At 62.3% G+C, this 56857-nt stretch carries 52 protein-coding genes and 3 tRNA genes (2 of these 55 cut by a window edge); 19 read left to right on the top strand and 36 right to left on the bottom strand.

Features of this window, described 5'->3' with window-relative positions:
• The 3 genes from ACE3OA_RS05330 to ACE3OA_RS05320 form a co-directional block, all read right to left on the bottom strand.
• Positions 1–694, bottom strand: partial view of a lipoprotein-releasing ABC transporter permease subunit gene (locus ACE3OA_RS05330; protein WP_374308662.1) — the 5' portion only. The gene continues 554 nt to the left of window position 1, outside the view; only the first 694 of its 1248 coding nucleotides appear in the window; it begins with the start codon at positions 692–694; its stop codon lies beyond the left edge, outside the window.
• Entirely contained in the window at positions 691–2007 is a 1317-nt protein-coding gene (proS, locus tag ACE3OA_RS05325; RefSeq protein ID WP_374308660.1) for a proline--tRNA ligase, read from the bottom strand. Before proS ends, ACE3OA_RS05330 begins: the two co-directional genes overlap by 4 nt.
• Positions 2008–2111: 104 nt before the next feature.
• Positions 2112–2579, bottom strand: a complete 468-nt coding sequence (locus tag ACE3OA_RS05320) for a hypothetical protein (RefSeq protein ID WP_374308657.1) — start codon at positions 2577–2579, stop codon at positions 2112–2114.
• A 139-nt stretch (positions 2580–2718) separates the two neighbouring features.
• Between ACE3OA_RS05320 and ACE3OA_RS05315 the strand changes: the two genes are divergently transcribed.
• On the top strand, positions 2719–4080 hold the full coding sequence (locus ACE3OA_RS05315; RefSeq protein ID WP_374308655.1) for a hypothetical protein: 1362 nt from the start codon (positions 2719–2721) through the stop codon (positions 4078–4080).
• Here ACE3OA_RS05315 and ACE3OA_RS05310 read toward each other — a convergent pair.
• From ACE3OA_RS05310 to ACE3OA_RS05225, 18 genes are all read right to left on the bottom strand, one after another.
• Positions 4067–5734 (bottom strand): ribonuclease J, encoded by a 1668-nt coding sequence (locus ACE3OA_RS05310; RefSeq protein WP_374308653.1) that lies wholly within the window; start codon positions 5732–5734, stop codon positions 4067–4069. The two genes, ACE3OA_RS05315 and ACE3OA_RS05310, sit on opposite strands and share 14 nt — an antisense overlap.
• Entirely contained in the window at positions 5731–6507 is a 777-nt protein-coding gene (locus ACE3OA_RS05305) for a type III pantothenate kinase (protein WP_374308651.1), read from the bottom strand. Before ACE3OA_RS05305 ends, ACE3OA_RS05310 begins: the two co-directional genes overlap by 4 nt.
• A gap of 30 nt (positions 6508–6537) precedes the next feature.
• Complete coding sequence (locus tag ACE3OA_RS05300) at positions 6538–7275, bottom strand: biotin--[acetyl-CoA-carboxylase] ligase (protein WP_374308648.1); 738 nt, start codon at positions 7273–7275, stop codon at positions 6538–6540.
• Positions 7272–8711: an NADH-quinone oxidoreductase subunit NuoN gene (gene nuoN, locus ACE3OA_RS05295; protein ID WP_374308646.1), complete on the bottom strand. Its 1440-nt coding sequence runs from the start codon at positions 8709–8711 to the stop codon at positions 7272–7274. The genes ACE3OA_RS05300 and nuoN overlap by 4 nt, the downstream gene beginning before the upstream one ends.
• Before the next feature lie 18 nt (positions 8712–8729).
• On the bottom strand, positions 8730–10238 hold the full coding sequence (locus ACE3OA_RS05290) for an NADH-quinone oxidoreductase subunit M (protein ID WP_374308644.1): 1509 nt from the start codon (positions 10236–10238) through the stop codon (positions 8730–8732).
• Positions 10239–10246: 8 nt separating this feature from the next.
• Positions 10247–12202, bottom strand: coding sequence for an NADH-quinone oxidoreductase subunit L (nuoL, locus tag ACE3OA_RS05285; RefSeq protein WP_374308642.1), 1956 nt, complete (start codon positions 12200–12202; stop codon positions 10247–10249).
• Position 12203: 1 nt separating this feature from the next.
• On the bottom strand, positions 12204–12512 hold the full coding sequence (gene nuoK, locus ACE3OA_RS05280) for an NADH-quinone oxidoreductase subunit NuoK (protein WP_374309216.1): 309 nt from the start codon (positions 12510–12512) through the stop codon (positions 12204–12206).
• The gene (locus ACE3OA_RS05275; protein ID WP_374308639.1) at positions 12512–13129 is read right to left on the bottom strand and encodes an NADH-quinone oxidoreductase subunit J; all 618 of its coding nucleotides are present in this window, start codon (positions 13127–13129) and stop codon (positions 12512–12514) included. Before ACE3OA_RS05275 ends, nuoK begins: the two co-directional genes overlap by 1 nt.
• Before the next feature lie 29 nt (positions 13130–13158).
• Entirely contained in the window at positions 13159–13647 is a 489-nt protein-coding gene (gene nuoI, locus ACE3OA_RS05270) for an NADH-quinone oxidoreductase subunit NuoI (RefSeq protein ID WP_320498637.1), read from the bottom strand.
• Positions 13648–13658: 11 nt separating this feature from the next.
• Entirely contained in the window at positions 13659–14735 is a 1077-nt protein-coding gene (nuoH, locus tag ACE3OA_RS05265; RefSeq protein WP_374308637.1) for an NADH-quinone oxidoreductase subunit NuoH, read from the bottom strand.
• Positions 14728–16794 (bottom strand): NADH-quinone oxidoreductase subunit NuoG, encoded by a 2067-nt coding sequence (gene nuoG, locus ACE3OA_RS05260; RefSeq protein WP_374308635.1) that lies wholly within the window; start codon positions 16792–16794, stop codon positions 14728–14730. The genes nuoH and nuoG overlap by 8 nt, the downstream gene beginning before the upstream one ends.
• A 38-nt stretch (positions 16795–16832) precedes the next feature.
• A complete protein-coding gene (gene nuoF / locus ACE3OA_RS05255; protein ID WP_374308633.1) occupies positions 16833–18116 on the bottom strand; it encodes an NADH-quinone oxidoreductase subunit NuoF in 1284 nt (427 codons plus the stop codon).
• Positions 18116–18757: an NADH-quinone oxidoreductase subunit NuoE gene (gene nuoE, locus ACE3OA_RS05250; protein ID WP_374308631.1), complete on the bottom strand. Its 642-nt coding sequence runs from the start codon at positions 18755–18757 to the stop codon at positions 18116–18118. Before nuoE ends, nuoF begins: the two co-directional genes overlap by 1 nt.
• Entirely contained in the window at positions 18754–19932 is a 1179-nt protein-coding gene (locus tag ACE3OA_RS05245) for an NADH-quinone oxidoreductase subunit D (protein ID WP_374308629.1), read from the bottom strand. The genes nuoE and ACE3OA_RS05245 overlap by 4 nt, the downstream gene beginning before the upstream one ends.
• Positions 19932–20564, bottom strand: coding sequence for an NADH-quinone oxidoreductase subunit C (locus ACE3OA_RS05240; RefSeq protein ID WP_374308627.1), 633 nt, complete (start codon positions 20562–20564; stop codon positions 19932–19934). The genes ACE3OA_RS05245 and ACE3OA_RS05240 overlap by 1 nt, the downstream gene beginning before the upstream one ends.
• A 49-nt stretch (positions 20565–20613) precedes the next feature.
• Complete coding sequence (locus ACE3OA_RS05235) at positions 20614–21165, bottom strand: NADH-quinone oxidoreductase subunit B family protein (RefSeq protein ID WP_374308624.1); 552 nt, start codon at positions 21163–21165, stop codon at positions 20614–20616.
• A gap of 22 nt (positions 21166–21187) precedes the next feature.
• Positions 21188–21553, bottom strand: coding sequence for an NADH-quinone oxidoreductase subunit A (locus ACE3OA_RS05230; protein WP_374308622.1), 366 nt, complete (start codon positions 21551–21553; stop codon positions 21188–21190).
• Positions 21554–21833: 280 nt separating this feature from the next.
• Positions 21834–21910: transfer RNA gene (locus tag ACE3OA_RS05225), tRNA-Asp, on the bottom strand.
• 353 nt (positions 21911–22263) lie between these two features.
• Here ACE3OA_RS05225 and ACE3OA_RS05220 point away from each other — a divergent pair.
• Both ACE3OA_RS05220 and ACE3OA_RS05215 read left to right on the top strand, forming a co-directional pair.
• Complete coding sequence (locus ACE3OA_RS05220) at positions 22264–23379, top strand: efflux RND transporter periplasmic adaptor subunit (protein WP_374308620.1); 1116 nt, start codon at positions 22264–22266, stop codon at positions 23377–23379.
• Positions 23380–23389: 10 nt separating this feature from the next.
• Complete coding sequence (locus ACE3OA_RS05215; RefSeq protein ID WP_374308618.1) at positions 23390–26494, top strand: efflux RND transporter permease subunit; 3105 nt, start codon at positions 23390–23392, stop codon at positions 26492–26494.
• Here ACE3OA_RS05215 and ACE3OA_RS05210 read toward each other — a convergent pair.
• Positions 26415–26891 carry a 2,4'-dihydroxyacetophenone dioxygenase family protein gene (locus tag ACE3OA_RS05210; RefSeq protein WP_374308616.1) on the bottom strand — a complete coding sequence of 159 codons (477 nt, stop codon included), beginning with the start codon at positions 26889–26891 and terminating at the stop codon, positions 26415–26417. The genes ACE3OA_RS05215 and ACE3OA_RS05210 overlap by 80 nt on opposite strands.
• 10 nt (positions 26892–26901) lie before the next feature.
• The gene (locus ACE3OA_RS05205; RefSeq protein ID WP_374308614.1) at positions 26902–27783 is read right to left on the bottom strand and encodes a DMT family transporter; all 882 of its coding nucleotides are present in this window, start codon (positions 27781–27783) and stop codon (positions 26902–26904) included.
• A gap of 134 nt (positions 27784–27917) precedes the next feature.
• On the opposite strand from ACE3OA_RS05205, the gene hutU reads away from it, so the two are divergent.
• The 6 genes from hutU (at position 27918) to ACE3OA_RS05175 (ending at position 34095) form a co-directional block, all read left to right on the top strand.
• The gene (gene hutU / locus ACE3OA_RS05200; protein ID WP_374308612.1) at positions 27918–29594 is read left to right on the top strand and encodes a urocanate hydratase; all 1677 of its coding nucleotides are present in this window, start codon (positions 27918–27920) and stop codon (positions 29592–29594) included.
• A gap of 13 nt (positions 29595–29607) precedes the next feature.
• Entirely contained in the window at positions 29608–30831 is a 1224-nt protein-coding gene (gene hutI, locus ACE3OA_RS05195) for an imidazolonepropionase (RefSeq protein WP_374308610.1), read from the top strand.
• Positions 30810–31400, top strand: coding sequence for a HutD family protein (locus ACE3OA_RS05190; RefSeq protein ID WP_374308608.1), 591 nt, complete (start codon positions 30810–30812; stop codon positions 31398–31400). The genes hutI and ACE3OA_RS05190 overlap by 22 nt, the downstream gene beginning before the upstream one ends.
• Before the next feature lie 3 nt (positions 31401–31403).
• Entirely contained in the window at positions 31404–32192 is a 789-nt protein-coding gene (gene hutG / locus ACE3OA_RS05185; protein ID WP_374308606.1) for an N-formylglutamate deformylase, read from the top strand.
• A 40-nt stretch (positions 32193–32232) separates the two neighbouring features.
• Positions 32233–32664 (top strand): DUF2946 family protein, encoded by a 432-nt coding sequence (locus tag ACE3OA_RS05180; RefSeq protein WP_374308604.1) that lies wholly within the window; start codon positions 32233–32235, stop codon positions 32662–32664.
• Positions 32665–32730: 66 nt separating this feature from the next.
• Positions 32731–34095 carry a PepSY-associated TM helix domain-containing protein gene (locus ACE3OA_RS05175; RefSeq protein ID WP_374308602.1) on the top strand — a complete coding sequence of 455 codons (1365 nt, stop codon included), beginning with the start codon at positions 32731–32733 and terminating at the stop codon, positions 34093–34095.
• Between the two features lie 37 nt (positions 34096–34132).
• On the opposite strand, the gene ACE3OA_RS05170 is transcribed toward ACE3OA_RS05175, so the two are convergent.
• Positions 34133–35494 (bottom strand): formimidoylglutamate deiminase, encoded by a 1362-nt coding sequence (locus ACE3OA_RS05170; RefSeq protein ID WP_374308600.1) that lies wholly within the window; start codon positions 35492–35494, stop codon positions 34133–34135.
• Positions 35495–35586: 92 nt separating this feature from the next.
• Here ACE3OA_RS05170 and hutC point away from each other — a divergent pair, with 92 nt between their 5' ends.
• Entirely contained in the window at positions 35587–36303 is a 717-nt protein-coding gene (gene hutC, locus ACE3OA_RS05165) for a histidine utilization repressor (protein ID WP_374308598.1), read from the top strand.
• 27 nt (positions 36304–36330) lie between these two features.
• On the opposite strand, the gene ACE3OA_RS05160 is transcribed toward hutC, so the two are convergent.
• Complete coding sequence (locus ACE3OA_RS05160; RefSeq protein WP_374308596.1) at positions 36331–37053, bottom strand: hypothetical protein; 723 nt, start codon at positions 37051–37053, stop codon at positions 36331–36333.
• Positions 37054–37365: 312 nt separating this feature from the next.
• On the opposite strand from ACE3OA_RS05160, the gene ACE3OA_RS05155 reads away from it, so the two are divergent.
• Positions 37366–37440 (top strand) — tRNA-Thr (locus tag ACE3OA_RS05155).
• Positions 37441–37476: 36 nt separating this feature from the next.
• On the opposite strand, the gene ACE3OA_RS05150 is transcribed toward ACE3OA_RS05155, so the two are convergent.
• The 5 genes from ACE3OA_RS05150 to ACE3OA_RS05130 form a co-directional block, all read right to left on the bottom strand.
• Positions 37477–38034 carry a biotin transporter BioY gene (locus ACE3OA_RS05150; RefSeq protein ID WP_374308594.1) on the bottom strand — a complete coding sequence of 186 codons (558 nt, stop codon included), beginning with the start codon at positions 38032–38034 and terminating at the stop codon, positions 37477–37479.
• 45 nt (positions 38035–38079) lie between these two features.
• Positions 38080–38154 (bottom strand) — tRNA-Lys (locus ACE3OA_RS05145).
• Positions 38155–38277: 123 nt separating this feature from the next.
• Positions 38278–38787: a pantetheine-phosphate adenylyltransferase gene (gene coaD, locus ACE3OA_RS05140; RefSeq protein WP_374308592.1), complete on the bottom strand. Its 510-nt coding sequence runs from the start codon at positions 38785–38787 to the stop codon at positions 38278–38280.
• Positions 38780–41575, bottom strand: a complete 2796-nt coding sequence (gene gyrA, locus ACE3OA_RS05135) for a DNA gyrase subunit A (protein ID WP_374308590.1) — start codon at positions 41573–41575, stop codon at positions 38780–38782. The genes coaD and gyrA overlap by 8 nt, the downstream gene beginning before the upstream one ends.
• Positions 41576–41826: 251 nt before the next feature.
• A complete protein-coding gene (locus tag ACE3OA_RS05130; RefSeq protein ID WP_374308588.1) occupies positions 41827–42021 on the bottom strand; it encodes a hypothetical protein in 195 nt (64 codons plus the stop codon).
• Positions 42022–42166: 145 nt separating this feature from the next.
• Between ACE3OA_RS05130 and ACE3OA_RS05125 the strand changes: the two genes are divergently transcribed.
• A complete protein-coding gene (locus ACE3OA_RS05125; RefSeq protein WP_374308586.1) occupies positions 42167–43087 on the top strand; it encodes a LysR substrate-binding domain-containing protein in 921 nt (306 codons plus the stop codon).
• Here the strand turns inward: ACE3OA_RS05125 and ACE3OA_RS05120 are convergent.
• A complete protein-coding gene (locus ACE3OA_RS05120; protein WP_374308584.1) occupies positions 43084–44160 on the bottom strand; it encodes a hypothetical protein in 1077 nt (358 codons plus the stop codon). The two genes, ACE3OA_RS05125 and ACE3OA_RS05120, sit on opposite strands and share 4 nt — an antisense overlap.
• Before the next feature lie 199 nt (positions 44161–44359).
• Positions 44360–46681, bottom strand: coding sequence for a Tex family protein (locus tag ACE3OA_RS05115; protein ID WP_374308582.1), 2322 nt, complete (start codon positions 46679–46681; stop codon positions 44360–44362).
• Positions 46682–46842: 161 nt separating this feature from the next.
• On the opposite strand from ACE3OA_RS05115, the gene ACE3OA_RS05110 reads away from it, so the two are divergent.
• The 5 genes from ACE3OA_RS05110 to rpmG all read left to right on the top strand — a co-directional run bounded on the left by ACE3OA_RS05110 (position 46843) and on the right by rpmG (position 52233).
• Positions 46843–47154, top strand: a complete 312-nt coding sequence (locus ACE3OA_RS05110) for a cupin domain-containing protein (RefSeq protein WP_374308581.1) — start codon at positions 46843–46845, stop codon at positions 47152–47154.
• A 25-nt stretch (positions 47155–47179) separates the two neighbouring features.
• A complete protein-coding gene (rnr, locus tag ACE3OA_RS05105) occupies positions 47180–49561 on the top strand; it encodes a ribonuclease R (protein ID WP_374308579.1) in 2382 nt (793 codons plus the stop codon).
• Between the two features lie 279 nt (positions 49562–49840).
• A complete protein-coding gene (locus ACE3OA_RS05100; RefSeq protein ID WP_374308577.1) occupies positions 49841–51313 on the top strand; it encodes a S41 family peptidase in 1473 nt (490 codons plus the stop codon).
• A 5-nt stretch (positions 51314–51318) separates the two neighbouring features.
• Positions 51319–51978 carry an NUDIX domain-containing protein gene (locus ACE3OA_RS05095; protein WP_374308575.1) on the top strand — a complete coding sequence of 220 codons (660 nt, stop codon included), beginning with the start codon at positions 51319–51321 and terminating at the stop codon, positions 51976–51978.
• A gap of 87 nt (positions 51979–52065) precedes the next feature.
• Positions 52066–52233, top strand: a complete 168-nt coding sequence (gene rpmG / locus ACE3OA_RS05090; protein ID WP_374308573.1) for a 50S ribosomal protein L33 — start codon at positions 52066–52068, stop codon at positions 52231–52233.
• Positions 52234–52295: 62 nt separating this feature from the next.
• Here the strand turns inward: rpmG and ACE3OA_RS05085 are convergent, their stop codons facing one another.
• Positions 52296–53126 carry a 3-keto-5-aminohexanoate cleavage protein gene (locus ACE3OA_RS05085; RefSeq protein ID WP_374308571.1) on the bottom strand — a complete coding sequence of 277 codons (831 nt, stop codon included), beginning with the start codon at positions 53124–53126 and terminating at the stop codon, positions 52296–52298.
• Positions 53127–53149: 23 nt separating this feature from the next.
• Positions 53150–54004, bottom strand: coding sequence for a squalene/phytoene synthase family protein (locus tag ACE3OA_RS05080; protein ID WP_374308569.1), 855 nt, complete (start codon positions 54002–54004; stop codon positions 53150–53152).
• Positions 54005–54114: 110 nt separating this feature from the next.
• On the opposite strand from ACE3OA_RS05080, the gene ACE3OA_RS05075 reads away from it, so the two are divergent.
• Complete coding sequence (locus ACE3OA_RS05075) at positions 54115–54699, top strand: urate hydroxylase PuuD (protein ID WP_374308567.1); 585 nt, start codon at positions 54115–54117, stop codon at positions 54697–54699.
• A 186-nt stretch (positions 54700–54885) separates the two neighbouring features.
• The gene (locus ACE3OA_RS05070) at positions 54886–55506 is read left to right on the top strand and encodes a superoxide dismutase (protein ID WP_374308565.1); all 621 of its coding nucleotides are present in this window, start codon (positions 54886–54888) and stop codon (positions 55504–55506) included.
• Between the two features lie 102 nt (positions 55507–55608).
• Here ACE3OA_RS05070 and ACE3OA_RS05065 read toward each other — a convergent pair whose 3' ends face one another.
• Positions 55609–55989, bottom strand: a complete 381-nt coding sequence (locus tag ACE3OA_RS05065; RefSeq protein WP_374308563.1) for an Mth938-like domain-containing protein — start codon at positions 55987–55989, stop codon at positions 55609–55611.
• A 33-nt stretch (positions 55990–56022) separates the two neighbouring features.
• Positions 56023–56857: the 3' portion of a protein translocase subunit SecF gene (gene secF / locus ACE3OA_RS05060; RefSeq protein ID WP_374308561.1), read on the bottom strand. It continues 110 nt past the right edge of the window; only the last 835 of its 945 coding nucleotides appear in the window; its start codon lies off the right edge, out of view; its stop codon occupies positions 56023–56025.

The following is a 56857-nucleotide window of genomic DNA, read 5'->3' as shown; positions in this document are numbered from 1 at the left end:
TGTCCTTGGCCATGACTTCGATATTCGTGGCGCCCTGCCGAACCTTGAAATAGATCTGGGCCATTTCAAAGGTCGAGAAAGCGATGGTGTTGTCATATTGGTACATGCCGACATTGAAGATGCCGACGACCTTGAAGGTCTTCATGCGCGGGATGGCGCCGCCGATCGTGACGTTGATGTCGGGCGAAATCGCCGTCACCTCGGTACCGATGCCGGCGCGCAGGGCCCGCGCCATGGCATGTCCGATGATGATGCCGTCGCGGTCGCGCAAGCCATCGAGCGTGCCGGCGACCATGCTGTCGGCGATGAGCGCCTTCAGCTTGATATCCTCCAGGCGGACGCCGCGCAGGATGGCACCCACGCCACCATCGGCGCCGGTGAGGAAGACCTGGCCTTCGACGATCGGCGTTGCCGAAGCGACACCCGGCAAGCCGCGCAAGGCGTCCGTGACCTTGGCGTAATTGCCGACCGGCCCGCCATTGGCGCTGATCGAGAGATGTGCATTGAAGCCAAGGATGCGATCGAGCAGTTCGGCGCGGAAGCCGTTCATCACCGACATGACGACGATGAGGGTCGCTACACCCAACCCGATGCCGAGCAACGAGAAGAGCGCGATGACGGAAACGAAACTTTCCTGGCGGCGCGCGCGCAGATAGCGCATCGCCACCAGACGCTCGAAGGCGGAGAAGATCATGCGCCGAGCTTCTTCAGCGCCGCTTCGGCAGAGATTTCCTCGACCGCGCCGGTCTTGCGGAGCTTGAACTCGACCTCGCCCTTGGCGGCGCCGCGCGGGCCAACAACGACCTGATACGGCAGGCCGATCAGATCCATCTGCGCGAACTTCTCGCCGGCGCGGACATCGCGGTCATCGTAGAGAACTTCGATGCCAGCGCGTTGCAGCTTGGCGTAGAGTTCGTCAGCCATCGGCGTGGTAACGGCGTCGCCGGCCTTCAGATTGATGAGGCCGACCTTGAAGGGTGCTACGCTTTCCGGCCAGATGATGCCCTTGTCGTCATGGCTGGCTTCGATGATGCCGCCCACAAGGCGCGAGACGCCGATGCCGTAGGAGCCCATATGCACGGAAACGGGCTGGCCATCCTGCGCCTGGACCTGCGCCTTCAGCGGTTCGGAATATTTCGTGCCGAAATAGAAGATGTGCCCAACTTCGATGCCGCGCGCTTCGACTTGGCGGTCCTTCGGCAGAGCGCCGAACTTCGCCGCATCGTGCTTTTCGTCCGTGGCGGCGTAGTCGGTGGTCCATTGCTGGACGATCGGCTCGAGATCGCCGTTATAGTCGACATCCATGGAGAGGACGTCGCGCTCGATGAAGCTTCGGTCACAGAACACTTGGCTTTCGCCGGTATCCGCCAGGATGATGAATTCGTGGGAGAGATCGCCGCCGATCGGGCCGGTATCGGCCGCCATCGGAATGGCCTGCAGCCCCATGCGGGCGAAGGTGCGCAAGTAGGAGACGAACATCTTGTTGTAGGCACGCTTGGCGCCGGCTTTGTCGAGGTCGAAGCTGTAGGCATCCTTCATCAGGAATTCGCGGCCGCGCATGACGCCGAAGCGGGGGCGCACCTCGTCGCGGAACTTCCACTGGATGTGATAGAGCATTTTCGGCACGTCGCGGTAGCTCTTGGCGGCGTTGCGGAAGATCTCGGTGATCTGCTCTTCATTGGTGGGACCGTAGAGCATCTCGCGCTCGTGGCGGTCGGTGATGCGCAGCATCTCCTTGCCGTAATCGTCATAGCGGCCACTTTCGCGCCACAGATCGGCCGATTGGATGGTCGGCATCAGCACTTCCTGGCAGCCGGCCCGGTCCTGCTCCTCGCGGACGATGCGCTCGATATTCTTCAGGACCTTGAAGCCGAGCGGCAACCAGGAGTATATTCCTGCACTGGCTTGCCGTACCATACCGGCCCGGAGCATCAGGCGGTGCGAGACGATCTGCGCTTCCGAGGGGTTTTCCCGGAGGGTCGGCATGAAGAACTGGCTGGAACGCATGGAAATACCTTGGCTTGAATAAGGGGGGCGGTGATTGGCGGGGGACTTTAGGCAAAGCCCCCGTTCGTGTCCACAGGGGCGGCTGGGGCCGTGATGCGGGGGCGTTATTGACTGGGGGCCTGTTCGCGGCAGAGCTGTTGCAGCGCGGCGGTCTCGGCATCACCCAGCAGCTGACCTTCGTAAAAAACCTGGTCGCCTTTGACCGTGACGACCCCGACCTGGGCCTTGGCATTCCACAGCACAGAATTGGCCGGGATGTGGAACCGGTCCTGGATCAGGATTTCGATGGGGATGACGATGGTTTCGGGCGGCTTGATCTGATAGCCGCCGCCAAGATCCGCGGGAGCGACGGGACGGCCATGGGCATCCACCCCGGGCTGATACTCGACCCCCGGGGCCTGCTGGTACTGGACGAGGCGGTCGCAGTCCTGGCGGGAAACGGTGATGTCCGCCTCTGCTGGCATTGCCCAGACGAAGCAGGTAAGAATGACCATCGCCGCGTTAACAATCGCGACTCGGTACTGGGCAGCCGCAGGGATGGGGTGCGCCCGGTTCTGAAGAATGGGTGACATGGCTGCAGTCTAGCAGTTTGCCGCCCGGACCGCGAATAACGCTCTGGTGACGAAGGAAGTTTCCATCCTTGTCCATGATCGTCCATTGCGGACCGACCGGGACCCGGATGCTGGTGTTGGGGAAGCTGGAGATAGCGGGATGGCAGGTCCCTTTTCGGAGGAGCCAGCGGCCAATACGATGACGCGGCTGCGCCAGATTGGTCTGGCGACGGCCGGTTTGGGCGTGATGATCGCCGATTGCCTGCCGATTTTGCGCCCGGAACTGGGGCCGCAGGCCCTGCCGGTCGCCATCGCCTGGCTGGCCTTGGCCTTTCCCCTCCTGGTACCCGCCACCATCATCGACCGATTGCCGGCCCTCAAAGCCATCGCCCGGCGCGACCTGCTGGTCGGCCCGGCGGTGATTATCGCCTTGATGGTCTTCCCCCTGCTCACCGCCTTCGGCTGGGTCGGTGTCGCCATCGCCGGGACGGCAACCGCCATTGCCCTCATCGACCATGTCATCGCCTGCATCGATCGATATGGGATCGACCTGCTGTGGCTCTGGATTCCCGCGGTCATCCTGGCCGGCATTGCCATCGCCCAATTCGCAGCGCCCCCGGCGATGGAGAACGCCTTTGGCCTGTGGGTCGGCGCCCTGCATGGGCCGGGACTTGAAAGCGACCCGCGCATCGTGCTGCTCGTGGTCGCCCTGCCCTTTCTGATCGCGTGCCTCGCCATGGCCGGCACCTTGATCGGCGGTACCTTGCGCGAGCACAGCACCACCTCGATCGTGCCCCTGCTGGCGGCACTCTTCCTCGCCGTAACGCTGCCGTCGCTCGGCCTCGGCCCCAGCCAGCTCAGCAATGGCACGATGTTGCTGGCCGCCGCCGTGCTCGCATTGGGGATCGCCCCGCTCTTCGTTCTGGCGTCCGACGAGACCGCCGAACCGCCTGTACCGGAAGCCGTGATCTGGGGTTTCTCCCTGGCCCTAGTGCTCATCCTCTCGGCGCTCGACAGCGCTATGGGCCTGACCTGGGCGATCGTGCTGCTGGCCTGGATCTACCGGCATTATGGCGTTCGCGCGCGCTTCTTCCAGATCATGCTGGGGGCGGCCCTGGTGATCTGGGCCATCACCGAAACCGTCATGGGCCATTGGCAGATGCTGGATGGCGCAGCGCCCTTCCGCACGCCCTTTCCGCTCACCTTGTGGCAGGAGGGCCGGACCGCGTCCCTGGTCGGCAGCCATGTCATCGTTATCGCGACGCTGATGCTGACGGCGCTGGGCTTCCAGCGCGGCGCCAACAATGTGCGCAAATATGCGATCCTGACCTTGCTGGTGGCGCTGGTCGCCATCGACATGCTGGTGCTGGTGACAGGTCTTGCAGAGGCGCAGGCCCTGCGTTTCCTCGCCGCCTCCGGCTGGCTGGCGATGCCGTTCCTGCTTGCCGAATTGCTGGCGTTGCTGCCGGCCGGGCCGATCGTCTATCTGTTCGGCCGCAACAGGTCCTTCACACGCGGATGACGTGGATCTTCGTCACCGGCTTCTTGTCGAAGGATTTCTGATACCAGCGCCGCGCCGCAAGGCGGGCAGCTTCGCCAAGTTCGGCATCATCGGCGCGCTTGGCCTTGGGCAGTTCACCAAGTGCATCGGCAATCGCGGCACCAATGCTGGCAATCGCCGCAGTGGCGCCATCGCCGTCGAGCAGACCTTCCAAAGATACCTGGGGCGGCGCCAGCAGCTTGCCAGTGCGGTCGACCACCAGTGATCCCATGATCACGCCGTTATAGCTCAGCCGGTGGCGATGCCGGATCGCTTCGCTGTCGGCCGGGACCAGCACCTTGCCATCAAGCGCCAGGCGCCCGGCAGGGACGCGGGCAATGATCTCGGCAGGGCCAGGTGCCAGGCGAATGAGCGTGCCGTTCTCCGGCGCCAAGGCGTCCGGCACCTGGCAAGCGCGCGCGAACGCTACATGTTCCTGGATATGTCGCGCCTCGCCATGGACCGGCAGCGCGATGCGCGGACGGACCATCTGATACATCTCGGCCAACTCGTCGCGCGCCGGATGGCCGGAGACATGCACATCCTCGTCGCGATCGGTGATGATCTCGACGCCGCGTTTGGTGAGGTCATTGTGCAGGCGGTTGATCGACATCTCGTTGCCCGGAATGACGCGCGAGGAAAAGATCGCGGCGTCACCCGATTCCAGCGCGACATGCGGGTGCTCGCCCCGCGCGATGCGGGTCAGTGCCGAGCGCGGTTCGCCCTGGCTGCCCGTGCAGATCATCAGCACATTCTCGCGCGGGAAATAGCCGACGTCATGCTCGGTGACGAAGGGCGGCAGGTCGGTGAGATAGCCGTTCTCCTGCGCTGCTTCCAGCATGCGCCACAGCGAACGGCCGATGAGCGCGCAATGGCGGCCATGCGCAGCGGCGACGCGCGCGATGGTTTCGACGCGGGCAAGATTGCTGGCAAAACACCCGATGGCGACACGGTTCTGCAGACGCCCGACGACGTCCATCAGGGAGTCACGGACATCGGCTTCCGAGCCGGAGGTGCCGGTGACGAAGACATTGGTTGAATCGCAGATCATGGCAAGGACGCCGCCATCACCCAGCTTGCGCAGGGCCGCGACATCCGTCATCTCGCCGACCAGCGGCTCGGGGTCGAGCTTCCAATCGCCGGTATGAAGGACCGCGCCGTGCTTGGTGCGGATGACAACGGCATTGGGCTCTGGGATCGAATGGGTGAGCGTGATGAGTTCCACGGTGAAGGGGCCGATCTGGCGGCTGCCCGACATCGGGATGATGGTGATTCTGGCTTCCTTCTCGAGCCCGACCTCGGCCAGCTTGCGGCGCAGGACCGAGGCCGTGAAGGGGGTCGCAAATAGCGGGCAGCGCAACCTCTGCCACAGATAGGGGACCGCCCCGATATGGTCTTCATGCGCGTGGGTGAGGACGATGCCAACGAGATCGCTTGCGCGCTCGGTGATGAAGGCCGGGTTCGGCATGACGACATCGATCCCGGGCGTGCTGTCATCGCCGAAGGAGATACCGAGATCGAGCATCAGCCATTTGCCGTCATGGCCATAGAGATTGAGATTCATGCCGATTTCACCGGACCCGCCCAGGGGCAGGAACAGCAGCTCGTCGCGACCTGGCTTGAAAGGATCGTTCATGAGCGGTTGCGGCGGTAGATTTCAACGAGGCCGCGCATGGTGATGTCTGGATCGAGATGGGTGATGACCGGCGTAGTACCGTGGAAGAGCGGTGCGAGGCCGCCGGTTGCGACTACGTCGAGCGGACCGCCGAATTCCTCGGCGATGCGCTTGACCATGCCTTCGACGAGGCCCACATAGCCCCAGAAGATGCCGGATTGCATCGCCTCGGTGGTGCTCTTGCCGATGACCCGGCCCGGCCGTTCGACCACGATGCGCGGCAGCATGGCCGTGGCGCTGTGCAGGATCTCGACGGAGAGAACGATGCCGGGCGCGATGGCGCCGCCGATATAATTGCCTTCTTGGTCGACCACGTCGAAGGTCGTTGCCGTGCCGAAATCGACGACGATGAGGGGCTTGCCGTTATAGGTGATGTGACCACCCACCGCATTGGCCAATCGGTCGGCGCCGACGGTAGACATCGGAATATCCATCTTCACCTCAATACCGAGCTTGACCGCCGGATCGCCGACGACCATCGGCTTGGTGCCGAGATGGTTTTCACACAGCATGTTGAGGTGAAAAAGCGATTGCGGCACGACGGTCGCGATGATGGCGGCGTCGATCGACTGCAGCGACAGGCCCTTCATGGCCATGAGTTGGTTGAGCCAGACCACATATTGATCGGCGGTGCGGCCAGCCTCGGTCTTGATGCGCCAATCGCCAACGGCCTTGGCGCCGTCATAGACGGCGAATTTCACATTGGTGTTATTGGCATTGATCGCGAGCAGCATCGGTGTCTTTCCCTGCGTTTGGGTCGCAGTCTAGCGTGGCGCTACGAAGATATCACCGGCGGCGATCCGGCGCTTGGAGCCATCGGCCAATCCCATGACCAGTGTTCCGTCGGGGTCGATGTCGTCGAACCGGCCGGTCACCTCTTCGCGTTCCAGACGGGCCAGCACCGTGTCACCGAGACCCGAGGCATGAGCCAGCCATTCCTGCCGGAAAGCGGCAAAGCCGCCGCTTCGCCAAGCTTCATAGACCGGGCGAAACTCCGCCAGCAGCAGATCCATGGCCTGATCCGGCGACAGGATGGGCCCGCCCGCGGCCACAAGATCGGTCGTCGGGTAGAGGCCTTCCGCCGGGTGGTGGCGCAGATTGAGCCCTATCCCCAAGACCAGCCAATCGACGTAGCCGCCGGTGATGCCACCGGATTCGAGGAGAATGCCGGAAATCTTGCGACCGTCGACCAGCACGTCGTTGGGCCATTTGTGCCGCACCGGCATGGTAAGGAGCGCGCGAAGTAGCCGACCGAGCGCGATCGCCGCGACGAAACCGAGGGTCGCTGCTTCGGCCGGCGATTTGCTCGGCCGCAGCAGGATCGACATATAGAGATTGCCGGCCTCGGACACCCAGCTGCGACCACGCCGGCCCCTGCCCGCCGTCTGCACATCGGCCCGGAGGACCAGTCCCTCTTCGGCACCAGCTAAGGCACGATGCTTCAGCGCGTCATTGGTGCTGTCGATCTCCGCCAGGGCTTCGACGCGGAAAATCAGGCTCATTCGACGAAGAGCACACTCGCGGCATCGGCCGTCATGTCAAAGAAAGGCGAACCGGCCAGGAAGCCGAAGGTGATGACGAAGACCGTCGCTATCAGCACCAGGCGCAAGGTGGGGCCGACACGATCGAAGGCTTCCGCCGGCTGGTCGAAGAACATCACCTTGATGACGCGGATATAGTAGAAGGCCGACACCACGCTGGCGAGCACACCGATGACGGCAACCACGTTGAGTCCGGCCTGGATCGCCGCCATGAAGACGAACAGCTTGCCGAAGAAACCGGCAAAGGGCGGGATGCCAGCCATCGAGAACATGAAGATGGCGAGCGCGTAAGCGAGGCCCGGCTGCGAACGGCTGAGGCCCGCGAGATCGCTGATCTCCTCGACCGCCTGGCCCTTGCGACGCATGGCGAGAATGACGGCGAAGGACCCGATCGTCATGACGATGTAGATCGCCATATAGGTGAGGAGGCCGGAGACGCCCTCCTGCGTGCCGGTCGCCAAGCCGACCAGTGCATAGCCGACATTGCCGATCGAGGAATAGGCCATCAGGCGTTTGATGTTCTTCTGGCGGATGGCGGCAACCGCACCGAGGATCATCGAGGCCACGGAGATGAAGATGATGATCTGCTGCCATTGCCCGACCAGATCGCCGAACGGCCCCACCAGGACACGCGTGAAGAGCGCAATGGCAGCCATTTTGGGTGCTGCGGCAAAGAAGGCGGTGATCGGCGTCGGCGCCCCTTCATAGACGTCCGGCGTCCACATGTGGAACGGCACGGCAGAAACCTTGAAGGCAAGGCCCGCGCAGAGGAACACGATGCCGACGATGAGGCCAAGTCCGGCGTCACCGCTGAGCGAGCTGGCCAGCACCGAGAAGTTGGTCGAGCCCGTGAAGCCGTAGATCAACGACGAACCGTAGAGCAGCATGCCGGAGCTCAAGGCACCGAGAACGAAATATTTCAGGCCGGCTTCGGTCGACTTCACCGTATCGCGGCGGATGGCGGCAACGACGTAAAGCGCCAGCGATTGCAGTTCCAGGCCGACATAGAGCGAGATCAGATCATTGGCAGAGATCATCAACGCCATGCCAAGGCTGGCCAGCAGCATCAACAGCGGCAACTCGAAGCGGGCCATCCCTTCCCGCTCGGCATAATCGAGCGACATGATGATGGCGAGGGCTGCGGCGCCAACGGAGAGGACCTTGGCAAAGCGGCCGAAGCCGTCGGCGACAAAGAGGCCGTTGAAGGCCGTGCCGCTGGCAGAATCGGTGATGGCGAGGGCGATGGCGACGACAAGGGCCGCGACGCTGGCCCAGGCAATGACGCGCATGCGCTTGTCACCCAGCGACACGCCGATGACGAGCAGCACAAGGCTGGCGATGGCAAGGAAGATCTCCGGCCGGGCGAGACCAAGATTGAGATCGATGAACGACGTCATGACGGGACTGTCCTTGCCTTACTGGGTGGTTTCAGCAGGATCCGCCGCGACCGCTTGCATGCGCGGCGCGTAATCCTGGATGAAATCGGTAACGGTCGGTCCGAAGATCGAGGTGAAGCTGATGGGATAGATGCCCATCCAGAAGACCAGCAGCAGCAGCGGCGCGAAGACGACCTTCTCGCGCAGCGACAGGTCCAGCATGGTCTTCAGGTCTTCCTTGACCAATTCGCCGAAGATGATGCGGCGATAGAGCCACAGCATATAGGCCGCACCAAGGATGACGCCGGTAGCGATCAGCAGTGCCACCCAGGTGTTATCCTTGAACACGCCGACCATCACCAGGAACTCGCCGATGAAGCCGCTGGTACCCGGGAGACCCACCGACGCCATGGTGAAGATCATGAACACGACCGCATATTTCGGCATGCGGTGAACGAGGCCGCCATAGCGCGCGATCTCGCGGGTGTGCAGGCGGTCATAAATGACGCCGACGCAGAGGAAGAGCGCGCCGGATACGATGCCGTGCGAGAGCATCTGGAACAGCGCACCCTCAAGACCTTGCTGGGTCATCGAGAAGATGCCGGCGGTGACGAAGCCCATATGCGCCACGGAGGAATAGGCGATAAGCTTCTTCATGTCCTCCTGCGCCAGCGCGATGAGCGAGGTGTAGATCACCGCGACAACGCTGAGGCCATAGACCAGGGGCGTAAAATAGGCCGAGGCCTCGGGCAGCATCGGGATCGAGAAGCGCAGGAAACCGTAGGCGCCCATCTTCAGGAGGACACCGGCCAGGATCACGGAGCCGGCTGTCGGTGCTTCGACGTGCGCGTCCGGCAACCAGGTATGGACCGGCCACATCGGCACCTTGACGGCGAAGGACGCGAACAGCGCCAGCCACAACCATTTCTGGATGTCGAGGTCGAAACCATAGGCCATCAGGGTCGGGATATCCGAGGTGCCGGTAATGCCATACATGGCGAGGATCGCCAGCAGCATCAGGACCGAGCCCGCGAGGGTGAAGAGGAAGAACTTGATCGAGGCGTAAACGCGGCGCGGGCCGCCCCAGATACCGATGATCAGGTACATCGGAATGAGGACGGCCTCAAAGAAGATGTAGAAGGTCACGAAGTCGAGCGCGCAGAAGGTGCCGACCATCAAGGTCTCGAGCCCCAGGAACGCGATCATGTATTCCTTGACGCGCTTTTCCACCGCTTCCCAGCTGGCCAGGATGCAGATCGGCGTCAGCAGCGTCGACAGCATGACGAAGGTCATCGAGATACCGTCGATGCCCATATGGTAATTGATGCTGAGGAGCGGCAGCCATTCCGCCTGTTCGACAAACTGGAAGCCGACGACCGAGCGGTCGAACTGGAACCAGATCACCAGTGAGACGGCGAAGGTGATGAGCGACGTCCACAAGGCGATGTAGCGCGCATTGCGCGTGACCGCCGCTTCCTCGCCCCTGAGGATCAGGATGAGCGCCGCGCCAACAAGCGGCAGGAAGGTTGTCAGGCTGAGGATGGGCATGCTGCCGCTCACTTACCGAAGGCGAAAATGTACCAGCTGACCATGGCAACGATGCCGATCAGCATGACGAAGGCGTAATGGTAGACATAGCCCGACTGCAGCGCGCTGGCGCGCTTGGCGAACCATTCACCGGTGAGCCAGGCAAAGCCATCGACGGCACCATCAACCACGGCACCATCGCCCTTCTTCCACAGGAAGCGGCCGAGGGCCTTTGCCGGGTTGACGAAGATGGCGTCGTAGAGCTCGTCGAAATACCACTTGTTGTAGGACATCAAGTAAAGCGGCCGCAGCGCATTGGCAAACAAGGCAGGCAAGCCGCGCTGCACCAGATAGGCATAGGTCGCAAAGAGAATGCCGAAGATACCGGCCGCCAAGGGCAGCAGCTTCACCCACATCGGCACGTCATGGGCATGATGCGGCACTTCATTGGTCGCGGCGAAGTGGATCGCCTCGCCCCAGAAATGCTCCATCTCGAGGCCGACAAAGCCCTCGTGCCAGATGAAGCCGGAGAAGATGGCGCCCGCCGCCAGGACGAAGAGCGGGATCAGCATCACCTTCGGGCTTTCATGGACGTGATGCATCACATCGTGGCTGGCGCGCGGCTCGTTGTGGAAGGTGAGATAGATGAGGCGCCAGGAATAGAACGCCGTCATCACGGCACCAACGATGCCCAGCCAGAAGGCATACATGCCGACGCTGCTATGGGCGGCAAAGGCGGATTCCAGGATACTGTCCTTGGAATAGAAGCCGGCAAAGCCGAACACGCCCGGAATGCCGACACCGGCCAAGGCGATGTTGCCGATCCACATCAAGGTATAGGTCGTGGGGATCAGCTTGTAGATGCCGCCCATCTTGCGCATGTCCTGCTCGCCGGACATGGCGTGAATGACCGAGCCAGCGCAAAGGAACAGCAGCGCCTTGAAGAAGGCATGCGTGAAGAGATGGAACATGGCGGCGCCATAGGCACCAACGCCGGCAGCGAAGAACATGTAGCCCAGCTGCGAGCAGGTCGAATAGGCAATGACCCGCTTGATGTCGTTTTGGGTGAGGCCCACTGTCGCCGCGAAGAAGGCGGTCGAGGCACCGACCACGGTCACGATTTCCTTGGCATAAGGAGCGTATTCGAACATCGGCGACAGACGGCAGACCATGAAGACGCCGGCCGTCACCATCGTGGCGGCATGGATGAGCGCCGAAACCGGGGTCGGGCCTTCCATGGCGTCCGGCAGCCAGGTATGCAGGAAGAGCTGCGCCGACTTGCCCATGGCACCCACGAAGAGCAGCAGGCAGAGAGTCGTCAGGGTATCGACCTGATAGCCCAGGAAATTGAAGGTCGGCGGAGTCTGGCCCGAGATGACCGTTTCGAAAATCGACTTGAACTCGACCGTGTTGAAAACGAGGAAGCAGCCCATGATGCCGAGGGCAAAGCCGAAATCCCCGACGCGGTTGACCAGGAAGGCCTTGATGGCGGCAGCGTTGGCGCTGGGGCGATCGAACCAGAAGCCGATGAGGAGGTAGGAGCTCAACCCCACGCCTTCCCACCCGAAGAACATCTGGATGAAATTGTCGGCGGTCACCAGCATCAGCATGCAGAAGGTGAACAGCGACAGATAGGCCATGAAGCGCGGCACCGACTTGTCGTGGTGCATGTAGCCGATCGAATAGACATGGACCATGGCTGAAACCGTGGTCACCACGATGAGCATCACGGCCGACAGCTGGTCGATGCGAAGCGCCCAGGCCGCGCGGAAGCTGCCGGTTTCGAACCAGGTGAAGAGTTCCGTGGTTCGTACATTGCCGTTGCCGGTGACGTCGAAGAAGGTCATCCAGGAGATGGCCATGACGACCAGCATGAGGCCGGCGGTGATCCATTGCGCGGCATGATCGCCGATGCGGCGATTGCCGATGCCGGCAATGAGGGCGCCCAGCAGCGGAAGGGCAACGATGGCGACGTCGAGATTCATGTCAGCCCTTCATCACGTTGACGTCCTCGACGGCGATCGAGCCGCGAGTCCGGAAGAAGACGACGAGGATGGCGAGGCCGATGGCAGCCTCGGCCGCGGCGACGGTCAGGATCAGCATGGCGAACACCTGGCCGACCAGATCGTTCAGATAATGGGAGAACGCCACCATATTAACGTTGACCGAGAGCAGCATCAGTTCGACCGACATCAGAATGATGATGACGTTCTTGCGGTTGATGAAAATGCCGAAGATGCCGATCGTGAACAGGATCGCCGACAGCGTCAGGTAGTGCTCGATGCCGATCGTCATCATTTGACACCCCCAGTAGCGCCCTGCCCGGTCTTCACTTTGGTAAGCTGCACCGAGCTGCGGTTGCGATCGACCTGATCAGCGATCCGCTGACGGCGGACACCCTCTCGCTCACGGTGGGTCAGCACGATGGCGCCCATCATGGCGACCAGCAAAACCAGACCGGCCACCTGGAACAGGTAGAAGTACTGCGTGTACATGATGTTGCCGAGGGCTTCGGTATTGCTGATCTGATCAATGGGCGGCGTCGGAGCCGACGGTGCGGCCGTTCCAAGACCGGTGCCGGCCACCACGAAGATCAGCTCGGCCGCCAGGATCACGCCGATGACGGCGCCTACCGGCAGATAGCGTACGAAGCCTTGGCGCAACTCGACGAAGTTGATGTCGAGCATCATGACGACGAAGAGGAAGAGGACCGCCACGGCGCCGACATAGACGACGACCAGCATCATTGCCAGGAACTCGGCACCGATAAGGACGAAGAGTGCTGCGACATTGAAGAAGGTCAGGATCAGGAACAGCACTGAATAGACCGGATTGCGGTTGCCCACCACCAGCAGGGCCGAAACGACGGCCACGGCGGCAAAGACATAAAAGGCGATGGTCTGCACGATCATCTAGATTTTCTCCCCCACCCTATCCGGGCTCAGCGATAGGGTGCGTCGGCGGCGATATTGCCGGCGATTTCCGCTTCCCAGCGCTCGCCGTTCCGCAACAGCTTGTCCTTGTTGTAGAACAGCTCTTCACGGGTTTCGGTGGCAAACTCGAAATTCGGTCCCTCGACGATCGCATCCACCGGGCAGGCTTCCTGGCAGAAGCCGCAATAGATGCACTTCGTCATGTCGATGTCATAGCGCGTGGTGCGACGACTGCCGTCGTCGCGCGGCTCGGCCTCGATGGTGATGGCCTGGGCCGGGCAGATCGCTTCGCACAATTTGCAGGCGATGCAGCGTTCCTCGCCATTGGCGTAGCGGCGCAAGGCATGCTCGCCCCGGAAACGCGGCGATATCGGCCCCTTTTCATAGGGGTAGTTGATCGTCACTTTCTCCTTGAACAGGTAGGAGAAGGTAAGCGCCATGCCGGAAACGAGCTCCTTGAGGAGGAAGCTGTTGAGCGTGCGGCTGATCGCGGACATTTATCGGCTCCTCAATTGCTGGCCGGCGCGGTCTCTTCGACCACGGGGGCTGGCATGACAGTGCCCTTCTTCGGCAGGTTGTCCGTCGCGATAAGCACACCGGCGGTCAGGATCACCATCACCAAGGAAAGCGGCAGGAAGACTTTCCAGCCGAGGCGCATCAGCTGGTCATATCGATAGCGCGGGAATGTGGCGCGCACCCAGACGAAGCTCGCCGCGATGAAGCTGGCTTTGGCGGCGAACCAGATCCAACCCGGAACCCAGGTAAAGGGCGCGATATCGAACGGCGCCTGCCAACCACCCAAGAACAGGATCGAGGTCATGGCGCTCATCATCCAGATATTGGCGTATTCGCCGAGGAAGAAGAGCGCGAAGGTGAAGGCCGAGTATTCCGAGAAATAACCGGCGACCAATTCCGATTCCGCTTCCGGCAGATCGAAAGGCGGACGGTTGGTCTCGGCGAGGCCGGAGATATAGAAGACCACGAACATCGGCAGCAGCGGAATGCAGAACCAGACATTGGCCTGCGCCTTGACGATGTCGTTGAGGTTGAGCGAGCCGACGCAGAGCAGGACAGTCACCAGAACGAAGCCGATCGAGACTTCGTAGGACACCATCTGCGCCGCCGAGCGGAGCGCGCCGAGGAACGGATACTTCGAGTTCGAAGCCCAGCCGGCCAAAACGATGCCGTAGACGCCGAGCGACGAGATCGCGAAGAGATAGAGGATGCCGACATTGAGGTCGGCCAGTACCACGCCATCGTCGAACGGAATGACCGCCCAGGAGATCAGCGACAGAATGAAAGTGATCATCGGTGCCACGACGAAGGCGACGCGGTTGGCACCCGACGGGATGATCGTTTCCTTGAACAGGAGTTTCACGCCGTCGGCGATCGGCTGCAGCAGACCGAAGGGTCCAACCACGTTCGGACCGCGCCGGATCTGCATCGCCGCCATGATCTTGCGCTCGGCCAGCGTGAGGTAGGCAACGGCCAGCAGCAACGGGACGATGATGCACAGGATCATCAGCACCGTGAAGATCGTGGTGCCGAGATAGGGACCGAAGGTCGATGTGAAGAACTCAGCCATGGGTGCCCGTCCTTCCGCCCGCAGCCGACTGCACGAAACGTTCGGTGCATTGCGCCATCGTCACCGAGGCGCGGCTGATCGGATCGGTCATATAGTAGTTGCTGATGGCGGAGCGGAAGTGATCGCGCCCGACTTCCCCCTGGCTGCCGAACGCAGCCCAGCTTGCCGGCTCGACCGCGCCGATACGCTGGAAACGCGGGAAGGCCTGATAGAGTTTCTTGCGCAGCTGATCGAGCGTGTCATAGCCGAGCTTCTTGCCGAGCGATTCCGAGAGCGCACGCAGGATGCTCCAATCCGCCTTGGCATCGCCCGGCGGAAACACAGCAAGACGGCCCAACTGAGCCCGGCCTTCGATGTTCATATAGGTGCCGTCTTTTTCGGTATAGGCCGCACCCGGCAGAATGACGTCGGCGCGATGAGCGCCGCGATCGCCATGATGGCCCTGATAGATCACAAAGGCCTTGCCAAGGCGATTGGTATCGATCTCGTCGGCCGCCAGCAGATAGACCACATCGATATCGCCCTTTTGAGCGCCATCGAGAATGCCTGCAACATCACGGCCGCCGGCCTGCGGCACAAAGCCGAGTTCCAGACCGCCGACGCGGGACGCCGCCGTCTGCAGGATGTTGAAACCGTTCCAGCCATCGCGCACGATATTGCAGCTGTCGGCGAGCTTGCGCACCAGGCCCAGCACAGCGGTGCCGTCCGGACGGGTGAGCGCGCCCTGGCCGACGATGATCATCGGTGCCTTGGCGTTCTTCAGAATGTCGGCAAAGCTGTTGCCGCCGGAGGCGATCTGGCTCAGCGTCTCGGCGCCAGCCCCCAGCATCTCGACCGGATAGGTAAGTTCGCCGACGCCGCCGACGGTCGCGACCTTGAGGCCGCCTTTGAGGTGGCGCTTGCGGATGCGGGCATTCAGGACCGGCGCTTCCCAGCGCGGATTGGCGCCGACCAGCAGGATCACGTCGGCCTTGTCGACGCCGGCAATCGTGCTGTTGAAGAGGTAGGACGCGCGTGCATTGGCATCGACTGCGGCGCCATCCTGGCGGCAATCGAAATTGGGCGAACCCAGCGCCACCATCAGTTCCTTCAGCGCGAACATGCTCTCGGCATCGCACTGGTCGCCGGCGATGGCAGCGATACGCTTGCCATCGAGGCCTTTCAGCTTCGCGGCAATGGCGTTGAAGGCCTCGCTCCAGCTGGCGGCACGCAGCTTGCCGTTCTCGCGCACGAAGGGGCGGTCCAGGCGCTGGCGCTTCAGACCATCGACCCAGAAGCGGCCCTTATCGGCCATCCACTCTTCGTTCACATCTTCATTGAGGCGCGGCAGGACCCGCAGTACTTCACGGCCGCGGCTGTCGATACGCACGTTGACGCCGACCGCGTCGGCGACATCGATCGATTCAGTCTTGGCGAGTTCCCAGGGGCGCGCGGTGAAGGCGTAGGGCTTCGAGGTCAGCGCGCCGACCGGGCAGAGGTCGATGAGATTGCCGGAAAGCTCCGAGGCAATGCCCTTCTCGACATAGGTGGTGACTTCCATATGCTCGCCGCGTGAGACAGCGCCCAGCACTTCGACGCCCGCCACTTCGGTCGCAAAACGGATGCAGCGCGTGCACTGGATGCAGCGCGTCATCTCGGTCTTTACCAGGGGGCCGAAATCCTTGTCGGTAACGGCGCGCTTTTCTTCCTGATAGCGCGAGAAGCTCTTGCCGAAGGCCATCGCCTGATCCTGCAGATCGCATTCGCCGCCCTGATCGCAAATCGGGCAATCCAGCGGATGGTTGATCAGCAGGAATTCCATGACGCCCTTGCGGGCCTTCTGCACCAGCGGGCTGTCGGTCTTGATCACCATGCCCTCGGCCACGGGCATGGCGCAGCTGGCCACGGGCTTCGGTGCCTTCTCCTGCTCGACCAGGCACATGCGGCAATTGCCGGCGACCGAGAGGCGTTCGTGATAGCAGAAGCGCGGGATTTCCTTGCCGGCGAGCTCGCAGGCCTGCAGGACGGTAATCCCCGCCGGCACCTCGATCTCAACCCCGTCGATTGTCATCTTCGGCATGATCTAATCCCTATTCCCCTGCCCTACCCGGCAGTCTCTTATTCAGCAGCTTGGCGACCGCGGAAGTCGCGCATGCGCTGCTCGACCACCGGACGGAAATGACGCATCAAACCTTGGATCGGCCACGCCGCCGCATCGCCCAGCGCGCAGATGGTGTGGCCTTCGATCTGCTTGGAAATTTCCAGCAGCATGTCGATTTCGGACGGGTCGGCATCGCCCTTCACGAAGCGCGTCATGATGCGGAACATCCAGCCGGTGCCCTCGCGGCACGGCGTGCACTGGCCGCAGCTTTCGTGCATGTAGAAATGCGCAAAGCGCGTGATCGCTTCGATCAAGTCGGTCGACTTGTCCATGACGATAACGGCCGCCGTGCCGAGGCCCGACTGCACCGCACGCAATGAATCGAAATCCATCAGCACGTCGTCGCAGATATGCTTGGGCAGCATCGGTACAGAGGAGCCGCCGGGAATGACTGCCAGCAGATTATCCCAGCCACCGCGCACGCCGCCGCAATGCTTGTCGATGAGCTCGCGCAAGGGGATGCCCATCTCTTCTTCGACATTGCAGGGCTTGTTCACATGGCCCGAAACGCAGAAGAGCTTGGTGCCCACATTCTTCGGCCGGCCGAGACCGGCGAACCAGGAAGGACCGCGGCGCAGAATGGTCGGCGTCACCGCAATGGTTTCGACATTGTTGACCGTGGTCGGACAGCCGTAGAGGCCGCAGGCCGCCGGGAAAGGCGGTTTGAGGCGCGGCTGGCCCTTCTTGCCTTCGAGGCTTTCGATCAACGCGGATTCTTCGCCGCAGATATAGGCGCCGGCACCGCGATGCAGATAGACGTCGAAATCGTAACCCGAGCCCGATGCGTTCTTGCCGATGAGGCCGGCGTCATAGGCTTCATCGATCGCCGCCTGGACATGCATCGCTTCCTGGTAGAACTCGCCGCGCACATAGATATAGGCCGCCTTGCAGCGCATGGCGAAACCGGCGATGAGGCAGCCTTCGATCAGCATATGCGGGTCGAAGCGCAGGATTTCGCGGTCCTTGCAGGTGCCGGGTTCGGATTCGTCGGCATTGACGACGAGATAGGACGGACGGCCGTCGGATTGCTTGGGCATGAAGGACCATTTCATGCCGGTCGGGAAGCCGGCGCCACCGCGACCGCGCAGTTCCGACGCCTTGATGTCGTCGACAATTTTGTCCGGGCCAACTTCAAGCAGCGCCTTGGTATTGTCCCAGATGCCGCGACGACGGGCCCCCGCCAAACGCCAATCGTCCTGGCAGTAGATGTTCTTGAAGATGCGATCCTTGTCCTGGAGCATCACTTACCTCCTACCAGATCGCGCGACATATCGTAGGAGATCGGAATCTCGTCGAGCGTCGTCTTGCCGCCTTCGGCCATCGAGGCGCGGCGTCCGTTCTGCGGACCAGTCTGCGGCTTGCGGCCGGCAGCCAGTTCGTCGAGCACCTTGCCGAGCGTTTCCGGCGTCAGGTCTTCGTAGAAATCATCATTTATCTGCACCATCGGCGCATTGCAGCAGGCACCGAGGCATTCGACTTCCATCATCGAGAAGAGGCCATCCTTGGTGACTTCCTTCATGCCGACGCCAAGGCGCTTCTTGAGATAGTCGGTCAGACCGTCCGAGCCGCGCAGCCAGCAGGGCGTCGTGCGGCAGATCTGGATCAGGTGCTTGCCGACCGGCTGCAGGTTGTACATCGTGTAGAAGGTCGCGACCTCGTAGACGCGTATCGGCGCCATGTCGAGCATGCCGGCGATGACATCCATCGCCGCGCGCGGAATCCAGCCATGCTGGCGCTGCGCAAGGTCGAGGAGCGGCATCACCGCCGAAGGCTGACGGCCTTCCGGATACTTCGCGATGATCTTCTTGGCCTTCTCCAGATTCTCCGCGCTGAAGGCGAAGCTGTCCGGCTGGACCACATCGGTGTTTGCGTTAGCACTCATCTGTCGATCTCACCGAACACAATGTCGAGGGAGCCGAGGATCGCCACCGAATCCGCCAGCATGTAGCCCTTGCACAGGAAATCCATGGCCTGGAGATGCGGGAACCCGGGCGCCCGGATCTTGCAGCGATGCGGCTTGTTGGTGCCATCGGACACCAGATAGACGCCGAACTCGCCCTTGGGCGCTTCGACGGCGGTGTAGGTCTCGCCCGCCGGCACGTGGTAGCCCTCGGTATAGAGCTTGAAGTGATGGATGAGCGCTTCCATCGAATGCTTCATCTCGCCGCGCTTGGGCGGTGTCACCTTGTGATCGACCGAACTCGCCGGCCCGCCCGGCATCTCCTTGATGCACTGGCGAACGATCTTGAGGCTCTCGCGCATTTCTGCGACGCGGACAAGATAGCGGTCGTAACAATCGCCATGCTTACCGACCGGAATGTCGAAATCCATCCGGTCATAGACCATGTAGGGCTGCGACTTCCTGAGATCCCACGGCACGCCCGAGGCGCGCAGAACCGGACCGGTGAAGCCCCAGGCGATGGCATCCTCGGCCGAGACCGGGCAGACATCGACCAGGCGCTGCTTGAAGATGCGGTTCTCGGTGAGCAGGCCCTCCATATCGTCGACGACCTTGGGGAACTTCTCGCTCCACGCCCAAAGATCGTCGAGCAACCCCGCCGGCAGATCCTGATGCACGCCGCCCGGCCGATAATAGGCCGCATGCAGGCGCGCGCCCGAGACACGCTCGTAGAATTCCATCAGCAATTCGCGCTGCTCGAACACCCACAGGAACGGAGTCACGGCGCCGACATCCATGGCGTAGGCCGGAATGTTGAGGAGGTGATTGAGGATGCGCGTCACCTCGTCGAACATGACGCGGATGTACTGGCCGCGGAGCGGCACTTCGAGACCCAGCAGCTTCTCTACGGCGAGCACGAATGCGTGCTCCTGGCACATCGGGCTGACGTAATCGAGACGATCGAAATAGGGGATCGCCTGGGTATAGGTCTTGTATTCGATCAGCTTCTCGGTGCCGCGATGCAGCAGGCCGATATGCGGATCGACCCGGCGCACGATTTCACCGTCCATCTCCATGACCATGCGCAGAACGCCGTGGGCCGCGGGATGCTGCGGCCCGAAGTTCATGGTCATAGGCTTGATATGCGTTTCGGCCATCAGTTTGTCTTCCCAGCCGGGGCTTCACCGGCTTTTTCATCGCCCGGCAGCACGGGGCGCGGCTGCAGCATGCCTTCCCAGGGCGAAAGGAAATCGAACGAGCGGAATTCCTGCGTGAGCTTTACGGGTTCGTAGATGACGCGCTTCTGCGTTTCGTCATAGCGGACCTCGACATAGCCGGTGAGCGGGAAGTCCTTCCGGAACGGGTGCCCTTCAAAACCATAGTCGGTGAGGATACGGCGGAGATCCGGGTTGCCATCGAAGAAGATGCCATAGAGGTCGTATGCCTCGCGCTCGAACCAGCCGGCGCCGGGATAGACTGCGACCACGCTCGGGACAGCCTCGTCCTCGCCGATCGCGACCTTAACGCGGCAACGGCGATTGAGGCTGAGGCTCAGCAGATTGTAGACGACATCGAAGCGCTCGGCCCGGTCCGGATAATCAACGCCGCAAATGTCGATCATCATCTTGAACTGGCAATTGCCATCGTCGCGTAGAAAGCCGAGCACGCGCTCGATACGCGCCGCCGGCACATAAACCATCAATTCGCCATAGGCGATTTCAGTGCGCAGCACCGCATCACCAAGGGCGGCGGCGATATAATCGCCGAGCTCGCGATAGACATCCGTCATGATGGTGTTGTCCCTACCCTTCCCCTAGCACGCTTCTCTGATCCACGCCTTAGCGCGCGATCGTCGAGGTACGTCGGATCTTCTTCTGCAGTTGCAGAATTCCATAAACGAGCGCCTCGGCCGTTGGCGGGCAGCCCGGAACATAAACGTCGACCGGCACGATACGGTCGCAGCCGCGGACGACGGCATAAGAATAGTGATAGTAGCCGCCGCCATTGGCGCAGGAGCCCATCGAGATGACCCAGCGCGGTTCGGCCATCTGGTCGTAGACCTTGCGCAAGGCAGGCGCCATCTTGTTCGTCAACGTTCCGGCCACGATCATCACGTCGGACTGACGCGGTGAGCCGCGCGGCACCACACCGAAACGGTCAAGGTCGTAGCGTGCCATATAGGCATGCATCATTTCGACGGCGCAGCAGGCGAGACCAAAGGTCATCGGCCACAGCGAACCGGTACGTGCCCAGTTCACCAGCTTGTCCATTTGTGCGACGACGAAGCCCTTGTCCTGCAGTTCATCGGTCACCTGCGTCAGGATCTGATCCTGGGCCGGGCCTGGACGCAGAATACCGCTATTGGCTGGCACCGTTTGGGGCTGGCTCATTTGGCTTACTCCCATTCCCCAATTATTCCCACTCTAGGGCGCCCTTTTTCCACTCGTAGATGAAACCTACGGTGAGAACGCCAAGGAAGATGATCATCGACCAGAATCCGAAAAGCCCGATATTCCCGAGCGAAACAGCCCAGGGGAACAGGAACGCCACTTCGAGGTCGAAAATGATGAAGAGAATCGAGACGAGATAGAAGCGCACGTCGAACTGGCGGCGGGCGTCGTCGAACGCCTCGAAACCGCACTCATAGGGCGACAGCTTTTCCGAATCCGGGTTCTGCTTACCAAGAATCAGGGAGGCCGCGACCATCACCAGCGTGAGCGCCGATGCAATGATCAGAAAGATCAGGATCGGCAGGTATTCTTTGAGTAGGTCGTCCATCCCGCGATGCTTTCCTACGCTCCATCACCCCATACGCCCCTCGCCTCGGCCGGCAGCCGGTGAGAGGGCACATCCACCCCGGATTTGCAGCGGTCCTTTACGCCAATTTTTCGCAGCGCAAAAGACCCTGATCGCAAAGAAAGTTACGACTCCGGGCGGGCCTCACTATAAAGACGTTAATGCGGCCAAGAAAGGGCAAAAACCACCAGAAAGCAGCGTGAATTAAGTCCCGAACGGGCCTTAATTGGCTGATTTCATTCTGGTTTTCAGAAAGGGAGAATGGCGCGAGTGACGGGACTTGAACCCGCGGCCTCCGGCGTGACAGGCCGGCGCTCTAACCAACTGAGCTACACCCGCGCATGACAGGGTCGAAGCCGGCGCGCGGCCTCGTCTGTTCGGCGGGGCAGCATGTACTGCAACCCCGCGGTAGCTGTCAACACGCAAGGCACGGATTTCTGACGAGTTGTCGGCAGGAGGCCATTTCCGAGACGGTTTGCCTTGCGGCGCAACACATTGCCGCTTCGGTCCTGTCACCTTTTGCCTCTATGTTAAGGAGAACGCAGGGTTTCGTCTGCCAGACCGTGAAATGCCCGGCGGCAGGACCCGATTAGCCGACGTCAACAGATCCCGCCGGGCGAAATCTGCGTATTGGATTGCCGCATTCTCTGGTGAATTCGCCCATTTAATCGATTCGGAAACCGACACTCACAATGAACCAGCCGAAGAGACGATCGCATCTGCCGCGCTTCCTGGCCCTGATCGCGTTGCTTGCGCTCGCGATAGCCTTCTATTGGGGCCGCGACCGCCTGCCGGTCGATCTCATTCCCGCCGGCTTACTACCCTCCTCCGAAGCAGCACAGGTTCCTGGCGCCGGCTCCAAGGCACCGCCGGTTGCGGTCTATGTCACCAAGGCGACGGCCGAGACCCTTATCCGTCAATCGCGCTCGGTCGGGACGTTGACGGCATCCGACACGGTCACGATCAGCCCCGAGATCGCCGGCCGCATCGTCAGCGTCTCGGCAGCGCAGGGTGGCGAAGTTGCAAAAGGTGATGTGCTGGCGGAGCTCGACACCACGATCTACCGCGCCCAGGTCGCCGAAGCCGATGCCAAGCGTAAATTGTGGCTGGCCAATGCCGAACGCGCCAGCAATCTGATGGCCAAGGGCGTCGGCACGCCGAAGGCAATGGACGAGGCTGCATCGGAGCTCGGCATCGCCGAAGCCGCCCTTAATCTCGCGCAGGCCAATCTGGCTAAGACGCGCATCACGGCCCCCTTCAGCGGCGTACTCGGTTTGCGTCAGGTCAGCGTCGGCGAATACCTTTCTCCTGGCCAGGCGATCTTCACCCTCAGCCGCATCGATCCGCTCTATGTCGATTTCTCCGTGCCGCAGACTGAACTTGATGCGCTGAAGCAGGGGACGCGGGTCGATATCCATACCGACGCGTTTCCCGGCGAAAACTTTCAAGGCAAGATTCTCGCCATCGACCCGGAACTCGACCCGTCGGCCCGCGCGGTATCCGTGCGTGCCGAAATCGACAATGCCGACAAACGTTTAAAACCGGGCCTTTTCATCGAAGTCGAAATCAATGCAGGCCAGGTCGACAACGCGGTCATTGTTCCTGAACAGACCCTCGTCGTGCGCGGTGACCGGGTCTTCGTCTATGCGGTGGAGGATAACAAGGCGGTCATGAAACCAGTCAAGACCGGCCTTCGCCAAGCCGGCAAGGTGCAGATCGTGGATGGACTTGCGGTTGGCGAGACGGTCGTCACCGACGGCCAGATCAAGCTGCGCCCCGGGGCCGATGTCGTCATAGCGCAGCCATAGGAACAGCCCCATGCGCCTGCCTGAACTCTGCATCCGCCGCCCCGTCTTCGCCACCGTCATCAACCTCGTCATTCTGCTGATTGGGATCATCGCCTATCAGCGCCTGACCGTGCGCGAATATCCGGACATCGACGAACCGGTGGTGAGCGTGTCCACCACCTTCCGCGGCGCCTCGGCCGAGATCATGGAACTGCAGGTGACGCAGGAACTGGAGGAAAGTCTTTCCGGAATCGAAGGCATCGATTTCATCAAATCGGCCAGCCGCGCCGAATCCTCGCGCATCAGCATTACCTTCCGCCCCAGCCGCGATATCGATTCAGCCGCCGCCGATGTGCGCGACCGCGTCTCGCGCGCGCGCGGCAAACTGCCTGACGATGTCGAGGAGCCGGTCATCGCCAAGGTCGAGGCGGATGCCCAGCCGATCATCTGGATGGCCTTCACCAGCGACGTCGATTCATCGTTGCAGATTTCCGATTACGTCGACCGATTTGTGAAGAACAAGCTGCAGACTCTGACCGGCATTTCCGAGGTGCGCATCTTCGGCGAGCGCAAGCCGGCGATGCGCATATGGCTGAAACCGGAACGCCTCGCTGCTTTCCGCCTCACCGTCCAGGACATCGAAGATGCCCTGCGCGCGCAGAATGTCGAGATGCCGGCCGGCACGATCGAAAGCCAGTCGCGTGAATTCTCCGTGCTATCCGATACCGGAGTCGCCTCGCCGGAGGAATTCGCGGCCATCATCGTGAAAAAATCCGAGCAGGCTCTTGTTCGCCTCGGCGATGTCGCCGATGTGGAACTGGGCGCCTATGACGACTCAGTGCGCACTCGCATTGACGGCAAGACCGGCGTCTCGCTCGGCATCATCAAGCAGTCGACGGCCAATCCGCTCGACGTCTCGGCCGAAATCCGCGCCAACCTCCCGGCCATCCAGGCCAGCCTGCCCGGCGGCATGAGCCTGAAAATCGCCTATGATTCCTCAACTTTCATCCAAACCTCGATCGACAATGTGTATCGTGCCATCGCCGAGGCGGTGGTGCTGGTCCTGTTGGTCATCATTTTTTTCCTGCGTTCGTTCCGCGCGACGCTTATTCCGCTGGTGACCATTCCGCTGTCGCTGATCGGCGCCTGCGCCATCATGTATGCGCTCGGATTTAGCCTCAACACCCTCACCATGCTTTCCTTCGTGCTGGCCATCGGCCTCGTGGTCGACGATGCGATCGTCATGCTGGAGAACATCCATCGCCATATCGAGGAAGGCGCCAGTCCCCTGCGCGCCGCGCTTGTCGGCAGTCGTGAAATTGCCTTCGCCGTTCTGGCCATGACCATCACGCTGGCCGCCGTTTATGTGCCGGTAGCGCTGCAGAGCGGGCGCACGGGCAAGCTTTTTACAGAATTCGCGCTGACCTTGGCCGGTGCCGTCCTGGTTTCCGGCTTCGTCGCCCTCACCTTGTCGCCTATGATGTGCGCCAAGATCCTGCCGGACCGTGAACACGAAAAGCACGGGCCGATTTATGGCGCGATCGAATATTTCCTGACGGCGCTCACCAAAGGCTATGCGGCGGGCCTGCGCTTCTGCATGGCGGCGCGCTGGCTCATCGTAGTCCTCGTTCTGTTCGTCGCCGGCTCTGCCTATTGGCTGTTCATGGGGCTCAAGCATGAACTGACCCCGGTCGAAGATCGCGGCATCCTCTTTGCGTCAGTGACCGGGCCGGAAGGTGCGACGCTCGACTACACGTCGGGCTACGTACAGCGGATCGAGAACATTTTTGCCACGGTGCCGGAGCTCAACAGCTATTTCACCGTGACCGGCAATCAAAGTCCCTCACAGGCGATGGCGCCCCTGCGCCTGAAACCTTGGGACGAACGGGACCGCTCCTCGAAGGAAATCGCCGCCGAGTTGCGCAAGCCGCTGGCGGCCCTTCCCGGCGTCAACGTCTTTGCCAATGTGCCGCCGTCGCTCGGCCAAAGCCCCAATACCAAGGCGGCCGAAATGGTCGTGCTCAGCACCGGGACATACGAGGAATTGGACGAAGTCGTCCAGGCGATCCTGGATGCGGCGCGCGACGATCCGCGCCTCGCCAACCCCGATTCGGACCTCAAGCTGTCGAAGCCGGAAATCCGCCTGACGGTCGACCGCGACAAGGCGGCCGACCTCGGCATCGAGGTCGAACGCATCGGCACGACGATCGAATCCCTGCTTGCAGGGCGCGACGTGACCCGCTTCAAGCGCGAAGGGAGGCAGTATGACGTCGTGGTCAAGGTCGACGATCGCGCCCGTTCCACGCCCGACCAGGCAAAGCTGATCTATGTGCGGGCCGGCGGCGGCGCCATGATCCCGCTCTCCAATCTCGTCACATTGCGCGAGACGGTGGCGCCCAAGGATCTCAACCGCTGGAACCAGCTGCGCGCGGCGACGATTTCGGCCAATGCGGCGCCGGGCTACACCTCTGGCGATGCGCTGGCCGCCTTGCAGCAAATTGCCGATCGGCTGCTGCCGCCCACGATGCAGCTCGACTATGCCGGCCAGTCGCGCGAATTGCTCGCCTCAAGCCAGAGCGGCCTCACCGTGTTTATCCTGGCGCTGGCTTTCATCTATCTGGTGCTCTCGGCGCAGTTCGAAAGCTTCCGCGATCCGTTCATCATCATGCTGACGGTGCCCCTGGCGATGACCGGCGCATTGCTCGCCATGCATCTCACCGGCGGCACGCTCAACGTCTATAGCCAGATCGGGCTGGTGACGCTCATCGGCCTCATCACCAAGCATGGCATCCTGATCGTCGAATTCGCCAACCAGCGCCGCGCCACCGGACTCAGCCTGCAGGAAGCGGTGATCGGGGCAGCGATCCTGCGCCTGCGGCCGATTCTGATGACGACCGGCGCCATGGTGCTCGGCACAATTCCGCTGGCCATGGCGGCAGGTGCCGGCGCCGAATCACGCCAGGCTATCGGTTGGGTGATCGTCGGCGGCCTCACCTTCGGCAGCTTCTTCACGCTCTTCGTGGTACCGGTCGCCTACACCTTGATTGCCGCCAGGTTCAGCGAATCAATTGATCAGCAACTGTCTGGTCCAGCCCCGACTGCGCCAGGTGCTCCCGAAAGCGCGCCAGCCGCGTGAACACGTCCTCATAGCCGATCTGCTTGCCGCTGGAATCGGTATAGATCAACGAGCCGCGCGTTACGAAGAAGGTGGTCATGCCGCGCTTTTCATCGGCGACCAGCGTATGCACTTCTCCCGGCGGCTCGTAGATGAAGCTGCCGGTATCGGCGATCCAGTCATGCTCCAGATAACGCCAGGCGCCAGCGACGACGAAGGCGTGGACCGGCGATGTATGATAGTGGCAGGCCAAGCTGCCACCCGGGGTCACCTTCAACAGGTTCGACCAGGCGCCGTTAGAGCAATCGAACATCAGCGGGCGCAATTGCACCTGATCGGTCAGAGGCACCCAAAGCGGATCGTCCTCGGATACGTGCTGGACGATTTCAGACATGACGTTGACGCTGTCGAATTTCATCGGATCGCTCTCAGGTTGCTGGCGTGCTGTTGTCGGGGGCGGCGCGGCGCAAGGTGACGGCGACGATGGCACCCAGGATCAGTGCGCCGCCCAAGAATACGCTTCTGTCCGGCACTTCGCCATGGACCAGCCACACCCAGAAGGGATTGAGGAAGGCGTCGGCAAGCGAGATCAGGACCATCTGCACCGCCGGCACATAGCGGGCACCGCGCATATAGAGGACGAGCGGCAGGGCAAGTTGTACCGCGCCCATGGCGGCCAGGATCAGGAATTCATTGCGGCTGATAGGTGCCAATCCCTGCGTCAGGGCGACAACCGCAAAGATGCCGAAGCCCCCGACGATGAGCGAGGGCGCCATTTCGACCGAATGATAGCGGCGCAAGGTGACGCTCTGGCCGGCAAAGCACAGCGCCACGACAAGGGCGATGAGCGAGCCTTGCAGGCCGGTGAGCGAGGCACCGCTCTCGCCGAAGGCCACGACAGCGACACCGATCAGCGCCACGAGGATGGCGGCAAAGACCATCAGCCGCGTGCGCTCGCCGAGCCACACCCAAGCCAAGAGAGCGGCAAAGAGCGGCGAGGTCGCCGCCACACAAGACACAGCAGCCACGCTGGCCTTCTGCATGGCGAGGATATAGAGCGAGGAACCGATGCCGAAGAAACCGGCCGTGGCAACCAGGGGGATGAGCGTCGCCTGACGGAAATGTGCGACCGTCTCGCCACGGTAGCGCAGCAGCATCCACAAAATGAGCGCACCGCTCATGCTGGCGCCGCGATAGGCGTTGAAGGTCCAGGCGTCGATCTCGGGGATATAGCGGATGAAGACGCCGCTGAGACTCCAGCCGATCGTCGCGCCGATCGCCAGCAGCACCCCCTTCATTTCATTAGACATTCTGTCCCCTGACACCCCTGTTAACGATTGAGCTTATACAGCCGCCGACACACTAGCTAGACGGTTGTCGAGGTCGGGGGAGCATGGTATTGTCCATACATGTATATACAAGTTAACGTCATGAGGTATCGATAATGAATGCGACCGCCCCCGCCGCGAACCAGCGGATCATCCGCGCCCCCCGCGGGACCCAGCTCAACGCCAAGTCCTGGGCGACCGAAGCGCCGTTGCGCATGCTGATGAACAATCTCGACCCCGAGGTGGCGGAAAATCCTGGCGAGCTCGTGGTCTATGGCGGCATTGGCAAGGCGGCGCGCAACTGGGCCTGCTTCGACAAAATCGTCGAGACGCTGAAGAAGATGGAAGGCGACGAGACCCTGCTGATCCAATCCGGCAAGCCGGTCGGCGTGTTCCGCACGCATGAAAATGCGCCGCGCGTACTCCTCGCCAATTCCAATCTGGTGCCGCACTGGGCGACCTGGGAGCATTTCCGCGAGCTGGATGCCAAGGGCCTGATGATGTACGGCCAGATGACGGCCGGTTCCTGGATCTATATCGGCAGCCAGGGCATCGTTCAGGGCACCTATGAGACGTTCGTCGAAGCGGGACGTCAGCATTATGGCGGCGACCTTAAGGGCCGCTGGATTCTGACCGGGGGCCTCGGCGGCATGGGCGGTGCGCAGCCGCTCGCCGCCACGATGGCCGGCGCCTCGATGATCGCGGTGGAATGCGAGCCCTCACGCATCGAGAAGCGGCTCGAGACGCGCTATGTCGACACCAAGGCGGCCACACTCGATGAAGCCCTCGCCCTCCTCGAAAAAGCGAAGAGGGACGGCAAGGCGATCTCCATCGGTCTCCTCGGCAATGCCGCCGACATCTTCCCGGAGATCGTGAAGCGAGGGCTACGTCCGGATATGGTGACCGACCAGACCAGCGCGCATGATCCGTTGAACGGCTATCTCCCGGCCGGCTGGAGCCTCGCCAAGGCCGCCGAGATGCGCCAGAAGGATCCAACTGCCGTGATCAAGGCCGCCAAGCAATCCATGGCCGTGCAGGTGCGCGCCATGCTTGATTTCCAAAGGATGGGCATACCCACCTTCGACTACGGCAACAACATCCGGCAGATGGCCAAGGAAGAAGGTGTTGCCAACGCCTTCGATTTTCCAGGCTTCGTGCCCGCCTATATCCGTCCCCTCTTCTGCCGCGGAATCGGTCCGTTCCGCTGGGTCGCTCTCTCTGGTGAATCGGAGGATATCTACAAGACCGATGCCAAGGTGAAGGAACTCATCGCGGAAGATAAGCATCTCCACAACTGGCTCGACATGGCCGGCAGCCGCATCAAGTTCCAAGGCCTGCCGGCGCGCATCTGCTGGGTGGGTCTGGGCCAGCGCATGCGCCTAGGCCTCGCTTTCAATGAGATGGTGCGCAAGGGCGAACTCAAGGCCCCCATCGTCATCGGCCGCGATCATCTCGATTCCGGCTCCGTCGCCAGCCCCAACCGCGAAACAGAAGGCATGAGGGACGGGTCCGATGCCGTTTCCGACTGGCCTTTGCTCAATGCCCTCCTCAACACCGCATCGGGTGCCACCTGGGTCAGCCTGCATCATGGCGGCGGGGTCGGCATGGGCTTCTCGCAGCATTCCGGCATGGTCGTGCTGTGCGACGGGTCTGCGGAGGCGGACAAGCGCCTGCGCAACGTGCTGACCAACGATCCCGGCACCGGCGTCATGCGCCATGCCGATGCCGGCTACGAAAGCGCCATTGAATGTGCCCGCGAGCAGGGGCTAAATCTCCCCATGCTCAACAAATAATGACGGCTCTTTCATGACCTGGGACCTGCTGCTGACTGATTGTCGCGCCGCCACCATGGCCGATAGCAGCCAGCCCTATGGCGCGATCGACGACGCCGCAATCGCCTTGAACGGCGGTAAGATCGCCTGGATCGGTCCGCGACGCGAATTGCCCTCCCAGCAGGCAACCGAGACGGTCAGGCTTGGTGGGCGCTGGGTCAGTCCCGGGCTGGTCGACTGCCACACGCACCTCGTCTATGGCGGCGACCGCGCTGCGGAATTCGAGCAGCGGCTCAAAGGCACCACCTATGAGGAGATTGCCAAGGCCGGCGGCGGTATCGCCTCGACCGTAAAGGCCACGCGCGCGGCCGGTATCGACGAACTTGTCGCCAGTGCCGGCAAGCGGCTGCAGGAACTGACCGCCGAAGGTGTCACCACGATCGAGATCAAATCCGGCTATGGCCTCGATCTCGACAACGAACGCAAGCAACTGTTGGCAGCCCGGCGCCTGGGCGAGATGCACCCGGTCACCGTGCGCACCACCTGCCTCGCCGCCCATGCACTGCCGCCGGAATTCACCGGCGACAGCGACGGTTACATCGCCCGTGTCTGCGACCAAATCCTGCCGGCGATGGCGTGCGAGAGCCTTGCCGACGCCGTCGATGCCTTCTGCGAAAAGATCGCCTTCACCCCGGCACAGACGCGCAAGGTCTTCGAAACGGCCAAGCGCCTCGGCCTGCCGGTGAAGCTCCATGCCGAGCAGCTGTCGGATCAGGGCGGCACGCAGCTCGCGAGCGCGTTCGGAGCGTTGTCCTGCGACCATCTCGAATTTGTGAGCGACGACGGCATTGCCGCCATGGCAAAAGCGGGCGTCGTCGCCGTGCTGCTGCCCGGTGCCTTCTACGCCCTGCGCGAGACCAAGCTGCCGCCGATCGACGGTTTCCGCAAAGCCGGCGTGCCGATTGCCATCTCGACCGACCACAATCCCGGCACTTCGCCGACCCTTTCCCTGCTGCTGATGCTGAGCATGGCGACCACTTTCTTCCGCCTGACGCCGGAAGAGGCCTTGCAGGGTGCGACACGCCATGCCGCCAAGGCGCTGGGCCTCGCCGCCAGCCATGGCCAGTTGCAGCCCGGCATGGCCGCCGACCTTGCCATCTGGTCGATCGAACGGCCGGCGGAGCTCAGCTACTGGTTCGGCGGCAACCCTTGCGCAGGAATCATTCAGAACGGCTCGTGGGTGAAACGATGCGCGTGACCTCGGTCGGCCCCAGCGACTACCGTCGCATGCCGTGGAAGAATGGCGGCGGCTCGACTCTTGAATTGCTGCAGGACCCGGCGCCCGATGGCGGCTTCAACTGGCGCCTTTCGCTGGCCGATGTCGGAGCTCCCGGCCCGTTCTCGACCTTCGAGGGAATAGACCGGCAGATCATGCTGGTGAGCGGCAACGGTATGGTCCTGAGCTTCGGCGGCGAGGCCCCGCCGGCAGTCATCTCGAAGCCGCTGCGGCCGCATGGTTTCAAAGGCGAATGGGCCACCGATTGCCGGCTCATCGACGGTGTCATCCAGGATTTCAACGTCATGGTGCGGCGCGATTGGGGGGCGGCGGCCGTCAACGGCTTCGACCTCGTCAAGGACCAGCGCCTCACATTGGCGGTGGCACCGCTCACCATTCTGCATTTGCTGAGCGGCGCCATGGCATGCGACGACAACAATCTGCAGGACGGCCACACCTTGCGCCTCGACAGCGATAGCACCGAGCTTGCCAGCCTGACGACGCTGAGCCCCAAGGCGCGGCTGATCGCCATCTCATTGAAGGCGCATTGATCCATGCCGCAGGCCTACGACTTCATCGCCGGCTCCTCAGCGCTGCTGATCAGCATGCCCCATGTCGGCACGGAACTGATGCCGGAAGTGGCCGCGGGCCTCGCTGATCCGGCCAAGGGCCTGTGCGACACCGATTGGCATCTGCCGATCCTCTATGATTTTGCGCGCAAGATGGGAGCCAGCCTGCTGATCGCGCGCTGGTCACGCTTCAACATCGACCTCAACCGCCCATCGGACGACAAGCCGCTCTATGCCACCGCGACAACGGGCCTCTATCCCGACACCTTGTTCGACGGGCAAGCACTGTTCGCGCCCGGAAAGGCGCCGGATGCGGCGGCGCGCGCCCGCTATCTCAATGAGATCTGGCAACCCTATCACCAGCGCATCGCCAGTGAACTGGCGCGGATCAAGGCTCAGCACGGGCACGCAATCCTGTTCGACTCGCATTCGATCAAGGGCTTCGTGCCGCGCCTGTTCGACGGTCAATTGCCGGACTTCAACATCGGCACCAATGAGGGCAAGAGTTGCGCCGCGGGCCTTACCAGACGGCTCGCCGCCGCCTGCGAAGACCCCGATTTCACCCATGTCGTCAACGGTCGTTTCAAAGGCGGACATATCACACGTCATTACGGCCGTCCCCAGGATGGGATTCACGCGGTCCAGCTGGAACTGGCGCAACGCACCTATATGCGTGAGGAGCCGCCCTTCGATTACCAGCCAGGATCAGCCGCACGGGTGCAGCCGGTCCTGACCCGCTTCGTCGATACCCTGACGACCTGGCGGCCCGAGTAAGGCCCTTGCCGCCACCGACGCCCCCGCGTAAATAAGGCGCATGCGCGGATTTCTTTTCTATTCCAGAGGTAAACGACGGCCGATTTGGCGCGTGTTGGCGCTGGCCTATATGCTGCTGCTCCAGTCGATCCTGGGACCGGCGGTGGCAAACGCGCACGCCTTTGCCATGGCGCAGCACGAGGCGCTTGGCCTCGGCATGCTTTGCCTTGAGGACGGCCAAGTCGTCGTCGCCGATCCCGGCAAATCGGCACCGCAAGAGCAAGCACCGCAAGGCGACTGCCTATCCTGCAAGATCGCCTGCGCCAGTACCTTCGGTGTCGCCGCCCTGCCTTTGCCGGAAGCAGCACCGCTCTATATCATTTCCGGACTCGATCAGTGGGTGCCCGCTCTCCCCACCGACGAAATCCTCCCGCGTCCGGCCCGCTATACATCGGACCTTGCCACCCGCGCCCCTCCGTCCGCGCTGATCTGAACCGTACCAACAGATCAGTCGCAATCGCCGGACGTCTTCGTGCCGCCGGCCAACGAGGGAACAATCATGTCACTTTCGAACGTCGCGGAGGCGCGCGGCGCTGCCGCTTTGTCGCCGCTCTACCGCGCCATCTGGCGCTGGCATTTCTATGCCGGCCTGCTCGTCATTCCTTTCATGATCCTGCTCGCCGTCACCGGCGGCATCTATCTGCTGAAGGACGAAATCAATGGCCTTTTCTACAAGGAATACCTGACCGTAGCCCCGCAAAATGCAGCCTATCTGCCGGCATCGGAGATCGTGGCGAAGGCCAACTTTGCTTTGCCAGGGACCGTCACCGCCTACATTCCGGCAGCAAGCGCCGATGCCAGTGCCATCGTGACGATCAAGACGGAGGCCGGCAAACAGCGGGTCTATATGGACCCCTATAACGGCGCCGTTCTCGGCCAGCTCGATGACAGCGGCTTGGCGAACACCCCGTTCATGAAACTGGTGCGCAAGATCCACAGCCTCGATTACTTCGGTTGGCTCGCCAACCGGATCATTGAGATCGTCGCCGGCTGGGCCCTCATTCTCGTTGTCACAGGCATCTATCTGTGGTGGCCGCGTGGTCGCGATGTCGGCACGTTCAAGCTCCGCAGCGGCACCAAGCGCCGACCATTCTGGCGTGACCTTCACGCCGTGACGGGCCTTTACACCGGCGGCTTCATCTTCTTCCTGGCGATCACGGGCCTGCCCTGGTCCGGCTTCTGGGGCGACAAGGTCAATACCTATGCGAACCAGGCTGGGCTTGGCTATCCGACGGGCTATTGGGACAACGTGCCGGTTTCGACAGTGCCGATGAAGGATGCAATGACCCAGGTCAATTGGACCATGGAGAACGCGCCGATGCCGGAATCGACGCCGACGGGCGCGCCTGCCTTCGGACTGGACAAGGCTGTTGCCACATTCGAGGATCTCGGCATTCACAAGGGTTTTGTAATCGACCTGCCGCAGAGCCCTGAGGGGGTCTACACCGCCTCGGTCTATCCGGACGATATCGATTTCGAACGCATCATTCATCTCGACCAGTATAGCGGCAAGGTTTTGTTCGACGCCGGGTTCAAGGATCTGGGGGCGGTCGGGAAGACGATTGAATGGGGGGTGAGCGTTCATATGGGCCAGGAATTCGGCCGACTGAACCAGTTGCTCATGCTGGCGGCCTGCTGCGCCATTATCCTCATGTCGGTGTCGGCCATCGTCATGTGGTGGCAACGGCGACCCAAGGGGACACTCGGTGCGCCGCGCTATCCCAGCGACTATCGCGTCGCCCGGGGTGCCATCGCCATCCTGGCGCTGATGGCGATGCTCTTTCCCCTGACCGGCCTGTCGATCCTCATCGCTTTGGCAATCGATATCCTGCTGCCGGGGTCCTGGCGACCCAAACTGGCATGAATGCGACCGGGACGGCGCAACCGCGCCGTCCCGCTTTCTATATGGCAGCCTTCACCGCGGCGGCAAAGGCGCGACCGGCCTCGATCTCATCGCCGTGGCGTCCGTCCTGGACGACCCACTCGCCGCCGACCATGACATCCTTGACCATGCGGTTGAGTCCGGCAAACAGCCAGCGGCCGAGAATGTCATCGCCGGAGACATGCGCCAGGAGCGGATGCTGGCCATCGAGCACCACCAGATCGGCCCGATTGCCAACCGCGATGGCGCCCATTTTCTGACCCAAAGCCTGCGCCCCACCCTGGAGCGATGCCCGGTAGAGATAGCCGGCAACATGCTTGTTGGCATCATGCAGCCGGTTGCGCCGTTCATGCTTCAGGCGCTGGCCATATTCCAGCCAGCGCAATTCCTCGACGACGCTCAACGAAACATGACTGTCGGAGCCGATGCCGAGGCGCCCGCCGTCAGCGACGAAATCGATGGCCGGGAACAGGCCGTCACCCAGATTGGCCTCGGTCGTGGGGCACAGGCCCGCAACGGCCCGGCTCTTCGCCATCGCCGCCACTTCGTCCGGTTCCGCATGCGTCGCGTGGATGAGGCACCAACGCTCGTCGACCGGCACATGGTCGTAGAGCCATTGGATCGGCCGGCGCCCGCTCCAGGCGAGGCAATCCGCCACCTCCTTTTGCTGTTCCGCGATGTGGACATGGACCGGCCGGTCGTCGTCGGCGCTGCCCATGACCGACTTGATCTCGTCCCCGGTCACGGCGCGGAGCGAATGGAAGCAGAAGCCGAGGCGGCGGCCAGGCGCCGCACAATCCTTGGCAAGGCTTTCCTGCAGTTTCAGATACTGGTCCGTCGTGTTGATGAACCGCTTCTGGGCGTCGCTCGGCGCCTTGCCGCCGAAGCCGCCATGGGCATAGAGCACGGGCAGCAGCGTAATGCCGATCCCAGCCCGCTCCGCCGCGCGCAGAACCCGGCGCGACATTTCGGCCGGATCGGCATAGGGCTTGCCGTCCAGCCCATGGTGCAGGTAGTGGAATTCCGCGACCGCGGTATAGCCGCCCTTCAACATGTCGATATAGAGGTAGCGGGCAATGTCTTCGACCTGTTCCGGCGTCAGCCGGCCCACCAGCCGGTACATGAGGTCACGCCAGGTCCAGAAACTGTCTTCCGGGTTGAGCGCCACTTCGGCCAACCCCGCCATGGCCCGCTGAAAAGCATGAGAATGGAGATTGGGCATACCGGGCAGGACCGGCCCCTGGCAGTGGTCGGCATCGCCCGATTTCGCGGCCCCGGCTTCGACGCGGGTGATCCGCCCATCGCGGCCGAACTCGATCAGTACCTGCTCGGCCCAGCCTTCCGGCAGCAAGGCAATGGGTGCAATAACGGCTCTCGGCATGGGGGCTTTCCGAATGGCTGTCTATACATGTATATATATCTTGGATTTCGGGCTCGCTGTCGAGTCCAGTCGCAGGGTCGATCGGGGACTGCATGAACCAAGCAATGATTCCACATTATCAGCGTGTTAAGCGCATGATTGCCGATCGGATCAAAAGCGGCACCTGGCGTGCCGGCGATCGCATTTCCTCCGAGGCCGAGCTGGTGAAGGCCTTGGGCGTCAGCCGCATGACCATCAACCGGGCCCTGCGCGAACTGACTTTGGAGGGCGTGCTGACCCGTGTCCAGGGCGTCGGCACCTTTGTCGCCACAGCAAAGCCGCAGGCCGCCCTCTTCGAGGTCCGCAACATCGCCGAGGAGATCGCCGAGCGCGGCCATGAGCACCGGGCCGAGGTCATCTCACTGAAGGCGGAAGCGGCCCCTGACGACATCGCCGCGACCTTTGGCGTCAAAGCCGGCAGCCGTGTATTTCATTCGGTCATCCTGCACCGGGAGAATGAGCTGCCGGTGCAGCTCGAGGATCGCTATGTCGACCCGCGGCATGCGAGCGACTACCTCGCCCAGGATTTCACGCGACAGACACCTTATGTCTATCTGACCGCAATCGCGCCGATTTCGGAGGCGGAGCATATCATCGAAGCTGTCCTGCCCAATGCGGCGGAACGGAAATGGCTCAAGATCGACGCCCATGAGCCCTGTCTGCAACTCACCCGCCGCACCTGGTCTGCCGGGAAGCCGGTCAGCCATGTGCGCCTGATCTATCCCGGCAGCCGCTATCGCCTTTCAGGCCGCATTGCGCCCAAATCCTGACCGATTTACGGGTGCACCAGCGCGGACCTAGGTCCGGATGACGAGCAGGGTCTGCCGCACGCCTTCACTTTCGGTGTCGGTCAGCGGATCGAACGAGATCCGTGCGTTGGGGGCATGCCGCCGCACGACCTTTTCCATCAAAGAACGCGGGCTGGCCCAGGCAAGCCCGGACAATTGCCGCCGCTCAGCGGTCTCCGGGAAATGAATGATCGCCGTACTGCCCGCCGTCATGAGCGAGATGATACTCCCGACATAGCTGTCGAGGCGCGCTTCCGGCACTTTCGAGCAGACATGCCACGATCCGATGAAGCGCGGCTTGTCGGCCCGAACCTTGGCCAGTGTTTCCGGATTGATAACACCCAGCTTCGGCGCCTTTTGCCGCAGCAATTCGGGCTCCATGGCAGCCAGGCCAAGTTCGTAAAACTCGCTGGTGATATCCACGCCCCAGAACTTGCCGGGCTCAAGATAGTCGATGACAGCTCGGCCCAATCGCAAGGAGCCGCAGCCATAATCTACCGCAACATCATTCGGTTGCAGTCCATACCTTTTCAAAAACTCCAGGAGTTCGTCGTGCCCGCGCACAGGTCGCGACGCGCTGCCAATCGCCGGATGACCGCTGCCATGGCGAATCTTCTTCATCACGGAATAGACGTAGTAGTCCTCATAGGGCGCAAATGGGTTCTTGAGGCGCCATTTGAGGTAGCGCTTCATTTTCCGCCACCAGCGCTTCGTCGTGAAGTCAAAAGCCACCAGTTACTCCGATCAATCCGTCCGATTGGGGGGGCGAACCTAACCAGATTCCTAACTTTCGCCAAGCTTGGATTACATCTTGGTTACGACGCCATCATTCCTCCAACCCCTGTGACCCAAATCACAGACGCTGGGCCGGATCGTGCCTAGATTCTCTGCCATGAAGCGGGGCTCACCTAACCGTCCCCATCTCCGCTTCAGAGCGCGGGCGTCCGGTGCCATCCCCACTGGGCGCCCGCATTATTTTCAGATCCCGGAAATGCTTGCCCTCGACCGCCGCCCAAGGCTAAAGAAGCCCAGCTTCAGCGCCGGGCCGGCATAGCACAGTGGTAGTGCAGCGGTTTTGTAAACCGAAGGTCGGGGGTTCAAATCCCTCTGCCGGCACCATTTTCTTCCGCCAGAAGCATTTGGCCAGGCTGACCTTCAGCGGCGGGCGAAGCGCCAGAGCACGGGCAGCAAGGCGCATGCGAGGGCAATCTTCACCCCTTCGCCGGGCAGGAAGGGCAGAAGACCGGTCGCAATAGCCTTTTCTGCGCCGAAATGCGCGCTGAGCCAACCGGCACCCAAAGCGAGAATCACAGCCTCGCCGGCCAGGAAGGCCATCAACGTCGTCAGCACCGAACGGCCATGGCCACGATCGGCGAACCAGCCGACCAGGGCCGCAGCCAGCAGGAACCCGGCCAGATAGCCCGCCGTGGGCCCCGCCATATAGGCAAACCCGGCCCCAGTCGCAAAGACCGGGAGCCCCAGCGCGCCCTCGATGAGGTAGGCGAGAATTGTGGCAGCACCCAAACGGGCGCCAAAGGCCGCACCGATCATCAGGACGACAAAGGTCTGCATGGTCATCGGCACCGGCCAGAACGGGACCTGAATATGCGCCGAAACGGCCAGAAGTGCGGTACCGGCCAGCACAGCCAGAACCTTGTTGAGGCGGCTGAGGGCAAGCCCCGACCAGAGCGTTTCGGCAAGAGTCGCGTTCATTTGGTGAATCCTGAAGAGGCGTCCGAGGGACGGATTTGGGGAGGTTGGTGAGCCGGGCGGGGTTCGAACCCGCGACCCTCTGATTAAAAGTCAGATGCTCTACCGCTGAGCTACCGGCCCTCACCATGACTGCGGCGGCGATGAAATCCCATTATCCAGGACAAAAAGCAAGCGCCCATCGCCGCGGCGCGTCAGTTCCAAGCCGCAATGTATTTCGCAAGTTATTATTTTAGAAACAATGAATTAACGACCGGAGCTGAAAATCTTCTTCAGATAATCGTTGACCTGGGGCGAGACAAACTCGTCGATCCGGCCGCCGAGCCTGCCGATCTCCTTGATAAAGCGCGAGGAGATGAATTGCTGCCGCTCGGACGCCATCAGAAAGACCGTCTCGACTTTGGGGTCAAGGCGGGCGTTCATGCCGGCCATCTGGAACTCATATTCGAAGTCGGACACGGCGCGCAGGCCCCGGATGATGAAATGCGCGCCCATCTCCTCGACGAAGTGCATCAGCAGGTTGTCGAAGGCGCGGAGCTCGATCTTGCCCTGATCGAGACCGTTGCGGGGGTCGGCAAGCTCCGCCTCCATCAGCGACATGCGCTCGCCGATGGTCAAGAGTGGTCCCTTCCCGGCATTGGTTGAGACGGCAATGATGAGTCGGTCGGCCAGCAGGCTGGCGCGCCGGATGATGTCCATATGACCATTGGTGACGGGGTCGAAAGTGCCGGGATAGACCCCGATCCGCTTAGCCATTCTCCCCCTCCCCATTGCCGGGCTCGGATTCAACTTGGCCGGACCCGGCCGGCGCATCCGCCGCTACTACGGCCTCCCCCTCGGCGCCGTCGGCTTCCTCGCCCTCGTCACCGATATCCGGCATATGGGCGACCGCCACGACCTGCTCGTCCCCCGCCACCTTGAAGACGGTGACGCCCTGGGTCTGGCGGCGGGCGACGCGGATGTCGTGGACCGGGCAGCGGATCAACTGGCCGCCATCGGTCACCAGCATGATCTGGTCGCGCTCGGTGACCGGGAAGGAAGCGGCAACCGCGCCGTTCCTGGCCGAGGTCTCGATATTGGCGATGCCCTGCCCGCCGCGCCCCGTGACCCGGTACTCATAGGCCGATGTCCGCTTGCCGAAGCCCTTGGCCGTGATGGTCAGGATCAGCTCGTCCTTGGCTTCCAGTTCGGCAATACGTTCGGGCGTCAGGGTGATGGTGGTTTCCGCCGGCGCCTCTTCAGCCTCGGCGGCCCCCTCTTCCGAGCCACGCCGCTTTTGGGCAGCGATGCGAAGATAGGCGTCGCGCTCCTCCGTCTCCACCTCGATATGGTTGAGGACGGACATGGAGACGACATTGTCGCCGGCTTCGAGCTTGATGCCGCGCACACCGACCGAATCGCGGCCGGCAAAAACACGGACGTCGGTAACCGGGAAGCGGATCGCCTTGCCGCTGCGGGCAGCCAGCAGGATGTCATTTTCGTTGGTACAGACCGCGACGCCGATCAGCTTGTCGCCGTCTTCGAGCTTCATGGCGATCTTGCCATTGGCCTTCACATCGACGAAATCGCTGAGCTCGTTCCGGCGCACATAGCCGCTGGCGGTGGCGAACATGACGTGGCTGTTGCGCCAGGTCGCCTCGTCCTCGGGTAGCGGCATGAGGGTCGAGATCGTCTCGCCATCACCCAGCGGCAGCATGTTCACCAGCGCCTTGCCGCGCGCCTGCGGGTTGCCGAGCGGCAGCCGGTAGACCTTGGTCTTGTAGACCATGCCCTTGGTCGAGAAGAACAGGACAGGCGTATGCGTGTCAGCGACGAAGACCTGGCTGACGAAATCCTCGTCTCTGGTCGACATGCCGGAGCGGCCCTTGCCACCGCGGCGCTGCGCCCGGTAGGCCGAAAGCGGCACGCGCTTGATATAGCCGCCATGAGTCACGGTGACGACCATGTCCTCGCGCTGGATCAGGTCCTCGATATCGTGCTCGAATTCCGAATCCTCGATCGTCGTCTTGCGGTCCGAGCCGAACTGGCCACGGATCTCCAGCAATTCGTTGCGCAGGATGGTGAGGCGCTTCGGTCGGCTTTCCAGCGTTTCCAGATGATCGACGATCTCCTTCGCAAGACCGTTCAGTTCTTCGGCGATCTTCTCGCGCTCGAGGCCGGTCAGGCGCTGCAGGCGCAGGTCCAGGATGGCTTTGGCCTGGGCTTCGCTGAGCCGGTAGGTCTCGTCCTCGGCGATCGGATGCTCCGGATCGTCGATGAGGCGGATAAGCGCCCCGACATCGGCCGCCGGCCAGGCGCGCGACATCAGGCGCTCCTTGGCGACCTGCGGATCCGGCGCGGTGCGGATCGCCTGGATCACTTCGTCAATATTGGCGACGGCAATGGCGAGGCCGACCAAGACATGCGCCCGCTCGCGCGCCTTGCCGAGGTCGTAGATCGTGCGCCGCGTGATGACTTCCTCGCGGAAGGCAACGAAAGCGACGATGATCGACTTCAGCGTCAGCATTTCCGGCTTGCCGCCGTTCAGCGCCAGCATGTTGACGCCGAAAGAGGATTGCAGCGGCGTGAAGCGGAACAACTGATTGAGCACGACATCCGACATGGCGTCGCGCTTCAGTTCGACCACCACGCGGACGCCGTCGCGGTCGCTCTCGTCGCGCAGGTCGGCGATACCTTCGATGATCTTCTCGCGCACGCATTCGGCCATGCGTTCGATCATGCGCGCCTTGTTCACCTGGTACGGAATCTCGGTGATGACGATGGCTTCGCGATCCTTGCGCACCTCTTCCACATGGGTGCGGCCGCGCATGACGACCGAGCCACGGCCGAAATGATAGGCCTCGCGGATGCCGTTGCGCCCCAGGATGATGCCGCCGGTCGGGAAATCGGGGCCCGGCACCAGGCGCATCAGTTCATCGATGCTGATATCAGGGTTGTCGACATAGGCGCAGCAGGCGTCGATGACTTCGGAAAGATTATGTGTCGGGATATTGGTCGCCATGCCGACGGCGATACCGCCGGCACCATTGACCAGCAGGTTGGGGAAGCGCGCCGGCAGCACCACCGGCTCCTGCTCGCGCCCGTCGTAATTGTCCTGGAAATCGACCGTTTCCTTGTCGATATCCTCGAGCAGGGCTTCCGCGGCCTTCGAGAGGCGGGATTCCGTGTAACGCATGGCCGCCGGCGGATCGCCGTCCATCGAGCCGAAATTGCCCTGGCCGTCGACCAGCAGAACCCGCAGCGAGAAATCCTGCGCCATGCGCACCATGGCGTCATAGATCGATTGATCGCCATGGGGATGGTATTTGGCCATCACCTCGCCAACCGCGCGGGCCGACTTCTTGAACCCGCTGGAGGAGGAGAATCCGCCCTCGCTCATGGCGTAGAGAATGCGGCGGTGGACCGGCTTCAGGCCGTCGCGCACATCGGGCAGCGCACGGCTGACGATCACGCTCATCGCATAGTCGAGATAGGAGCGTTTCATCTCCTCTTCGATATTGATCGGCGCGATATCGAATCCGGGTGTTGTCGGCGTCTCTGTCACTGGAAATTATGCCTTGTGCTTCAATACTTTATCGGGCAGCGCGGGATCCCCCGAAACCGCGAGCGGAAGATAGCAGATCGGTCCGGCTGTCACAACAAATGCCGGGCCGAGGCCAACCGAAAAAAGTCAATAAAAACAAAGGCCCGCCGCGATCTGGCGAAAGCGGCGGGCGCAAGGCAGGGATGTTAGGGAGATGGTGGCCTGAAACGGCTCCGCTTCAGGCCTTTCGGCGTGTCTTTGGACCGTCCTTTTCAGGCCGCCCGCGGACCCTGAAACTTGGTGGTGTCGTAGGCGTAGAACTCGGCCGGCGCGCGCATCAGATGGTTGGCCGGGTCGCGCAGCAGCCCCATGTCCTGCAACAGATGCTCGTCGTAATCGGCGAGCACAGTTTCAAGTTTCGGCGAGATCGCCTTGGCACGGCCACGCAGGAACAGACGGGTAAGCATGATCGGTCTCCAGTCGTTTAGCTGCACTCTGTCGCATGCCCTCGCCCGGAGGTTCATGCCGCTCTGCAGCATTCGTTTGATAGGCTTAATTTAGGACGTCAAAGACCGGTTGACACGCGATATGTATTAACGAATATGTTTAGCTATGCTAAATCCACCGCGACGCCTTGCCGCCCTGCCGGGCCTCCGCGCCTTTGAGGCCGTTGCCCGCCTGGGCAGCGTCCGCCAGGCCGCGGCCGAATTGAACGTCACCCCGGGCGCCGTCAGCCAGCAGGTAAAGGCCCTGGAGGCCGAGATCGGCCGTGCCCTCGTCCAGCGCCAAGGCACCGGCATCACCCTGACCCGCATGGGACAGGAGGTGAAGGATGACCTCACCGCCGCCTTCCGCCTGCTTGGCCGAGTCTCGGATAGGATGCGCAAGGGCCTCAAGGGCCTGTCGCTGCGCCTGCGAATCGAGGACCCTGCGCTTGCTGCCAACTGGCTGCTGACCCGGCTGCAGCGTTACCGCGCCCGCCCCGACAGCGTCGATGTGGTGCTGGAGACGGCGACAAGCTGGACGCAATTGGAGCCGGATGCCTTCGATTTCGACATCCGCTTCGGGCTCGGTGACTGGCCGGACGTGACGGCACACCGTCTGTTCGCCGACGAAGTGTTCCCGGTCTGCAGCCCGCGCATCCTCAAAGCCAACCCGCTCAACGAGCCGCGCGATCTGCAGCACCATACGCTGCTTCATCTCGACTGGACCGGACAGGCTGTCATCTGGCCCGACTGGCCGGCCTGGCTGCGCGTCGCAGGCGTTCCTGATATCGACTCCGCACGAGGCATCCACTTCACGGATTTCGCCCTCTGCCTCCAGGCGGCCGTCGCTGGCCAGGGTATCGCGCTGGGTACGACCGGCGCCGTGGCCGATCTCCTCGCCGACGGGCGCCTGGTTTCGCCATTCGAGAAGAGCATCGTGACGCCCTTCGCCTACTACATCGTGCATGCCCCGGACGTGCTGAAACGACCTGAGGCGCAAGGGCTGCTCGACTGGATCCTTGAGGAAGCGCGCACGACCGAGGTTTAAAGAACTGTCAGCAGCTTCGTCGCCATCGCGGCCGCGTCGTTCGGCTTCAGGCGCGGCCATTCCTCGCCGAGCAGTGTCTTGAGTGCAGCGGCCGTCTTCTCGGTGAAGATCACCGTACCGTCCTTTTCGATGGCCGTAATGCCGTCGGAGGTCAGCGCCGCGGCATTGACACCCAGCGCCTGCTCCAAGGTCCATTCGCGCGGCAGATCGACGGCAACACCCTTGCGGCTCACGGTGACGGGGTAACCGCCGACGAGACCGTTGGGCGCTGGCGCATGTAGGGCATAGGGCTCTTCGCTGAGCAGGGCGGCCAGCACATCGAGGGAGGCCGAGGCCGTGATGCGGTTAATCTCATCCGTGTGCTCCACCGCCATCTTGACGCTGCGCAGCTTGTCTTTGACGGCGAGCGAGATGTCATGCCCATGCCACAGAACCTGCAGCAGAAACGGCGGCAATTCCTTGACCGGTTCCTCGCGATAGAACAGCGCGGAGAGCGCATGCCCGCCCACCAGTTTCACGGCAAGTTCGGGGATCGCCGCCTTGGCATGCTCGCTGGCGAGAAAGCGGATCTTGGGCAGGCATTCGCTGATATTGCCGATGCCGATGCTGGGCCCCTGCCCGGTCATGTGCAGGATGGCATTGACCACGTCCGGATAGGTGCCGCTGACCCAGGGGCAATGCAGTTCCGATTTCTCCCAGGCCGCCCGCAAGGCCAGCATTGGCGCCAGATGGCAGGCGAGCCAGCCCGCAAAGGGCAGCGCCTTCAATTTGGCATTGCCGCTGGCCGCCACCTTCCACCAGGGCAAATAGGTAGGCGCCGCGAACATCAGATCCGGCTGGATCTTGCGCAAAGTTTCCGGCGCATTGGGCGCGTTGAAATCGAAGGCCACCACATCGATGCGCGGATATTGGCCCTCGAGCGCTGCGCCGATCCTGGCGGAATTGGCCTTGGCGCGAGCATGGGCCGTGTTCCTGGTCGCGACGATGATATGCGGGAATCGGCCATCGCGGGCGGCAGCTTCAAGCACCGCGCCGGTCAATTTCCCCAGCGATATCAGCAACAGCTTGCTCAACCGACCCTCGATTCCACGTCAGAATCGAGCGTAACGGCGGAATCGGGTCTTGGCGAGAGGCCCCTCACCCCACGGAATAGGCCGTCATCCCCAGGCTTGACCCGGGGATCTTGTCCGACAGGGCTCTGTCTTTCAGTTGCGAACTGATGCCCGGGTCAAGCCCGGGCATGACGAACTTTATGGGCGAGAGCCCTCGGTCCTACTTCTTGATCCCGGCCTTCGCGAAGGCCGCGGCGAGAGCACCGCCGCCTTCGTCCTTGCGTGGCGCCGGCTTGTTGTCCTGCATGAACTTGCGTTCGTTCCGACCCATCGGGCGGTCCTTCGGCGTTTCCGTGTTCTGCCGGTTCTGTGGCGTATCACCGGAGCGCATGGTGAGCGAGATGCGCTTGCGCTTGATATCGACCTCCAGCACGCGGACCTTCACCACGTCACCGGGCTTCACCACTTCGCGCGGATCCTTCACGAACCGGTCGGCGAGCGCCGAGACGTGGACGAGCCCGTCCTGATGCACGCCGATATCGACGAAGGCACCGAAGGCCGCGACGTTGGTGACGACGCCTTCGAGCTGCATGCCGGGCTGCAGGTCCTTCATTTCCTCGACGCCTTCCTTAAAGGTCGCCGTCTTAAATTCCGGTCGCGGATCGCGGCCGGGCTTTTCCAGCTCCTTGAGGATATCCGTGACCGTCGGCACACCGAAGGTCTCGTCGGTGAATTCTTCCGGCTTCAGCTTGCGCAGCAGGGTGCTGTCGCCGATGACCGCGCGCACATCGCGACCCGTCACCGCCATGATGCGGCGCACGACCGGATAGGCTTCCGGATGCACTGAGGATTGGTCGAGCGGGTCTTCGCCATCACGGATGCGCAGGAAGCCCGCCGCCTGTTCGAACGCCTTTGGCCCCAGACGCGGTACGTTCAGCAATTCCTTGCGCGACTTGAACGGACCGTTGGCATCGCGGAAGGCGATGATGTTCTGCGCCAGGCTTTCGCCAAGGCCCGACACGCGCGCCAGCAACTTGGCCGACGCGGTGTTGATCTCGACACCCACCGCGTTCACGCAATCCTCGACCACGGCATCGAGCGCCTTGGAAAGGCGGAACTCAGCGACGTCATGCTGATACTGGCCGACGCCGATGGATTTCGGGTCGATCTTCACCAGTTCGGCCAGCGGGTCCTGCAGACGCCGCGCGATGGAGACGGCGCCGCGGATGGTGACATCGAGTTCAGGCAATTCCTTGGAAGCGTATTCCGATGCCGAATAGACGGAGGCACCTGCTTCCGACACCATCACCTTGGTGAGCTTCAGCTCCGGATGGCGCTTCATCAGATCGTCCGCAAGCTTGTCGGTCTCGCGACTGGCCGTACCGTTGCCGATGGCCACCAGCTCCAGTTTGTGGCGATGGCAGAGGGCCGCGAGGACCGCGATCGATTCATCCCATTGCCGCTTGGGCTCATGCGGATAGATCGTGGCGAATTCCAGCACCTTGCCGGTAGCAGCAATGACCGCAACCTTGCAGCCCGTCCGCAGGCCAGGGTCGAGACCCAGGGTCGGCCGGCCGCCGGCCGGCGCCGACATCAGCACGTCCTTGAGGTTCGAGGCAAACACACGAACGGCCTCGTCCTCAGCCGCCTGGCGCAAGCGCCCCATGAGGTCGAGTTCCAGACTGAGCTTCAACTTCACGCGCCAGCACCAATGCACCACGTCGATGAGCCAGGAATCCGCTGCCCTGCCCTGATCGGCAACGCCGGACTTGGCGGCAATGATGCGCTCGGCCTCGTTGAGCGCCTTGCGGTCTTCCGGTTCATCGATGGCGAGGTTGAGGGCCAGGATCTCTTCCTTCTGGCCACGGAACATGGCAAGCGCGCGGTGCGACGGCACTTTTGAGATCGGCTCGGCCGCATCGAAATAGTCCGAGAATTTGGCGCCGGAATCCTGCTTGCCGTCCATGACCTTCGAGACGAGGCGCGCCTTGTCCCACATGAATTCGCGCAGGCGCGCCAGAAGATCGGCGTCTTCGGCAAAGCGTTCCGCCAGGATGTCGCGGGCGCCCTCGAGCGCTGCCTTCACATCGGCAACACCCTTTTCGGCATTCACATAGCTTGCCGCCTCTTCCTGCGGGTTGCGCTTGGGCTCGGCCAACAGCAGATCGGCCAACGGCTCCAGCCCAGCTTCGCGCGCAATCATCGCCTTGGTGCGGCGCTTGGGCTTGAACGGCAGATAGAGATCTTCAAGACGCGCCTTGGTATCGGCAATCGCGATCTCACGCGACAGCTCGTCGGTCATCTTGCCCTGTTCTTCAATGCTCTTGAAGATCGTAGCCCGGCGGTCTTCCAACTCGCGCAGATAGCCCAGCCGCTCCTCCAGCTTGCGCAGCTGCGTATCATCGAGCCCCCCGGTGACCTCTTTGCGGTAGCGCGCGATGAAGGGAACGGTGGCACCGCCATCCAGCAATTCGACCGCCGCCCGGACCTGCACGTCACGTGCGTTCAGTTCCTCGGCTATCCTTGCCTCGATGGATTTCATGCCTTCCCTCCCGACTCGGTGTTTGGCTTGGCCGCCCGCAGAGATTCGGGCCGCGAAAGGCGGGCCTTGTAGCGGAGGCATGACTAGGGTTCAATGGCTTGACTTGGGGACCGAACCGTCGCTAGCCCGCCAGCCAGTTGAATTTACTGAAAGATCACACCATGTCGCCAACAAGCAAATCTTCTCGGCCAGCCGCGGTTGGCACGGTTCAGGTCGACAATGAGCGCGTCGTCGTCACCGAATGGCGCTTTGCGCCGGGGGCCGAAACGACTTGGCATCGCCACGGCTACGATTATGTGGTGGTGCCGATGAAGACCGGCCGCCTGCAGATCGATGACGGCAAGGAACAGCGCATCGCCGAACTCGTCGCCGGAAAGTCCTATTATCGTCCGGTTGGCGTCGAACACAATGTCATCAACGCCAACGATTACGAGTTTGTCTTTGTCGAAATCGAATTCAAAGCCCCCCAGTAAGCCCGGGAGCAGCACGCCGGGAAAATTGAGGCCCTCTCGCGGCCCGCGCAAGGATGCGCGCGCCGCGCGGAATGATGCTGCCAAGTCCGAAGGCCGGGGCAAGAACGTGCCCTTCCCGACCAAGGAGCAGGTGTTGGATTTCATCCGCACCTCGCCCGTGCCGGTCGGCAAGCGCGAGATCGCACGGGCTTTCAACCTGCGTGGGCAAGACCGCATCCCGCTTAAAAGCCTGCTCAAGGAGCTGGAAAAGGACGGCGCTGTCGACCGGGGCCGCGCGCGGCGCCTCGCCGCACCCGGCGCATTGCCCGAAGTGGCCGTCATCCAGGTCATCGGACCGGATGCCGATGGTGACATCTGGGCGCGACCGATCGATTTTCCCGAGGACGACGCCGAACCGCAGATCGTCATCATCGAGGACAAGAAGCTCGACAAACCCCTGGCGCCTGGCGACCGGGTCTTGGCGCGCCTCGAACGCACCGATGCCGACATATACGAGGCGCGCCCGATCCGCCGGCTGCAGAGCCGTGCCGAGCGCGTCGTCGGTGTGCTCGAGAAGGGTCCTAACGGCAGCGGCCGCCTCATTCCCACCAGCAAGCGCATCAAGACTGAATTCGTCATCGACCCCAAGGATATGGGCGGCGCTCGCAGCGAAGAGATCGTGGTGGCGGAAGTTGAGCCGGCGCGACGCCTTGGCTCGCCAAAGGCGCGCATCGTCGAGCGCATCGGCCGTGTTGGTGAAGCCAAAGCGGTCAGTATGATTTCGATCGCCGAGCACCACATCCCGTTCCAGTTTCCGCGCGCGGCGCAGGAACAGGCTGAGGCCGCCGTCGCTGCACCACTCGGCAAACGCACGGATCTGCGCGACATTCCGCTGGTCACCATCGACGGTGACGATGCGCGCGATTTCGACGACGCGGTCTTTGCCGCGGCGGACGACCATCCCGACAACAAGGGCGGCTGGCGCATTATCGTCGCCATCGCCGATGTGGCCTGGTATGTGCGCCCCGACGATGCGCTGGACCGCTGCGCGCGGGAACGTGGCAATTCGGTCTATTTTCCGGACCGCGTCGTGCCCATGCTGCCGGAAGAACTCAGCAACGGCTGGTGTTCGCTGCGGCCCTATGAAGAACGGCCGGTCATGGCCGTCGAAATGACCATTGATGCGCAAGGGCGGAAGCTGCGCCATCATTTCATGCGCGGCCTGATGCGGTCGGCGGCGCGCCTCACCTACGAGCAGGCGCAGGCAGCAATGGACGGCACCCCGAACGACCTCACCGGCCCGCTGCTGGAACCGGTCATCAAGCCGCTCTACGGCGCCTTTCAATCCTTGCTGAAGGCACGCGAGGAACGCGGCACGCTGGAGCTTGACCTGCCCGAACGCCGCGTCTTCATCAACCAGGAAGGCAACATCGAACGCATCGTGGCGCGCGAACGGCTCGACAGCCACCGCCTGATCGAGGAATTCATGATCGCCGCCAATGTCGCGGCAGCGGAGGCGCTCGAGAAAAGACGCTGGCCCTGCATGTACCGCGTCCACGACCAGCCGGACGCGACGCGCATCGAAGCCCTGCGCGAGTTCCTGGCATCCCTGGACTTCAACCTCGCCCGCGGCCAGGTGCTGCGGCCAAAGCACTTCACCCAGTTGCTGCAGAAGGCCAAGGGCACGCCCTTTGCCGAAATGATCAGCACGCTGGTGCTGCGTTCCCAGGCGCAGGCTGTTTATGCGCCGGAAAACCTCGGCCATTTCGGCCTGGCGCTCGCCCGTTACGCCCATTTCACCTCGCCGATCCGGCGCTATTCCGATCTGCTGGTGCACCGCGCGCTAATCGGCGCCTTCGATTTCGGCGACGGCGCCCTCGACCGCTCGGCAGTAGCGGAGTTTGCCGAAACGGCCGTCCATATCTCCGGCACCGAACGGCGCGCTGCGGCGGCGGAGCGCGACGCCGTCGACCGTTATGTGGCCGCCTTCCTGGCCGACAAGGTCGATTCCGAATTCGAGGGGCGCATCTCAGGTGTGGCGCGCTTCGGCCTTTTCATCAATCTGCGCGAAACAGGGGCCGACGGCATCATCCCCATTTCCACGCTGCCGCAGGATTTCTACGATCATGACGAGGCGCGCCACGCCCTGGTCGGCCGGCGCTCCGGGCGCACGTTCCAGCTGGGCCAGTCGGTCACCGTGCGGCTAGTCAGCGCCGATGCGCTGACCGGTGGCATCACTTTGGAACTCCTGTCGGCCGAACCGCTGACCGAGGGCTCGGACCGGCATTTCGGCCGCACATCAGCCCGGCAGAAGAGCAAGAAGCCGACGCAAGGGCGGCCCAAGAATATTCGCTTTGGCGGTGACAAAGGGCGGCAATCCGCGCAAAAAGGAAAAAAGGCCGCAAATAAAGGTAAGAAACGCCGCTGATTAAGACCGCAGAGCCCCTAGCCTAGGACAGGAATTCTGCTAGATTGGCGCGGAACAAGGGGTTACCGGGCGACGCGATCGGGGCAGCGTGTCGGCACTGGAAAAGTAGCGGATAGCAGCCGATTGAGTGCGTTTCGTCCTGTGGGTGCAATGACCGGGTGGCCTGGGCAACAGGTGTCACGCCGGCTTGTTATTTTACCCCTTTTACTCGGGCTTTACGCCTGTGCGAGCCCTGCCAGCCGGTCCCCTGAAGATGCCACCGCAGCGCTCGACCGCGACATGCTGGTCACGGGCCTTGGCGACATCGACTCGATCTACATCACCAAGCAGGATATCGGCAGCCTGGCGCTGACAGGTATGCAGCAACTTTCCAGCCTGGACCCGGAATTGACGATCGAGGGCGGTAAGGGCGAGTTGAAACTGCTGCAGAACAAATCCCTGATCGAAGCCGAGACATTGGCGGACGGCGCCGATGCCAGCGCCAAGCAATGGGGCAAGGCCGCCGCAAAGCTGCTGCGCGAAGCGCGCGCCAAATCGCCCAAGGTCGCGGCCGCCGGCTCCGAGAAAATATACGAAGCCATCTTCACCGGCATCGTCGGCAAGCTGGACGGATTCTCGCGCTATTCCGGGATTGAAGCCGCCCGCGAGGACAAGGCGTCGCGCGACGGGTTCGGCGGCATCGGCGTCCGCATCTCGGTCGAAGATGGCGAGGTGCGCATCACCGCCATCATGCATTACACCCCGGCGGAGCGTCTGGGCCTCAAGCGCGACGACGTCATCCTCAAGATCGACGGCAAGTCGGTCGAAGGCCTGACCCAGCAGCAGGTGGTCAACCAGCTGCGCGGCGAGGTCGATAGCCGGGTCGTCCTCACCTTGCTGCGCGACGGCAGGGACGAGCCCTTCGACATCAGCGTCAAGCGCGCCCATGTGGTGCCGGAGACGGTCAGCTATCGGCGCGAAGGCGAAATCGCCTATTTCCGCGTCTTCAGCTTCAATTCCGAAACGGCCAACAGCCTGAAGCGCGAAATCAACGACGCCAAGGACGAGATCGGCAAGAAGATCAAAGGCTATGTCCTGGATCTGCGCAACAATCCCGGCGGCTATGTGCCGCAATCGGTGGCGACGGCGAACCTGTTCCTCGATGAGGGCCGCATCGTCTCGATCCACGGCCGCCACCCCGACAGCCATCAGTATTTCGAAGCCACAGATGGTGACATCGCCGGCGGCAAGCCGATCGCGGTTCTCATCGACGGCAACTCCGCTTCGGCGGCCGAAATCGTCGCCGCCGCCTTGCAGGACAACGGCCGCGCCGTGCTTATCGGCACGAATTCATACGGCAAGGGCACGGTCCAGAATATCAAGCCGCTGCCCAACCAGGGCGAGATCAAGCTCACCTGGGCACGCTTCCATGCGCCCTCCGGCTACACCTTGCATCATCTAGGCGTGCTGCCGACGATCTGCACCGCCGGCAAACACAATTCCGATGAGTTGCTGAGCGAGCTGCGCGCCGGCGACCTGCCCAAAGTGCCGGCGGTGAAACGCAATGCCGCCAAGCCCGACGATACCGAGGCTCTCGACGCCCTCCGCAAGACCTGCCCGGCCCGTAAGAATGAGGATCCGGTCGATCTGGAACTGGCCCTGAAGCTGATCCAGCAGCCGAGCCTTTATGCCAATGCCGTCAATCTCGCCGATCCGCCCGATGATGCGCAGGTCGATGACGCCGCCGAGGCATTGCTGCCCTTCGTCCCTTGAACAGGGTGCGCCCACGGGATGCCGCCGGCCTTGTGCTGATCCGTTCGGCCAAGGGGGCAGCGCCGGAAATCCTGATGGGCCGCCGCCCGGCCAAGATGGGCTTCCTGCCCAGTATCCATGTCATGCCAGGCGGACGAGTCGACCGGGAAGATGCTGTGATTCCGGCTCACAGCTCGGCCCCTCACCCTGCTGTTGCCGCACATCTCAAGGCGACCACCTTCCTGAATGCGGCCTTGCGCGAGACGTTCGAGGAGACGGGACTGCTGGTTGGGCGGCCCTTTGACTGGCCGGATTCCGCCCCGAAAGGGGCGGTTTGGGATGCCTTTCGGGCGGCGAAATTGGCGCCTGACTATGGCAGCTTCGACTATCTCTGCCGGGCCATCACCCCCGTGAAATCCCGCCGCCGCTTCAACACCCGCTTTTTCCTGGCCGACGGCGCCTTGGCGCAGGGGAATCTGACGGGAAACGGTGAATTGGAGGATCTGGCCTGGGTCAAGGCCGGCGAACTTGGCGCCCTCACCCTGGTCGACGTTACCGAATACGTCCTCAAAACCGCGCTGCGGCGTTGGGAGAGCGGTTTGCCGATCGGCGCGGAACCGCCTAACCTGTTGAATTATCGCAATGATATTCTGAAGCTGCGGCCCATGCCACCGACCGGGAATTAAGCCGGCCCCAATAACTTGACTTTCGGCGTTTCCCCGCTATTTTGCGCCATCCTTTTGCAGCGACACGCATTTTATTGAGAGACGGCCATGGCCAAGTCAGCGACCATCCTTGTGAAACTCGTCAGCACCGCTGACACCGGTTTCTATTACGTGACCAAGAAGAACCCGCGTTCGACCACCGAGAAGTTCGAGTTCCGCAAGTACGACCCGGTCGTGAAGAAGCACGTGGCCTTCAAGGAAGCCAAGATTAAGTAATCTGGCTGTTCCACGAACCTGTTTGAAAGGGGCGCCTCCCACCGGAGGCGCCCCTTTCGCATTCAGGCGGCCTTGAGACCCAGCAGCTTGCGCGCTTCGGCCGGAGTCGCGGGGTGGCGGTCATATTTCCCGCAGAGGTCGGCAACCCGCTTCACCAATTCAGCGTTGCTGGTGGCCAGGCGACCCTTCTCGAAATAGATATTGTCTTCGAGGCCGGTGCGCACATGCCCACCCCGCTTCAACGCCCAATGATTGGCATCGAGCTGCAGGCGGCCGATGGCGGCGGCGGTCCAGGTGGCGCTCGGCATCAGTTCGGTCAGTTCCTCGAGCATGAAGTCGACAATCTTCTCGCGCGCCGGCAGGGCGCCGGGAATGCCGAGTACGAACTGCACATGCGGCGGTGACTTCAGCAACCCGCGATCAACCAGCACCTTGGCGTTGTAAAGCATGGCGAGATCGAAGAGCTCGCATTCCGGCTTCACGTCATACTTCAGCATGTCGGCGGCAAGCTCGTCGATGAGCTGCGGCGGGTTCTCGTAGATGATGGTGGCGAAATTGACCGAGCCGGTGGCGAGTGATCCCATATCGGGCTTCAGCGCCAGGGCGGCACCGCGTTCCGACGCTTCGCGCCCGCGCCCACCGGTCGAGAACTGAATGATCATGCCGGGGCAATGCTTGGCGATGCCGGCCTGAACCAGGCGGAACTTTTCGATATCCGACGAAGACTTGTCCTGGTCGTCGCGGACATGGATGTGAACGAGGCTCGCCCCGGCTTCGAACGCCTCGTGAGTGCTTTCGATCTGCTCGGCGGGCTGCGTGGGGACGGCTGGATTCTGCGCCTTCGTGGGCTGGCTGCCGGTGATGGCGACGGTGATGATCGCTGGTGTGCTCATAATCTCGATTCTTTGCTCGAATTTCAGATGCGCCCCAACCCGCGCGCTGCCAGGAGGCGCCAGATGTTGAGGCCGGAAGGCGCTGCACTGCCCGCCGCGAACGGATCGTAGCCGTGACGGCGCAACTGCTCAAGCTGTGCCACGGCCAATCTGCCTGGAAAAAGGGCAGCGACCGCGCGGCGCGGCAACCTCTCCCGCCGCGCGGCGGCAAGCATGTCCCCTGCCCGCGCAGCTACTTGACGAACGACCGGTTGCAGCTGCGGCCCGGGTTTGAATTCCAGAAGTTGTTCGCGCGCCACACCCGCTGCAACCAGTTCGCGCGCCGGCAGCAGGATGCGGCGATTTCGGGCCAGATAAGGTGTCGCCCGCAAAATGCCGACAAGGCCGTAGGCCGTGCCGATCCGCCGCGCCGTTACCCGCCAGGCTTCCGTTGCATCGGCCAAGCAGATCTCCAGCGCCAATTCGGCCAGCACGCCCGCGGTCGCGCCGGCATAAGCCTCAAGTGCCGCCAGATCATCCGGCTGAGTGGCCTCGACATCCCGTTCCCGCGCATCGACCAAGCCGCGCAGCAGATCGAGACGCAGGCCGCGCCGCGCCACCAGATCGGCGAGGTCCTGGACGAGATGATGGCGATGGGGTCTGCCGGCGGCCAGATCATCCAGCGCATCGCGCCACCATTGCAGGCGGATGAGGCCCAGCATTGGCTCGGACACCTTGTCGGCAATTCCGGCGAGTTCGGCGTTGAACGCGTAGAGCGTTGCAAGATCGAGACGCAGATCAGCGGGTGCCGCGATGGCACACAAGAATCGGTCGCGATCCGTCCGCCTCAACTCCTCCAGGGCGCGAAGCCGATGCTCGCCCTTGGCTATCTGTTCCACAGCAATCCCATAATTTCCCAATGGATTAGGGGGAATCAGTTTCTCCGTGCGATTCCATCCTATAGAATGCGACCCATAGCCACACCGCTTTTGCTTAGGAGGGGTTAGCAATGAGCAAAATTCTCGAGAATCTTCACAGGACGTTGGCGGCCGGCGTGGTGCTGGCCATCGTCGTCTTCGCTATCGTCAATCTGGGCGGCTTCGATGCCGGCCCCTATATGGCGTTCCTGTTCCGCTTCATCCATGTCTGGTTCGGCATCCTCTGGATCGGTCTGCTCTATTATTTCAATTTCGTGCAGATCCCCTCGATGCCCAAGATTCCGGATGAGCATAAGCCGGCCATCGGCAAGGTCATCGCGCCGACGGCACTCTATTTCTTCCGCTGGGCGGCACTGGGCACCATCGTGTTCGGCCTCATCACTGCGGCGCATAACGGCTACATCGTCGACGCGCTCACCTTCATGCCGGGCTTCCGCACCATCGGTATCGGCATGTGGCTGGCGCTGATCATGGGCTTCAACGTCTGGTTCATCATCTGGCCGAACCAGAAGCGTGCCCTGGGCATCGTCGATGCCGACGCCGACACCAAGAAGAAGTCGGCCCGTGCCGCGATGCTGGCATCGCGCGTCAACACGATGCTGTCGATCCCAATGCTGTATTGCATGGTCGCCCAGCAGCAGGGCATCGGCAACTGATCCGATCGACATCGCGAAAGCGATGAAGCGGGGTCCTTCGGGACCCCGCTTTCTTTTTATGGGCTTTCTGGTCGCAGGGATGGATTGGAACCCAAGTGGTTAACTGGGGTTCCCTGAGAACAGCAGCCAGTGCCGCACAACCGACGGCCCGCCACGCTGCCTTTCCTTCTGCAGAAAGGTCCCATCATGGCCCAGATCACTCTTCCCGAGCTTCCCTATGCAATGGATGCGCTTGCCCCGCATGTCTCCAAGGAGACGCTCGAATTTCACTACGGCAAGCACCACAAGACCTATGTCGACACGCTGAACAAGCTGATCGCGGGCACCGAGTTCGAAAACCAGCCGCTCGAAGAGATCGTCCGGAAGTCGTCCGGCAAGATCTTCAACAATGCTGCCCAGATCTGGAACCACACCTTCTATTGGCACAGCATGGCGCCAAAGGCCGGCGGCGAACCCGACGGTGTCCTTGCCGAGGCGCTCAAAAAGAAATGGGGCACGTTCGAGACGTTCAAGACAGAATTCGGCAAGGTGGCCGCAGACACGTTCGGCTCCGGCTGGGTCTGGCTGGTGCAGACGCCTACCGGCGAGTTGGAACTGAGGAGCACCAGCAATGCGCAGACGCCGCTGACCACCGCCGACAAGCCGCTGCTCACCTGCGATGTCTGGGAGCATGCCTATTACATCGACTACCGCAACAAGCGGCCGGACTATGTCGGCGCCTTCTGGAATGTCGTGAACTGGAAGTTCGCCGCCGAGAACATGGCCAAGGGCGCCGCTGACAAAGCCGGTCTGCGCAGGGCGGGGTGAATTGCGGAACCACCCCTCACCCCCACCCTCTCCCCGCTATCGCGGGGCGAGGGAGCCGTAAGCGTATTGCAGAGCCCCTCGCCCCACTTGTGGGGAGAGGGGTTATACAGCAATCAAGGCCGCCGCAACCCGGCGGCCTTCTGCCATCAGGACGTTGAAGGTGCGCGCCGCCGCCCCGGTATCCATGGGCTCGATCACCACACCCTGCTCGCGCAGATTGGCTCTGAGGTCACGCGGGACCATCGCAAGGCGCGGGCCGCAACCGAGAAGCAGCAAGTCGATTTCGCCGGCCTGGGCGCCGGCAGCGATCGGCGCCAGGGAATCGACGGTAAGGGCCGCCATCTCGCGAACCGGCCAGATCAAGGTCCTGGTCGGAAAGACCAGGACCGATCCTTCATGCGCCACATTCGTGATGCGAAAGCGACCGTCGCCATAGGTCTCGATGATCTGGCGACCGACCGGGATCAGGGGCGTCAAATCCATGATGCCCTCCTTGTAGGAGCGATGTCCGGCCCGTCAGGCCTTTTGAACGCTCGCCTCAGCGTTCTTGCCCTTGTCCGAACCGATATTGCGCAGGTTCATATAGAGCAGCATCGGCGAGGCCACACAGATGGTCGAATAAGTGCCGATCAGGATGCCCCAGATCATGGCGATGGAGAAGCCGCGCATGGCTTCGCCGCCCCAGAAAGCCAGCGCCACGACCGACAACAGCGTCAGGCCCGAGGTGACGGTGGTTCGTGCCAGCGTCTCATTCAGAGCCTGATTGATCAGCTGCGTGAGAGGCATGCTCTTGTAGCGCCGGAGGTCGTAGCGGATGCGGTCATAGATGACGACCGTATCGTTGACAGAATAGCCGGCGATAGTCAGCACGGCTGCCACGGTCGTCAGGTTGAACTCCATGCCGGTGAGGGCAAAGAAACCGACCGTCGTCACGCAATCGTGGAACAGCGCCAGCACGGCATTGACGCCGAACTGCCATTCATAGCGGAACCAGATATAGGCCATGATGCCAAGCATGGCGAAAATCGACGCCCAGACGGCGCTCGATTTCAGCTCGTCACCCACTTTCGGGCCGACGCTCTCAGTGCGGCGATACTGCCATTCGCTCCCCAGCGATTCCTTCACCTTGGCCACGGCGGCCTGGGTCGCCACTTCGCCACCATCCTGCTGCGGAATGCGGATGAGCACGATATCCGGTGAGCCAAATTCCTGCAGGGCGATCTCACCCAGTTCCAGGCCATCGAGCTGCGACCGCATGCCACCAAGGTCTGCGGCCGCAGTCGGCGCCTTCACTTCCATGATGACGCCGCCGGCAAAGTCGATGCCGAAATTGAGGCCCTTGGTGAAGACC

The organism is Dongia sp. (assembly GCF_041906375.1).
In the GTDB taxonomy this organism is placed as follows: domain Bacteria; phylum Pseudomonadota; class Alphaproteobacteria; order Dongiales; family Dongiaceae; genus Dongia.
The sequence above is the reverse complement of the archived record's forward strand: the minus strand, read 5'-3'. Positions and strand labels throughout refer to the sequence as shown.

What these genes read in the sequence shown, in the direction of transcription:
- ACE3OA_RS05100 (WP_374308577.1), top strand. Translation starts at nt 49,841, where the DNA reads ATGCTGGTCACGGGCCTTGGCGACATCGACTCGATCTACATCACCAAG.
- ACE3OA_RS05070 (WP_374308565.1), top strand. Translation starts at nt 54,886, where the DNA reads ATGGCCCAGATCACTCTTCCCGAGCTTCCCTATGCAATGGATGCGCTT.
- ACE3OA_RS05230 (WP_374308622.1), bottom strand. Translation starts at nt 21,553, where the DNA reads ATGGACGACCTACTCAAAGAATACCTGCCGATCCTGATCTTTCTGATC.
- ACE3OA_RS05150 (WP_374308594.1), bottom strand. Translation starts at nt 38,034, where the DNA reads ATGAACGCGACTCTTGCCGAAACGCTCTGGTCGGGGCTTGCCCTCAGC.
- hutG (WP_374308606.1), top strand. Translation starts at nt 31,404, where the DNA reads ATGCCGCAGGCCTACGACTTCATCGCCGGCTCCTCAGCGCTGCTGATC.
- ACE3OA_RS05320 (WP_374308657.1), bottom strand. Translation starts at nt 2,579, where the DNA reads ATGTCACCCATTCTTCAGAACCGGGCGCACCCCATCCCTGCGGCTGCC.
- nuoH (WP_374308637.1), bottom strand. Translation starts at nt 14,735, where the DNA reads ATGGCTGAGTTCTTCACATCGACCTTCGGTCCCTATCTCGGCACCACG.
- ACE3OA_RS05290 (WP_374308644.1), bottom strand. Translation starts at nt 10,238, where the DNA reads ATGCCCATCCTCAGCCTGACAACCTTCCTGCCGCTTGTTGGCGCGGCG.
- ACE3OA_RS05245 (WP_374308629.1), bottom strand. Translation starts at nt 19,932, where the DNA reads ATGGCCGAAACGCATATCAAGCCTATGACCATGAACTTCGGGCCGCAG.
- ACE3OA_RS05130 (WP_374308588.1), bottom strand. Translation starts at nt 42,021, where the DNA reads ATGCTTACCCGTCTGTTCCTGCGTGGCCGTGCCAAGGCGATCTCGCCG.
- hutI (WP_374308610.1), top strand. Translation starts at nt 29,608, where the DNA reads ATGACCTGGGACCTGCTGCTGACTGATTGTCGCGCCGCCACCATGGCC.
- ACE3OA_RS05075 (WP_374308567.1), top strand. Translation starts at nt 54,115, where the DNA reads ATGAGCAAAATTCTCGAGAATCTTCACAGGACGTTGGCGGCCGGCGTG.
- ACE3OA_RS05235 (WP_374308624.1), bottom strand. Translation starts at nt 21,165, where the DNA reads ATGAGCCAGCCCCAAACGGTGCCAGCCAATAGCGGTATTCTGCGTCCA.
- coaD (WP_374308592.1), bottom strand. Translation starts at nt 38,787, where the DNA reads ATGGCTAAGCGGATCGGGGTCTATCCCGGCACTTTCGACCCCGTCACC.
- ACE3OA_RS05220 (WP_374308620.1), top strand. Translation starts at nt 22,264, where the DNA reads ATGAACCAGCCGAAGAGACGATCGCATCTGCCGCGCTTCCTGGCCCTG.
- nuoL (WP_374308642.1), bottom strand. Translation starts at nt 12,202, where the DNA reads ATGAATCTCGACGTCGCCATCGTTGCCCTTCCGCTGCTGGGCGCCCTC.
- ACE3OA_RS05115 (WP_374308582.1), bottom strand. Translation starts at nt 46,681, where the DNA reads ATGAAATCCATCGAGGCAAGGATAGCCGAGGAACTGAACGCACGTGAC.
- nuoE (WP_374308631.1), bottom strand. Translation starts at nt 18,757, where the DNA reads ATGAGTGCTAACGCAAACACCGATGTGGTCCAGCCGGACAGCTTCGCC.
- ACE3OA_RS05125 (WP_374308586.1), top strand. Translation starts at nt 42,167, where the DNA reads ATGCTAAATCCACCGCGACGCCTTGCCGCCCTGCCGGGCCTCCGCGCC.
- ACE3OA_RS05215 (WP_374308618.1), top strand. Translation starts at nt 23,390, where the DNA reads ATGCGCCTGCCTGAACTCTGCATCCGCCGCCCCGTCTTCGCCACCGTC.
- ACE3OA_RS05210 (WP_374308616.1), bottom strand. Translation starts at nt 26,891, where the DNA reads ATGAAATTCGACAGCGTCAACGTCATGTCTGAAATCGTCCAGCACGTA.
- nuoG (WP_374308635.1), bottom strand. Translation starts at nt 16,794, where the DNA reads ATGCCGAAGATGACAATCGACGGGGTTGAGATCGAGGTGCCGGCGGGG.
- ACE3OA_RS05310 (WP_374308653.1), bottom strand. Translation starts at nt 5,734, where the DNA reads ATGAACGATCCTTTCAAGCCAGGTCGCGACGAGCTGCTGTTCCTGCCC.
- rpmG (WP_374308573.1), top strand. Translation starts at nt 52,066, where the DNA reads ATGGCCAAGTCAGCGACCATCCTTGTGAAACTCGTCAGCACCGCTGAC.
- ACE3OA_RS05170 (WP_374308600.1), bottom strand. Translation starts at nt 35,494, where the DNA reads ATGCCGAGAGCCGTTATTGCACCCATTGCCTTGCTGCCGGAAGGCTGG.
- ACE3OA_RS05275 (WP_374308639.1), bottom strand. Translation starts at nt 13,129, where the DNA reads ATGATCGTGCAGACCATCGCCTTTTATGTCTTTGCCGCCGTGGCCGTC.
- hutC (WP_374308598.1), top strand. Translation starts at nt 35,587, where the DNA reads ATGAACCAAGCAATGATTCCACATTATCAGCGTGTTAAGCGCATGATT.
- proS (WP_374308660.1), bottom strand. Translation starts at nt 2,007, where the DNA reads ATGCGTTCCAGCCAGTTCTTCATGCCGACCCTCCGGGAAAACCCCTCG.
- ACE3OA_RS05315 (WP_374308655.1), top strand. Translation starts at nt 2,719, where the DNA reads ATGGCAGGTCCCTTTTCGGAGGAGCCAGCGGCCAATACGATGACGCGG.
- ACE3OA_RS05180 (WP_374308604.1), top strand. Translation starts at nt 32,233, where the DNA reads ATGCGCGGATTTCTTTTCTATTCCAGAGGTAAACGACGGCCGATTTGG.
- nuoI (WP_320498637.1), bottom strand. Translation starts at nt 13,647, where the DNA reads ATGTCCGCGATCAGCCGCACGCTCAACAGCTTCCTCCTCAAGGAGCTC.
- ACE3OA_RS05110 (WP_374308581.1), top strand. Translation starts at nt 46,843, where the DNA reads ATGTCGCCAACAAGCAAATCTTCTCGGCCAGCCGCGGTTGGCACGGTT.
- nuoN (WP_374308646.1), bottom strand. Translation starts at nt 8,711, where the DNA reads ATGACGTCGTTCATCGATCTCAATCTTGGTCTCGCCCGGCCGGAGATC.
- ACE3OA_RS05300 (WP_374308648.1), bottom strand. Translation starts at nt 7,275, where the DNA reads ATGAGCCTGATTTTCCGCGTCGAAGCCCTGGCGGAGATCGACAGCACC.
- ACE3OA_RS05240 (WP_374308627.1), bottom strand. Translation starts at nt 20,564, where the DNA reads ATGACGGATGTCTATCGCGAGCTCGGCGATTATATCGCCGCCGCCCTT.
- ACE3OA_RS05305 (WP_374308651.1), bottom strand. Translation starts at nt 6,507, where the DNA reads ATGCTGCTCGCGATCAATGCCAATAACACCAATGTGAAATTCGCCGTC.
- ACE3OA_RS05205 (WP_374308614.1), bottom strand. Translation starts at nt 27,783, where the DNA reads ATGTCTAATGAAATGAAGGGGGTGCTGCTGGCGATCGGCGCGACGATC.
- nuoK (WP_374309216.1), bottom strand. Translation starts at nt 12,512, where the DNA reads ATGACGATCGGCATCGAGCACTACCTGACGCTGTCGGCGATCCTGTTC.
- ACE3OA_RS05175 (WP_374308602.1), top strand. Translation starts at nt 32,731, where the DNA reads ATGTCACTTTCGAACGTCGCGGAGGCGCGCGGCGCTGCCGCTTTGTCG.
- nuoF (WP_374308633.1), bottom strand. Translation starts at nt 18,116, where the DNA reads ATGCTCCAGGACAAGGATCGCATCTTCAAGAACATCTACTGCCAGGAC.
- ACE3OA_RS05065 (WP_374308563.1), bottom strand. Translation starts at nt 55,989, where the DNA reads ATGGATTTGACGCCCCTGATCCCGGTCGGTCGCCAGATCATCGAGACC.
- ACE3OA_RS05085 (WP_374308571.1), bottom strand. Translation starts at nt 53,126, where the DNA reads ATGAGCACACCAGCGATCATCACCGTCGCCATCACCGGCAGCCAGCCC.
- hutU (WP_374308612.1), top strand. Translation starts at nt 27,918, where the DNA reads ATGAATGCGACCGCCCCCGCCGCGAACCAGCGGATCATCCGCGCCCCC.